The organism is Undibacterium sp. Ji22W (genome assembly GCF_049340305.1).
Classification (GTDB): domain Bacteria; phylum Pseudomonadota; class Gammaproteobacteria; order Burkholderiales; family Burkholderiaceae_D; genus Undibacterium.
Genome location: NZ_JBMPOU010000001.1, coordinates 1,037,948 through 1,095,618, shown reverse-complemented (window position 1 = coordinate 1,095,618; position 57,671 = coordinate 1,037,948). Strand labels below are relative to the sequence as shown.

Below are 57,671 nucleotides of genomic sequence, written 5' to 3'. Positions count from 1 at the left end.
TCGGTAATCTCGGTCAATACCGCTGAAATCTCTTCGGTCTCGCCATCTATCGGAATGACATTTCCGACCATATCTAAAGTTGAAAGCAACTCGCGCAATCCAACACTTCGTTGCACTGTTCTAGAAATTAGCTGGCTGGTTAGATCTTGAAATTGAAGACTGGTCACTGCCAAATTAATATGCGTCGCGATATCCGATTGGATTTTCGCTAATTTCTCAATACTATCTTTGGGAATAAGACCAGTATTAACCAAGTCAAGAATCTGTTCTTCTTGTGACGTTATTGACGTATGCAAGTCCAAAAAATTCTCGCCTAATTTTTCGATAGCCTCTGCCAGCAAAATTGTGGTTTGAACCAAATCAGTTTCAACTTCAAGCAAATGCGCCACGCCATGATCTGAAACACCTGATAAAAGCTGTTTAACCTGTGAGCCCAAGTTTTTTTTCTTCGACATCTTCAGCATCCCATTCTGCAAATTATCTTTTGCAATTGCTAATGCATTTGATAAACCAACTTACTTTTTTGTTTCAACTGGAATGTCAACTGTTTTCCCCAAATCAACCTCACCACCATCCTGCGAGGCCGACAGCTCAGCTTTTTTATTCATCACAATGATGCTAATTCGTCTGTTAATGGGGTTTAACGGGTCTTCCTTATCAAACAATACTGAGGACGACAAACCTACTATTCGCAACACCTTAACTTCCTCCATTCCGCCGTAAATTAATTCACGACGTGAAGCATTAGCGCGATCGGCTGATAACTCCCAATTACTGTAACCCTTTTCACCGCTACCATATGGCGCCGCATCGGTATGCCCTGACAAGCTAATTCGATTCGGAACATCATTGAGAGCTAATCCGATTTCATGCAAAATTTCTTTTGTGTACGGCTGTAATTCGGCTTTGGCAGAAGCAAACATAGGTCGATTTTTTTCATCGACAATTTGGATTCGCAGGCCTTCCGTTGTGATGTCTAACAACAATTGATTCTTAAACTGTTTCAAAGTTGGGCTAGATTCTATCGCGGCTTCAATTTTACTTTTTAGCCCCTTTAAACGCTCGGCATCTGCCCTTGCGAGAGCTGCTTCAGCCGCCTGCAAGTTATAGGTTTTTTTGACGGCTTCTATTTCGCCTTTCTTTGTTTGGCCCTCACGTAGAGACAAATCCTTGCCGCCGCCTTTAATTACACTTGAACTATCACCGCTGCCATCACCACCCGACATCGCAACTTTTAAAGGATTCTGAAAATATTCAGCGATACCTTGCAAATTACCTTTGGCTGTAGACCCCAACAACCACATCAAAAGAAAAAACGCCATCATTGCCGTAACAAAGTCTGCGTAAGCAATTTTCCAGGCGCCGCCGTGATGACCACCAGCGACTTTCTTAATTCGCTTTACGATAATCGGGCGAAGTTCTTCGTTTGCCATATCAACTCGTTAATTATCTATTTAGACTTCGATTGCTTGATGTGGTCTTCCAACTCTGAAAATGTTGGTCGCTCAGTCGAATAAAGTACCTTACGTCCAAATTCGACGGAAAGTGCAGGAGCATATCCATTCAAGCTAGCTAACAACGTCACTTTTACACATTGAAATGTTTTGGAAGACTCATCCAAATTTTGCTCCATAAGACTCGATAACGGCCCAACAAAACCATAGGCCAATAAAATACCCAAAAACGTTCCAACCAAGGCATGTGCAATCAAGATTCCCAATTCCGCTGGAGGGATACCGACCGACTCCATGGTGTGCACCACCCCCATCACAGCCGCAACGATACCAAATGCTGGCAAGCCATCGCCCAGCTTCGCAATAAAATGAGCAGGAATTGCACCCTCATGATGATGGGTTTCTAGCTCGTTATCCATGAGGTTCTCTATCTGAAAAGCGTCCATATTTCCAGATACCATCAACCGCAAATAATCACTTAAAAACTCCATCAGGTGATGGTCCGAAACCACCAAGGAATATTTACTAAAAAGGGGACTCTCCTCAGGCTTCTCAATATCACCTTCGATAGACATCAGGCCCTCTTTGCGGATTTTCGTCAATACGTCAAACAACATGGTCATCAACTCCATGTAGAGCGCTTTACTGTATTTAGAACCCTTAAGAACACTTGGTAATGCTTTTAGCGATGCCTTTAAAGTTTTCGAATTATTTCCGACGAGTGACGCACCGACCGCGGCACCGCCAATCATCAAGAGCTCAAGGGGTTGAAACAAAACGGCTAAATGACCACCGCTCATCACAAATCCGCCGAAGACAGAACCACAGACGACTATATAACCCACAATAACTAACACGAGTTAGACTCCTTAAACAGTTTGACCCCGAATTACGATGGCTTTCGAGCTACAACTTAAGAATACCAGCGATCACGTAACATTAGGCAACATTTTCCTGAATATTGCCCAAAAAATATATTTCTGTTGTTTCATTATATGCGCCAGCCATACAAATACACGCCATCAAAGCCAACTTCCACTGAAATATCCGGCGCTACGAATGGAACAATAAACTCATAACTTAGAAAGAGCGAGCCCGGCACCATTTCGCGCTTCACCTTCTCCCATACTCGCGGCATCGCAGCGGGAGACAAATAGCAAAATACGACATCAAACTCCGAGAAATCTTTGCAATAAAAATCGCCCAGCCTGAATTTGACATTTGACTTCAAAAAAGCGGCTCGAACGATGCTTACAAACCAAGGCAACGGAGCAATTTCTACCCCAGTAAAGTCTCCATCGCTACGCTTTGCTGACAAATTAATCAATAAACCGCCCATTCCGCTACCAATGTCAATCAATTTCAAGTTCTTACGATCAACGACCAGCTCCAATATAGGTGCCAACAACTGAGAATGTGAAGGAAAATATGGAACCTGCGTTCTATAGGTCGACCAAAATAGCGTCGAAAAAATAATTAGTACAATAAAATAGTAATAAGGGGAGATTTCAAATTGCGACAAAAAATACGCCGCTAGAGGGAAACTGAATTGAATTGGCCACCACCACCAATCAAATTCAAATAGGTATGCCGCGAATGCGGCAACACAGGCATGTAAGAAGAGGAGTGAGAAAAGTGAGAATGAAATCTTAAAAGCGGAAGAAACAAAACTCAATAATACAAAAGTTAATAATAGAGAGGTTATTTGCAGAAATAAGGACTTAATGCCGATCGAAAATTTCAAAACCCTCACCTCATATCTACAGTTTTCTCAAAATCATATCACCAGAACACTGTAGTACGAAGACAAAGATCTTAATTTAATACACGTTCAACTTCTGCGGCGCGCGATTTCTTAGTTTTACCAGCACGAGAAGGAACATGACACAAACCGCACGCATAATGATCATGCAAATCCAGAGAATGCCCAACAAATTGTCCGCCGCATTGTTTGCATTTCACGAAGGAGAGCAAATTCCCCTCAAAAAAACGAACCAAGGTCCAAGCTCTGGTCAAGGATAAGACCGGATCATCACCATCAGGAGTTGGCATTTGTTCCTGATACAATTTATAAGCCTTTACAACCGCATGAATACCATCAATGTCGGCATGATCTCGCAAGTATTTAAAGATATTCATGAAGAGCGACGAATGAATATTGGGCTGCCACGTCACGAACCAATCTGTTGAAAAAGGCAACATCCCCTTTGGTGGCGAAACGCCTTTTAACTCTTTATAAATCTTCAATAACCGCTCTCTTGAAAGAGATGTTTCAGATTCGAGCAACTGCAAACGCGCACCTAAATTGACAAGGTCAACAGCCAATTGAATTTCATTAGCTTCATTTACAATACTTTTCGTTGCCATTTCACACCTCGACTATTTTCAGATTCAGATTCACAATTCAACAGTTAAACGATTTCTTCAACTTTTTGACCCGCCATCAAAATGGCCGCATGTGAATGAGCAAGACTACGTTCCTTATTGTAATTGGTCAGCATACAAAGAATTGAGCTGTCCTCAAACCGGAAGCGAGCCAACATCATATTTGAGCCTGCCAATTTTAAAATCTGAGCATTGTTCATTCCCTCGATCAAATCAGCGATTTCTTTGCTAATTCCTAAGCGAAAGATTGCCGTCGCCTTATCCGCACGAATCATTTGCTGCGCGAGCATCAAGTAGCTTAAATTTGCATCGCGGATTTCAGCCATCATGTCATTTGGTGTCATTTTAGAACTCCCACTTATTTGCCCTAGCGAAATGTGTTGCCAGTGAGACAGATTGTGGTGCTTGACGAAAAATGAGTGTATCAGCGAAACAATGGAGTTAAATGCGGAAAAACAAGAAAAATCCAATAGGAATTGATCCTACATTGGATTATTTGAGATAAATCACTATTTATTAAGTAATTTTTATTTGAAGACGAGAACTACTTAAAACAGAATAAAAATTATTGAAATCAACAACTTAAGTCTTTAGGAAAAGAAAAATATGCCCAACTCTCACATCATTAACGGCATCAATTCAGGAAACTTTAGGCCTAACTCAAAATATTTTTGATTTATTTTTAAACTGATCCTACAAACATTAACGGCAAAAAAAAACGCCACTTTAGGGTGGCGAGAAAAATATTTTTACTATTTGTGTTGGATTTCTGTCGAAAAATGTCAAAAAACCATGAGAACTAATTATAGAAGCAAAAGAACTATTTCATCGTTTGAGGAATAGTCCATTGCTAAGTGCTATCAATAAAGGGTTATGAATTAAGTCTTCCAGCATCCGCCTCTAATTGCCAAAGACAGGCGCCCTGAGTTGCTTTATTAATATCTGTCAATAGTCCCTCATGTGCTTGCTTTTCACCATTTTCTGCAAATACAACAATTACGTCGTAATCTTGTTCTGTTAGTTCGATCATCTCAACGGCAGCATGTACCGGCTCGTCTTCAATTTCAATGCTAAAACTATTTTGACCGCGAGACATTGCCAAAAATACGTCTGCTAATAACTCTGCATCAAGCAGGGCTCCGTGCAATTTTCGATGAGCATTTGAAATTTCATATCGATCGCACAAGGCGTCTAAGGAATTTCGTTTGCCCGGATGCAATTCTTTCGCTTGAACCAGCGTATCAACGACGGCAGCCACGTAATCATCGAGCTTCGACAACCCCAAACGATCAAACTCAGCATTTAAGAAGCCCATATCAAAAGGAGCGTTATGAATTACTAATTCAGCATCGCGCACGAATTCTAAAAAATCATCTGCGACTTGTGCAAATATAGGTTTATCACTCAAAAATTCCGTGGTTAGCCCATGCACCGCCAGTGCCCCCTCTTCCGATTCGCGTTCAGGGTTAATATAACGGTGAAAATTATTACCTGTGAGTTTACGATCAACTAATTCGACACAACCAATTTCAATCACACGATTACCTAATCGCGGATTTAACCCTGTCGTTTCAGTATCTAGAACAATTTGTCTTTTCATATTTACCATTCAATTCTTTACTTCAGCCAAATTCATGCGGTTATCGGGAATCCAAGTCAATTCGATTTTAGTGCTAGTCCCGTTGGGTTCAGTCTGTTCATCCACTAAAAAAGCTGCGTCGACGCCTAATAAACCGACGAAAAATAATTGATCATCGATGTAAATAAACGGCAATTTTTCACGCAGCCAAAAGGGTATTTTGGCACTTTGAAAATGACTTTTCATATCCCGAGTAGGTCTATTTTTCGCTAACCGTAGGCGCTCACCTCCCAGACGCCGACGGATAACCATCGTTTTCTCATTGAGAATGTTGACACAAACACCAACTTCACCGCGTTGAAAAATTAATGTTCCCTTTAACTCTGAAAAATATTTTGACGGCTCTCCGCTCCACTGAAACTCAATATCTGCTTGATGGGTACTCACCAGTCGTTGATCAAGCAGGTATATTTTTGAAGCATAACGACAAATTGAATGTTCGCCATGATGAATCGTTACTCGCGCATCTTCACGAGCATTAAACAATTGATCTTGGATTTCGGCGATTTTCGAAGTTGATGGCAGTTGTACGTGATTAATGCTGAGCCAATAGCGAAATACATTTGAAATCCGATCAGCATTCAATGCTAACAATTGCGTCAAGTCCAAGACATTATTTTCACTACAAGCGTTCAAATCAGTCGCAGCAAGCTCGTCAAGCAGGCGTTGCGCAGAGCGGGTATGCACAGAAGTACGAAATAGACGCTGCACAAACTGAGGGAAAACTTCTTCAATTTTTGGCATCAACAAATGGCGAGTTGCATTGCGCGTAAAAACCAAATCCGCGTTCGACTCATCTTCGATATTTCTTAATTGATTGAAATTCGCATAAATCTGTATTGCATTCTTCGACTCAGATAATAAAGGTCGTCCGATGAGAATATGTGGTGAATTGAGTAAAGTTGGAGCGAAATTAAATTCATCCATACCAGCGAGCCCACGTAATCCTGTGCCTCGAAACAATTGCATCAGCATGGTTTCCGCCTGATCATCAAGATGATGGGCTACCAGCAAAAAATTTACTTGATCGATTTTGCATAGCCGTCCAAGTGCCTGATATCTCTCAGTTCTTGCGATAGATTCAATCCCCTTCCCTTGATTTTTAATCACGACCTGATCAGTTCTGAACGGAATCCCCAATTTAGAACAGGTATCTTCGCAATGCTTTTGCCAAACTAGCGCATTAGCACTTATTCCATGATTGATATGGTACGCAAAAACAGGGATTTGCTCTTGTTGAGCGTAGAGGGAAGTTAGTGCTAGGAGTACGGTGGAATCGAGGCCTCCACTGTAAGCAACCGCAATTCCAGTTGTCTGACAGTGAAGATTTTGCGTTTGAATGATGCTAGTGAGTTTAGCAAAAAAACGTTTCTTTAACTCCTCGGCACTTTGCGAGTGCGACTGACTCATTCGGAAACTCGAGTTTCCTTAAATTTGCCATAGCTCATTAATTTTTCATGGCGATTAGCGAGTAATTCTTTTGTCTTCATTCCTTGAAATTGACGTAATGTATCTGCCAACGCTCGTTTCACCAAAGCGCACATTTGTTTAGGATCGCGATGCGCGCCACCAAGAGGTTCATTAATAATCTTATCAATTAACCCCATTGCCTTTAGTCGGTTTGCAGTCAATCCGAGCGCTTCGGCCGCATCGGAAGCGCGTTCAGATGTTTTCCATAAAATAGACGCACAACCTTCGGGAGAAATCACCGAATATGTTGCATATTGCAGCATTAACACAGCATCCCCTACTGCTAACGCCAGCGCTCCACCTGAACCGCCTTCCCCAATGATAGTCGCGATCAAAGGAACTTTCAATTCGGCCATCACGTACAAATTATGCCCGATAGCTTCCGATTGACCGCGCTCCTCGGCGTCAATTCCTGGCCATGCCCCAGTAGTATCAACGAAAGTAAATACAGGAATATCAAATTTCTCAGCCAATTTCATAAGGCGCATCGCTTTGCGGTAACCTTCAGGCTTAGGCATACCGAAGTTACGCATTGCACGTTCTTTGGTGTCTCGCCCTTTTTGATGCCCGATCACCATACATGCTTGACCATTGAAGCGAGCCAAACCACCTACGATGGCAAGATCATCTGCGAAGGCTCGATCACCGTGCAACTCATGAAAATCAGTGAAGATTTGCGAGATATAGTCCAACGTATATGGACGTTGCGGATGGCGTGAAATTTGAGACACCTGCCAAGGCGTCAATTTGGCATAGATATCTTTTGTCAACATTTGACTTTTTTGCGAAAGACGATCAATTTCTTCCGAAATATCTACTGCCGAATCGTCTTGCACAAAGCGCAACTCTTCAATTTTTGTTTCGAGCTCTGCAATTGATTGCTCGAATCCCAGGAATGTCGTTTTAGTCATCGTGCCTCCTTAAAAATTCCACACGAGTTAAAGAAATAAGCTTGATTGTATCAAGTTAAGCTAACTTTTCATCCAAACTACGCCACATATACCATGTAGCAACCGTCCGCCAAGGTTCCCAGTTTGCCGCCACCTCACGAATATCAATACGTGAAACTGGCTCTCCGGAAAAATAATTTTTGCTAATTCCACTGATCAGGCCAGCGTCATCTAAAGGTAAGATATTTGGGCGTAACAAATTAAAAATCAAGAACATTTCAGCGGTCCAGCGACTAATTCCGCGGATTTGAACCAATTCAGCAATCACTGCCTCATCGCTCATATCAACCCAATTGTCGACATGCACGCTGCCGTCTTTGAAGTGCCCTGCTAAATCAAGGATATAGTCTGCTTTACGTTTCGACAAGCCACATGAGAGTAATCGATCTTTGCCAGCACTAAGAACTTCATTCGGCGTTGATTTGGAACAAACGCCTAAATATTTCTCCCAAAGTGCATTTGCAGATGCTCCAGAAATTTGTTGCGCAATAATGGATCTGGTCAAAGTGGTAAATGGATCGTCTCGACCAAGTAAATATAAATCACCAAAATGTGGAATCAATTTTCGTAAGATTCGATCTCGCTTCATCAATTCTAATTTTGCATTTTCCCAATAGTCTGGAACATGCAATGCGGGATTACGGACAATATTATTTTTATTCATTCTATGATCTTCCGTAATACAAAAAACAAATCATGCAAGCATCATGCTAGAACCAACTTACCCATCTTTAACTGTAAAAATGATTAAAGAGAACCGCGAATTTTACATGATAATGGTACAGAAAGAACTAAATTTGAAATAGGAGAAATTGTGCAGCAGCATTTCATTTAATTAAAAAAACTTAAATTAACATAATTTTTTATTACTTTAAATGTACTTTTCTTACATCCGGAAGATATTGAATAAGGCAGCCGCAAACACTAAAACCTAGCAATGCATTTCATTTGCTACGAAACTACGAAAGAATTCGTCTCAATCGCGAACACAATGCCACTTTTTCACAGCAATATGCCAAACTCTATAACGCGGTAGCGAGTTTATTTGTTAAGATTGCGCCTGATTTATTTCGTCATTAAGCACAGCATCAAAATAGATAATTTATTTCAGGCGCATTTTCAGCCCAGAGATACAAATCAAACCATTTGCGCCATTTACTATCCCATTCCTGACCTACCGATATTAGAAAAGACTTCAAATTAAATTATGCGACACTCAATAAAAACCGCATGTGCTGCGATTATATTAAGCATTGGATTCTCGCCACTGGTATGGGCGGATGATGCTAGTGATGCCAGTAAACTTTATAAAGCTGGTCAATTGAATGAAGCGATTAAAAAGATCGATGCGGTGCTTTCGCAACGCCCTAAAGACGCGCAGATGCGCTTTCTGAAAGGCATTATTTTGACTGAACAAAATAAGCCTGCTGAAGCGATAACCATTTTTAGTAAGCTCACCGATGACTATCCGGAACTACCAGAGCCATATAATAATTTGGCGGTACTGTATGCGTCGAACGGACAGTTTCTGAAAGCCAGCGCAGCCTTGGAAATGGCGATACGGACAAATCCCACGTACGGAACAGCCCACGAGAATCTCGGTGATGTCTATGCAAAATTGGCAAGTCAATCCTATGACAAAGCTTTGCAACTTGATTCCGGTAATTCAACTGCGAAGTTGAAACTAAATCTTGTGAAAAATCTGATTGGCAACACAACTGGCGGTACTAATCCAAAAACAACGACGAATAATCCACCACCAATTGCCAGTATTCCGAATACACCAACAGTCACTGCGACACCACCTGCAAAAGTTAGCGAGCCTAAGTCGACGCCTACGCCCCCAACCAAACCTGTGGTTCCAAATAATGACAAAGATAATGTCTTAGATACGGTCGAAGCTTGGGCGAAAGCATGGAGCAGTCAAAATGTCTCGAAGTACTTGAATTATTACGCAAAAGATTTTCAAACACCGAAAGGTGAATCCAGAAGTAACTGGGCTGAAGATAGACGTTCACGGATAGAAGGAAAAGGCAAAATTGGAGTTCGTATTGATGCCCCACACATTAGCATTGACGGCAATGTGGCGACAGTTAAATTCAAACAATTTTACACTTCAGACCGTTTATCTTCCGCCAGTCACAAGACTTTGGTGTTATCCAAACAAGATGGTAAATGGCTAATTAAGCAGGAGCGTTCGGGTAACTGATGTATTTATTATTTCGAAGTAAAGTTCCGGCGCTACGGCATGCTGGAACATTCACATGTTTCGTAGCTGGAGCTATTTCACTTATTGCAGGGTTAATGGACTTCGCATCTGCGAATAACAATCCGCCCTCAAAAATTCAAGCATCGATCGAGAAAACAGGTCCAAACCCTGATTTGCTTTTGATTGAAACTTATAAGTATCTAGCAAATAATGAACTCGGAAAAGCACAAGCAAAGGTCGATGAGCTGTTACTTGCCTACCCTAACTTTCATTTAGCACACTTAATTCGAGGTGATCTGATCGCAATGAGAACGCGACCTGTCAATCGGTTTGGTGCAGCCAGCAGTCCCCCTCAAGACAAATTAAAAGACCTAAATGATGAGGCAGTTGCTCGATTACGCGCAATCACTGAAAGACCAAACAAGGACTTAATACCTAGCGTCTTATTACAGATGAGTGATGAACAGCGTTATTCTCTTGTAATGGATGCGAAGCGGGCTAGGCTGTACTTGTATGAAAACATTGGCGGAATCCCGACCTTATTAAGCGATTACTATGTCAGTCAAGGCAAACTTGGCATGGATAAATTCAAAGAAGGTGACCAACGTACCCCTCTAGGTGTTTATTACATCACTAATCGCCTTCCTGGTGCGAAGTTACCTGACTTTTATGGCCCCGGCGCTCTTCCCTTAAATTATCCAAATGAATGGGATAAATTAAAAGGACGAGGCGGGTCAGGCATTTGGCTACATGGTGTCCCATCAACCAACTACAGTCGCGCACCGCTCGCTTCAGACGGTTGCGTAGTACTCTCAAATCCGGACTTTTTGAAAATTTCTGCTATCGTTGATATTGCTAGGACGCCTGTCATTATTAGTGACCGCATTGAATTCGTTTCACGTGCCAATTGGAATGCCGAAAGACAAAATGCTCGTCGTTTGATTGATAACTGGCAGCAAAGTTTACTATCCAGCAATGCTAATGTAGCGACTTCTCTCTACGCTAAGAATTTCAAAAATGCCGTAAATGATTCGGCTTCAACTTGGGTTTCTAAACAAACTCAGGTGATCAATAAACCAGGGAGCAACGTAAAATTACGTGAACTATCCCAATTCAAATATCCAGGAAGAGAAGAAATTATCGTTAGCAATTTTGTTTTAGATATTCAAACGAATCGTGGGCTCAGCTCTACCAAGCGGCGACAATATTGGGGTAAAGAATCTGGAATTTGGCGTATTTTTTACGAAGACACAAACCAAATTACAGGCCCAAGGTTGGAATCTGATTCTATACAAGAAACTGCCAAAATTACCGCAAGAGAAATTCCAAAAACAGAACTCATTTCAAAGATTGTCGCGAAAGTAGAAACACCAGAAAGCAAATTTGCACTTGCTCCTAAAAAAGTTACTACAAACAAATCTCATGCCGTAGCACAAAATGAAATCGAGCAGACGATCAAACGTTGGATCAATGTCTGGAGCGCAAAAAATACAAAAGCTTATCTAGCTCATTATGCAAAAGATTTTCAAACACCAAACGGCGAATCCCGTAAGTCGTGGATGGAAGAACGCCGCACGAGAATTGAAGGCAAAGGCAAGATTGCAATCAATATTGACTCTCCCAGTATCAATGTCGAAGGCAATACAGCGACTGTCAAATTTAGGCAAAATTATCAATCAGGTGCTTTGATGGCTAGCAGCCGAAAAACCCTCACAATGGTTAAGCAAGATGGTAAATGGCTCATCAGGCAAGAACGTACTGGTAGTTAGTAGACATAGACACAAACTCATACGCAAATTCACATACAAGTTCGCCTAAAAGTTTGCATCAAAATTATCATGAAAAATTGCAATAATTACAAAAGGAGTCAATAATGATCAAGCATTATCGCCGTCATTTTTTACAATTGAGTGCTGTTAGTTTCCTTACTTTCTTCGTGACTTTGGCACAAGCACAAGAGCGACCCAAGGTAAATATCAAAACATCAGTGGGTGATATTGTTCTGGAACTATATCCAGAAAAGGCACCAAAAACAGTCGAAAATTTTCTACGCTACGTAAAAAAAGGCCACTATAACAAAACAATATTTCACCGCGTGATTGATAATTTTATGATTCAAGGTGGTGGCATGGATGCCGCGATGCGAGAAAAACCAACGGACAAACCCGTGGTTTCTGAAGCCAAGACTGCCTTTGAACATGAGTTGAAAAATGATATTGGAACCGTAGCGATGGCGCGGACAAATGATCCTAACTCGGCACGTGCACAATTCTATATCAATGTAAACAACAATGACTTTCTCAATTATCAACCTATCGCTGAAGGTGATCCAGTTCAAGTTATGAAAAATGGCGAACCAATTACTTTGCCTCGCTCACGTGCCTTAATTTTTGCAGCAGGATATACCCCATTCGGTAAAGTCATTGAAGGTTGGGACGTCGTCGAAAAAATCAAATCAACACCAACCTCCGAAGTCAGCATTCATCAAAATGTTCCCGTTAAGATGATTACGATTATCTCGATCAAACAAATTAAATAATCTCGTCACTTTGACATTTAGTGACGCTTTTACACAAATTCCAAATCAGCTTCATTTACAATACGCAAACTATTTTTAAGAAGAGGTCATCATGGCAGTGCTACTTACCACTAATTTAGGCGCAATCAAAATTGAACTCAATGCGGATAAAGCACCAAAGACCGTCGCTAATTTTCTGTCCTACGTCGAGTCTGGACATTATGTCGGCACGATATTTCACCGTGTCATTGCTGGTTTTATGATACAAGGTGGTGGCTTCGAGGCAGGAATGAAGCAAAAACCAACGAATGGCAACGTCGAGAACGAAGCGAACAATGGTCTAAAAAATGTTCGTTATGCGTTAGCCATGGCACGCACTAGCGATCCGCATTCTGCTTCGGCACAATTCTTCATCAATACAACCAAAAACGATTTCTTAGATTTTCCCGGCCAAGATGGTTGGGGTTATTGTGTCTTTGGTGAAGTAATCGAAGGGACAGAAATTGTTGACAAAATTTCCGCTTCAAAGACGACTCGTTCCGGTTTGTTTGCTGACGTGCCCGTTGAAAACATCGTCATCGAAAAAGCAGAAATTATCTAAAACCAGTTCAGACAAAATTATTCAGTGAAATATTGATGCTAGCCACAAAGTCTGATCCGAAATTGTCAAACAAATTGCAGGAGAAAGCTCTTGCGCTGTTTGTTTCTGACGTTCACTTGTCGGATGCGCTACCGCGGACGACCGACTATTTTTTGCGATTCCTGAGCGAACAAGCGCGCAATACTGAACGACTGTATTTATTAGGAGATTTATTTGAATATTGGGCTGGTGACGACGATGGCGAAAATAGTTACAATCAAGAAATCATCGGGGCTTTGCGCGCACTCAATGATTTTGGCGTAAAAATCTTCTGGATCGCTGGCAACCGAGATTTTTTGATAGGTAGCCATTTTGCACAGTCAGCTGGTGTTGAATTATTGAATGACCCGACCGAACTTCGCATAGGAGAATGTCACCTACTCATTTCGCATGGTGACGCACTCTGCACAGACGATACCAGTTACATGACATTCCGTGCAATGGTACGTCAAACAGAATGGCAGACCGCTTTTTTAGCCAAACCGTTAGCAGAGCGTAAAGCGATCATCCTTGGCATGCGCAAAGCTAGTAACACGGAACAACAGAATAAAAGTATGGCGATCATGGACGTCAATCCTGATGCAGTAATGTCGCTCTGCGAACAATATCCGGGCGCAACTTTAATCCATGGTCATACCCACAGAAATGCAATTCATCAAGAAGCACATGGTTTACGCTACGTCTTGCCAGACTGGGATTGCGATCATCACCAAAACAAGCGCGGTGGCTGGCTACGCCTAGACTCGCAAGGCAAACTAGAATTTATCTATATCTGAGCTGCGCCAACGTTTGAACAATGCGCTTCTCAATCCACCAACTGAGAAATCTCAGTAGCATCTAAGCGTCTTTCATTGAGTGACTTTTCACATACAATGCCGGCAACTTTAATCGCTGCGCGCAATTTCTCTATTTGCTCTTGCTGCGAACAAACATGTTCAGTCAATTGGCGAAATGCTTTAGAAATCGGATCATCGCCATTCGTACCCAGACCATAAGCACTAAAGCCGAATGTTTCATGTGCAGCTTCCTTGTTCTGCGCTGATTGAACAATATGAGCTGGATTCCCGACCGCAGTTGCCCCCGCAGGAACAGGTTTAATCACCACTGAATTGGAGCCAATCTTTGCACCGGCACCTACGGTAAAACCGCCCAAGACTTTGGCTCCAGCACCAACGATCACGCCTTGCTCTAGTGTCGGATGACGTTTAGCGCCTTTGGTTAGCGATGTACCACCTAATGTCACACCTTGATAAATGGTGCAATCATCACCGATCACAGCCGTCTCACCAATCACAACGCCGAAACCATGGTCAATAAAAACTCGTTTGCCAATTGTCGCACCTGGATGGATTTCGATGCCAGTAAAGATACGTGCCAAATGCGCGATAAAACGTCCTAACCACTTCATTCCATGGGTCCAGCACCACTGCGCCCACGTATGCATCACAATCGCTTGCAAGCCCGGATAACAGGTAATCACCTCCCAAGTGTTGCGAGCGGCGGGGTCACGTTGAATAATACTAGCGATATCTTCGCGTAATTGCTTAAACATAGTCCGGAAATAAATGAATGAGATTTGTGCAGAGCTGCACATCAGGCGAAAAAACAAAACACTAGTGTAATGTTTTTTGCGAAATGGCGCTGAGCGCGTTTAATTCTCTGAATCTATTACCGTCATTGTTCCACAGCAAAGATGCACAGCGCCAAATCGATGGAATAAATTACTGAGCAGCGATACGTTGACGACGGGCTTCGTACAAACAAACGCCAGAGGCGACCGAGACATTCAAACTTTCGACAGAGCCCAACATAGGAATTTGTACCAGCATATCGCAATTTTCACGGGTTAATCGGCGCATACCTTCGCCTTCATTGCCCATCACAATCGCGATACCACTTTTGAAATCAACGTCGTAAATCGTTTTTTCTACGTCATCAGAAGTCCCGATAATCCAGATGTCACGTTCTTTCAAATCGCGGATAGTGCGAGCCAAATTCGTCACCGTAATGTAAGGAACAGTCTCCGCCGCACCACTTGCAACTTTTTCGGCAGTAGCATTCAATCCGACAGCACGATCTTTAGGTGCAATTACCGCATGCGCGCCAACACCATCGGCTACACGCAAACAAGCGCCGAGATTATGGGGATCAGTAATGCCATCTAAAATCAACAATAGTGGTGGACCTTCAATTGCATCGAGCAACTCATCCAGATTACGCGCGAGTGACAATTCACCAGCCTTTGCAACCACACCTTGATGACGACGGGTACCAACGATATTTGACAAACGTTGATCGTCCGCCTGAATAATGCGGATACCAGCTGATTTGGCCGCATGAATCAACTCTTGCATGCGACGATCAGAACGATCATTGTCGACGTAGATTTCCTCTACTGATGAGGCTTCATGGCGAATACGAGAGGTCACCGCATGGAAACCGAAAATCATTTTACTTTTCATTGCACACTTCTTTATAGGTATTTAAATATTTTATTAATAACTTACTAATCGATCATAAAGTGAACTGATCAAACGTATCGCGCAAAACTAGTTCAACGCTTCTTACGCATAGGCGGCGCAGTTTTAGCTTTACGTTCAGCGCGAGTCGCTGCGACCGATACTTTCTTGCGCTTTACTTTATTTGGTGGCGTCTCGACATAAATCGCGGGCTCTTTTCGCGGTTTCGCTTTTGTACTGAGCGCTGGCTTTTCATTGTCGATTACACGGCCTACTTTCAAATTGGCGCTACGCTTCCCTTGACGTGTTTCAGCGACCTCTTCAAGTTCACGCGTTTTCGGGAATCGATTAGGGACTGCACTGGTGGCCAACGACAAATCAATCTTTCTGGCATCGATATCGACCCTACTTACAACTACTTTAACTTTATCAGTAAGTTGATAACGTTTACCGCTTCTTTCGCCCCGCAATTCATGCCGAGCGTCGTCGAATTGAAAATAATCTGCGCCAAGTTCAGTAATATGTACCAAGCCCTCGACGAACATTTCATCCAATTGTACAAACAGGCCGAATTGTGTCACGCCGGAAATCGTACCGGTAAATTCTTCGCCCAATTTACTCTTCATGTAATAACATTTGAGCCAAGCCTCGACGTCACGTGAAGCTTCGTCAGCACGTCGTTCATTTGCAGAGCAATGCGTTCCGAGCATGTCCCAAATCGTTTGTTCTTTTTGGTGACGCTCTTTGCCAGCTGCCCTGTCTACCGCCATTTGCTTACGCGCGGCATTTGAGATGGTGGTATTGAGAATACTGGTATCAATACCCTTAGGCTCATACTTCTTACCTAACAGGATTGCTTTAATCGCCCGATGTGTGAGTAAATCAGGATAGCGACGGATCGGGCTTGTGAAGTGCGCATAGGCATCGTAAGACAAACCGAAGTGGCCAATATTATCGGGACTGTACACCGCCTGTTGCATAGAACGTAGCAGCATCGTTTGTAATAATTGCGAATCAGGTCGACTCTTAATTTTCTCCATCAATTGCGCATAGTCTGATGCGGATGGGCTGTCGCCCCCCATCAAATTCAATCCCACTTGACGTAAAAAATTACGAACTTGAGTGAGTTTTTCTTTCGTTGGACCAGCATGTATGCGATACACGCCCAAGTGCTCATATTCTTGCAAAAGGCTGGCAGCACAAACGTTAGCAGCCAACATACATTCCTCGATCAAGCGATGCGCATCATTGCGGGTACGAGGCAGTATTTTTTCTATCTTGCCTGCAGCATTCGCGACGATGTACGTTTCAGTCGTTTCAAAATCGATTGCACCGCGACGATGACGGGCTTTCAATAAGACCTGGAAAACCTCATACAGATGTAATAAGTGCGGTACTAGTGGCAATCGTTTATGTGCTTCCGGGCCTTTGGTATTACCTAAAATCGCAGCCACTTCAGTGTACGTAAAACGTGCAGCGGAGTGGATCACTGCAGGATAAAATTGATACGCTGTAACTTCACCATCGAGAGAAATCACCATATCGCATACGAGCGTCAAGCGATCAACATTGGGATTGAGCGAACACAAGCCATTCGATAATTTTTCCGGCAACATAGGAATCACACGGCGCGGAAAATACACAGAAGTACTGCGTAAGAGTGCATCGTCATCAATCGCGTCATTCGGCTTAACATAATGACTAACGTCGGCAATTGCTACCAGCAAACGATATCCTTTCTCGCGCCCTATTTTGCAAGGTTCGCAATACACCGCATCATCAAAATCACGAGCATCTTCGCCATCAATCGTTACCAGAGAGATATCACGTAAATCAACTCGCTCTTCCAAATCTTTTGAGCCAACGTCAAACGGCAATTTACTAGCGGCCTTCTGCGCAGCATCAGAAAATTCATGTGGCACACCAAATTTACGTACCGCAATTTCAATTTCAATGCCTGGATCGTCAATTTCACCCAAGATCTCAACAACCTTACCAATCGCTTGTGAATACTTGGTCGGTTGCTCTACCAATTCAACACTAACGACCTGCCCCGCCTTGGCTTTTCCTGGCGAGCCTGCCAATAAAATATCTTGATTAATCCGGTTATCTTCGGGTGCGATCAACCAAACACCGTTCTCTTGAATCAATCGTCCAATAATGTGCGTATTCGCTCGCTCGAGAATTTCTGATACGCTACCTTCGAGGCGGCCTTTACGGTCTGTACCAACTACTCGTGCAGTAACTCTGTCACCATTAAGAATGCGCGCCATTTCACGCTCAGGGAGAAATAAATCTGGGCTACCATCATCAGGCGTCAAGAAACCATAGCCGTCACGATGGCTACTAACCCTACCGACGATGACATTATCTTGTGCCAAAGCGGAAAAATTACCCAGCTTATCCTGTGCAATTTGGCCTTCGCGCTCCATTGCTTTCAGTCGTTTAGCCATGCCGTCGATCTCCTCAGGTTTCACGCCTAATTTTTTTGCAATCGATGTTGCCTTCAAACTTGTTTTTGAAGTACGCAAGACGCCGAGAATATCTTCGCGGCTGGGGATGGAGTAAAGATGTTTGTTCAAAACGATGGAATCTCTTTTAGATAAAGTAATACAAATTGCTTGTTTTGGGTGGTTCGTAAGATATAAACAGTTTATCGGGTTACCTAGAAAATACCTAGTCTTTGCAAAGGTAGATCGTTGGTACCACTAAAATTTTTCTCGTAATTCAAGCGCAGGCTCATATTTGCGCCGTCGATGCATTGACTTTATGAGGCATTACTTTATAATCTTGTTCTTCGTTGCCCACGTGGCGGAATTGGTAGACGCGCATGGTTCAGGTCCATGTGCCTTCGGGTGTGGGGGTTCGAGTCCCTCCGTGGGCACCAGCAATTTTTAAAAAAGCCGTTGATTCGTCAACGGCTTTTTTATTTTGCGCGGAATTTGATTAAGCACAAATTTGCGATCGCCTCTATTTTAACGCCACGCATCTAAACCTGACCTTAATGGATCTCGGAGATAAAAAGAAGACCTCTTATAAACCACCTGTCGTCTTTTCTTTATTGACCGTCGCCACTCATAGCTCTCACCACAACGACACTTCCTTAACCTTTGCCTTTGATTTCTTCCAAGCTTAAGGTGTCATAAATTTCAAATGGTTGATGGATCCACGGTGTACCTTGCAGATATTCTAGATAAAAATCAGGCACAACTACCGATACTGATTTCACCCAAATCACTGCACTTTTAATCTCATTGATTTCTGGATAGCGATTACGTAACCACGGTTGAACTTCCCGAAACGTAATGCCGGAATCAACCAAATCATCCACCAGTAAAACTCTTCCTCGTAAACTTTTCTCGACACTAGCGACACTTCCACCAATTTGAATTTGTCCTTGATCTTGCCCCGAAGACCCGCGATAAGAACTAACAGAAAGTATGCTCAAGGGTAATTTGAACAAACGCGAGAAGACATCACCTATGCGAAGTCCTCCGCGCGCAAGACACAAAATATGATCGAACTGCAAGCCCGATTCATGGATTTTCAATGCTAAGAGTTCTATCGAGCGATGATACTCATCCCAAGAAACCCACAAATCTTTTTGCTCAGTATTCAAGATCGACAACTTTTCAATATCAATTACAAAATCGACTGGAGTTCAATTACAGAAACGGATGACGCAATACGATGGTTTCTTCACGATCAGGACCGGTGGAAACCATATCGATAGGTACACCAACTAATTCCTCGATGCGTTTGATGTAATTACGCGCATTGACTGGCAAGGCATCCATAGATTGTGCTCCTACGGTAGACTCGGACCAACCAGGCATCTCTTCGTACACAGCAACACAGCGTGCTGCGTCTTCAGCACCAACCGGGAAGATATCAACGGCTTTGCCGTCAATTGTATAGCCAGTGCACAACTTAAGAGACTCCAAACCATCCAATACATCCAATTTGGTCAAACACATGCCAGACACGCCGTTGATTTGCACAGAACGCTTCAACAATGCAGCATCAAACCAACCACAACGACGCGCACGACCTGTTACTGTACCAAACTCATGACCAACACTCGCCAAGTGCTTACCAACACCTTGATCGGTTGGCAGTTCAGATGGGAATGGACCCGAACCCACACGTGTCGTGTAGGCTTTAGTGATGCCGAGGATGTAGTGCAACATACCTGGACCGACACCAGAGCCAGCAGACGCATTCCCAGCAACGCAGTTACTTGAAGTGACGAACGGATAAGTACCATGATCAATATCGAGCAAACTACCTTGCGCGCCTTCAAACAACAAGCTTGCGCCGTTTTTGTAGGCGGCATGTAATGCACTGGAAACATCCGTCACCATAGGTCGTATACGTGCAACATCGCGCATCGCATCGTCATAGGTTTTTTGGAAATCGACAGGTTCGGCTTTTAAATAATTAACCAATACGAAATTGTGATATTCCAAATTCTCTTTGAGCTTCTCAGCAAAGCGCTCAGGATTCAACAAATCTGCAACACGAATCGCACGGCGCGCCACTTTATCCTCGTAAGCTGGACCAATACCCTTACCCGTAGTACCAATTTTTGCAGCGCCACGAGCAGCTTCACGCGCCGCATCAAGAGCCGTGTGATAGGGCAAAATTACTGGACAAGCTTCCGAAATCTTCAAACGTGAGCAAACTTCAACACCGTTCGCTTCTAACTTATCAATTTCACGCAACAAATCTGGCACGGACAAAACCACGCCGTTACCGATATAGCAAGCCGTACCTGCACGCATAATCCCAGAAGGAATCAATTGCAAAGCAGTCTTCTGACCACCGATAACCAAAGTATGGCCGGCGTTATGACCGCCTTGAAAACGCACCACGCCTTGCGCGTGATCCGTCAACCAATCGACGATTTTACCTTTGCCTTCATCACCCCACTGGGTACCAATGACAACTACGTTTTTTGCTGGTTTATTTTGTGACATCGCTCATCAACCTACAGTTTTTAAAATCCATTGACTACCATCGAATTCGACCATGCGCGTGCATTCAAATTCGTCCTGTTCATTCTCGTGGCCGGGCAGATTTTGTATCACTACTTCGCCTGCCTGGCGTAATTCAAATATTTTGTGACGCAATGCTGGATCTGGACTCCACGGTGCCAGAATCGCATTCTTACGTTCTGCGGAAGGCATCAAACGCGCCAATTCGCGCAAGTCCAAAGAGAAACCTGTTGCCGGACGCGCACGTCCGAATGCTTCACCCACGTGATCATAACGACCACCGCGTGCGACCGCATTTGGCAAGCCTGGAACAAAAGCATTAAACATGACCCCACTGTGATAGTGATATCCACGCAGATCCGCTAAATCAACCGTCACTTTGGCACTACCAGCCAAATCAACCAAATAAGCCAATTCGTCCAATGCTATCGCAATCCCATCTAGTTTGGGCAAAATTTCACGGGCTTTTTGAATAATCGCTTTGTCACCATATAAATTTGGCAAATCTAATAAAGCTTGACGTACCTGAGGTTGAAAGTCTTTCGTCAACTCTTTTAATGCCGGCAAATCTTTTGCTTCTAACAGGGCAAACAATTGCGATTCATGTCGTTTAGCGGCTGCGTCGCTATTTAAAAGTGCACGCAGAACACCAACGTGACAGAGATCTAATCGCACCTCAGAAATATTTGCCAATGCTAAGGAGGCCAGCACCAACTCCTGAATCTCAGCGTCTGCCTCAAGACCAGCATGCCCATAAATTTCACCACCAATTTGTAAAGGTTCACGCGTTGCATGCAAACCTGAAGGCCGAGTATGCAAAACACTGCCTGCGTAGCAAAGACGAGTCACTGATTTACGATTGAGCAAATGTGCATCAATCCGTGCCACTTGCGTCGTCATATCTGCACGAACACCCATAGTGCGTCCAGAAATCTGATCGACTAATTTAAAAGTGCGTAAATCCATGTCCTGTCCTGCACCGGTCAACAAAGACTCAATGTACTCAAGCAAGGGCGGCATGACTAATTCATATCCGTAACAACGGAAATTATCTAATAAAACACGACGTAGCTCTTCTATCTTGCGCGCTTCCGACGGCAAGACGTCGGCAATGTTTTCGGGGAGTAGCCAATTTGGCATAAGAAACAATCTTCAGTAGTAACAATACTGCAAACATTAATAGATTGGGCAAAAACTAGAAAGACTGCAGTTCGAAATGAAATGCAGTCTATCTAACGACACCCACTTTTAAATACGAAACATGATTTATTTTTTGGGCGCAGCTCCAACCACTCCGGCACCTGGCGCTTTAAAATACTTAAAGAATTCTGAGTTTTGATCTACCACCATCACATCACTCTTAGTCTTAAAGCTTGCACGATAAGCTTCCAAGCTCCGGTAGAATTTATAAAACTCCGCATTCTGGCTAAAAGCTTGCGAATAGATTTTCGCCGCTTCCGCATCACCCGCACCGCTGACGGTTTGGGCTTCTTTATACGCCTCAGCCAAAATTACTATTCGCTGACGATCTGCATCTGCACGAATTTTTTCAGAATCAGCAAAGCCAGTGGATCGCAACTCATTTGCGACACGACTACGTTCAGCCTTCATTCGTTCATACACCGAATTATTGATCTGCTCGACATAGTCAACACGCTGCAAACGCACGTCGACGATTTCCACACCGATTTGCTTCGCTTCATCTGTCACTTTTTTGCGGATTGCTTGCATTACCTTATCACGCTCACCTGAAATTACATCGCGCACCGAGCGCTTAGTAATTTCTTCGTTCAAAGCAGCTTTCACAATTTGCGATAAACGATCACGGGCACGACTTTCTTCACCGTTGAAGCTAACGAAGTACAATTTTGGTTCTGTGATATGCCATTTGACATAGGTATCCACCAAAATATTTTTCTTTTCTGCAGTAATAAAGCGATCCGCTTCCGGGGACTCTATCGTCAAAATACGCTTATCCAAAAACATCACATTTTGGAATGGCGGTGGCAATTTAAAATGCAATCCAGGCTCGCTAATTACTGCTTTCACTTCACCTAATGCAAACACGATTGCATGCGATCTTTGATCGACAACAAAAATGGTTGAGTAAGCGGCGATTCCTACAATGATTAACGCCAACAAGGAAGAAATAAACTTATTCATTAACGTGACTCCCTATCGCGGGAATCGCGGGCGCGACCATCTTTAACTCCCCGAACTTCCACTGTAGATATAGTCTCAGACGGCAACGTATTCACCGCAGTGGGCACGCTGGATTTCGCCGCGTCACCCTGAGAATTCAACTTATCCAAAGGCAGATAAATCATATTATTTGCACTCTTTGTATCCATCATCAACTTCGTCGTGCTGGAGAAAATTTGTTGCATCGTTTCGAGATACATACGATCACGTGTCACACCTGGCGCCTTTTGATATTCAACCAAAATCTGTTTGAAGCGCGCTACGTTACCTTCCGCATTCGCAATCACTTTAGAGCGATAACCTTCTGCATCTTGCAACAGACGAGATGCTTCACCGCGGGCTTTCGGAATCACGTCGTTCGCATATGCCTGACCTTCATTCTTTTGGCGCTCTTTATCCTGACCAGCTTTCACAGCATCATCAAACGCGGCTTGAACTTGCTCAGGTGGTTGCACAGCTTGCATCGTCACATTAGTAATTTGAGCGCCAGAATCATAACGATCCAGAACTTGCTGCATCAAAACGTTCACATCCAGCGCCACTTTTTCACGACCTTCATACAATACAAAATCCATTTTGCTACGCCCCACGATTTCACGAATCGCGGTCTCAGCAACCTGACGTATCATCTCTTCTTGATCACGATTGCTATACAACCACTTAGCTGCATCTTTCAACTTGTATTGAACCGCGAATTGGATGTCAATGATGTTTTCATCATCTGTCAACATCAATGCTTCTTTTGGCTGCTTATTCTTGACGTTGTTGCGATAACCCACTTCAACTGTACGCACCTGTTGCACATTGACTATTTCATGCGCTTGAATAGGTGAAGGCCAGCGCCAATTAAAACCAGGATTGGCTTGGTAACTATACTTGCCAAAAGTTGTAATCACGCCAGTCTGACCTTCTTGCACAATGAAAAATCCACTGATCATCCAAAAAAATGCGAGCACGGCAACAATGACACCAAGTCCAACTTTCGCGAACATAGAATCGTTGGGGGCACTCCCACCACCATCACCGCTGCCCTTTTTACCAAACACACGGGCAATAGATAAATTAAAATCACGCCACAACTGATCTAAATCAGGAGGGCCATCTTCTGGCTTTTTGCCGCCCGGCTTATCGTCTTTTGAACCACGCCCCCATTGAGGATCATTCAAAGACAACAAGGGTTTGAGGCGATTGAGAAAGGAAATTCGCATGCGTTACTTACCCGATAAATTATTAAATTTACTCAAATAAAACAAAAGAAAAACAATTCGAAAAATCTCACTGTTCAAGCAAAATTTCGGCACTCATTTCAGAATCGACTGGCGTTTTCTGCATTAATTCAACGATGGCATTTCGTAACAAATCAATACCTTGACCATTTTTTGCACTAACGAAAACTCTGTTAATTTTACCATATTCGTCACGCTCTATCGCGGGCAAGAGATCCGCCTGATCAATCTTATTCCAAACCAATAACTGCGGAATATGGTCCGCACCAATTTCCTTTAGCACATGGTTAACTTGATCGATCTGATCATTTCTCACTGCGCTGCCACCGTCAACCACATGCAACAACAAATCAGCATGAATAGTCTCTTCCAATGTTGCACGAAAAGAAGCCACCAATTGATGCGGCAAATCACGGATAAAGCCGACAGTATCTGATACCACAATATTCCCAACACCTTCAAGATAGAGGCGACGCGAAGTTGTGTCTAGCGTAGCAAAAAGCTGGTTTGCGGCATAGGTTCCAGCCTTGGTCAATGTATTAAACAGGGTCGATTTACCTGCATTGGTATAGCCAACTAAAGACACCGTGAAGGTATTACTTCGCCCCCGCGAACGACGCTGAGTCTCACGTTGCTTATGCAACTTCTCCATCTTTGCCTTCAGCATTTTGACACGTTCGCCCAATAAACGACGATCGGTTTCCAGCTGCGTTTCACCCGGCCCACGCAAACCAATACCACCTTTTTGTCTCTCGAGATGCGTCCAACCTCGCACCAAGCGTGTAGCCAAATGCTGCAATTGAGCCAATTCCACCTGCACTTTACCCTCGTGACTTTTGGCACGTTGAGCAAAAATATCTAGGATCAAACTGGTTCTATCAACGACACGAATTTTGAGATGCCGCTCCAAATTTCGCTGTTGAGCTGGGGATAAAGCATGGTTGAATATGACAAGATCTAAACTCAGATCGATGACAGCATGTGCAATCTCGTCTGCCTTGCCAGATCCTATAAATAAGGCTGCATCAGGACTAGATCGCTTGCACGCAATGCTTGTGATGGTCTCAGCTCCCGCAGATAACGCGAACTGAGAAAGTTCGTCTAAACTTGCAGCAAAATCACCTTTGCCAAAGTCAACGCCAACTAGTGCGGCGCGCATAGGAACCTATATAAAAAACAATTACTCAAGAAATTCAACAATAATTACTCTGTTTCCGCATCGGAGTTGATACTTACCGCACGAGCAGGCACTACGGTCGAGATTGCATGCTTATAAACCATTTGTGTCACGGTGTTGCGTAGCAAGACAACATATTGATCAAATGATTCAACATGGCCTTGCAATTTAATTCCATTAACCAAATAAATCGAAACAGGAATGTGTTCTTTTCTTAACGCATTTAAAAATGGGTCTTGTAACAGTTGCCCTTTATTGCTCATAACAGCTCCATTGTGTTGTTGTGATTAGGAGTTGGGGACACCTTTCGAGATTGCAAGTGTCCAAAAGATAATTAAGATACCACGAGAAACAAATTTTTAAAATACTACTAAGCCTTTATGCGAAGCTTAGTTTGCAATATTTAATCTTTTACTTCGATTCTTTGGTAAATGGGTTTTTGCCCGAGCGCATTTCAATGCGCAAAGGTGTCCCCGTTAAATTAAAAGTTTCTCTAAAATGCTTTTCTAAATAACGCTTATAGACATCACCAATTGCATCCAAAGCATTGCCATGAATTACAATAATTGGTGGATTTTGCCCACCTTGATGCGCATAACGCATCTTAGGTCGAATCGAACCTTTGCGTTTCGGTTGCTGATGCTCAACTGCCTCGATCAAAGCACGAGTCAGTTTTGGCGTTGACAAATTAGCCATCGCCGCTTCATATGCCGCATCAATAGATTTCATTAATGGTGCGATCCCAGTTGACTTCAGAGCAGAGATAAAGTGGAATTTAGCAAACGTCAAGAAATTCAATTTGCGCTCGATATCCATCTTGATCTCATCGCGCCTGTCGCTTTGCAAACCGTCCCACTTATTCACGCCAACCACCAGGGCTCGGCCAGATTCCAATATAAAGCCAGCAATATGCGCATCTTGTTCAGAAATGTCCTGTTGCGCATCTAACAGCAACAGCACGACATTAGCTTCGGAGACAGATTGCAGAGTTTTCACAACAGAAAATTTCTCGATCGCCTCAAACACTTTGCCTCGACGACGAATACCCGCAGTGTCGATCAGCGTATATTGTTGCCCATCACGCTCGAAAGGAATTTCAATGGAATCACGGGTGGTTCCTGGCATATCAAACGCAATGACACGCTCCTCACCTAGGAGGGTATTTACCAGTGTTGATTTACCAACATTAGGACGGCCAACAATCGCGATCTTAATACCTTTTGCAGCATCAAGATTTTCTTCTGGCTCATCCGGACGCGAAGCGTAGGCTATATTCAATGCTTCTTCCACCAAATCAGTAACGCCATCACCGTGCGCAGATGAAATCACATAAGGATCACCGAGACCCAATTCATAAAAATCGGCTGCGACACTGGTATAACGCATGCCTTCGGCTTTATTTACCACCAACATTACAGAACGTCCTGATTTTCTCAAGAAGTCCGTAATCGTCTTATCATGTGGCGTTAGACCTTGACGACCATCCACTAAGAAAATAATCACGTCAGCTTCGGCAACGGCTTGTTTGGTTTGCTTCGCCATTTCATGCATGATGCCTTCTTTTGCTACAGGCTCGAAACCACCGGTATCAATCACCAAAAATGGCCGTTCGCCGACACGCCCCTCACCGTAGTGACGATCACGGGTTAATCCTGGCAAATCGGCCACCAAAGCGTCGCGCGTGCGAGTTAAGCGATTGAATAAAGTAGACTTGCCGACGTTTGGTCGACCGATTAAAGCGATAACTGGTTTCATTAATTTATTCCGTCGCAAATGCGACAACAGCACCTGATTTTGTTTGCACTATCAGGTTATTACCGACCAAAGCCGGGGCAGACATAATCTTACTTCCATCCGTTGGCATTCGTGCCAGGAAAGAACCATCTTCTCTAGATAGGAAATGCAAAAAGCCGAAACGATCACCAACCACGACTGAACGACCAAATGAAGTTGGCGTGGATAAACCACGATTCGTCAGTTTATCGTTTTTCCACGCAGTAGCACCGCCGCTAATATCATAAGCAAATACCCCACCTTGATTATCTACGGCGAAAGCAAAGCGCTCATCTGCAGCGACGCCTACTTCACTAGAAATATTTTTTGCCCATTTCAATGTACCGTTATTCACATCAAAACAAGCTACACGCCCTTGATAGCTTGCAGCACAAATAGTACTGCCCACTAAAGCTGGAGCACCAGACATGTCCACAATACGCTCGAGTTCGGTTGCACCCTTTGCTTCAGCCGCAGTTGCCTCCCAACGCAATCCACCATTTTGCAGAGCCAGGTCAATCAATTTTCCACCCGGAGTCGAAATAATTACTTGCTGATCCTTAATTGTAATACCCGTGACCATGCGCAACGTTAGTACTGGCAATGGCCGCTCAACCATCCATTTAAGAGCACCAGTTTCTACGTCAAATGCCGATATCCGATTATCTATACTATGAACGACCACAACGCTTTCAGAGACCGCAGGTGCCGACAAAATTTCACTACTTGCTTGCGCCTTCCAGCGAAATTTTCCTTGATCATCAAAGACAAATAAAACGCCTTTTTCACCAGCGACTGCAACTGCTTTTGCATTTGCACCCACACCGGCGGTCAAGCGCAATTCGGCTTTGGATTTCCACGCAACTTGTCCAGTCAGGCTATTAATTTTCACGACAGTACCATCGGCACTCGCCACATAAACATCAGTACCTACAACCGCAGGGCTAAAAAAATAATCTCCAGCAGCACCCACATTTATCGTCCAGGCATTCTTAACTGACATGCTGGTAGTAAAATTTTGCAGCACAGCCGGGGCATTCTTAGTATCTTCCTTGGCAAAAGGATTTAACCAAGACAAACTAGAACAGGCGCTCAACAAACCTACACTTACAATCGACACCAGAAGTCCACGTGAAAACATAGATAATCTCATATTATTTTTTTTCAGAAGTAACGGCAACTTTTGCGTCAATTGCGCCGCCCAGTGCATCCAGCTTAATTTGCACTAACTGTCTTCCAGCATGTTTCTCACCCATTTTATCGAGTGCAGCTTTATACGTTTCGCGCGCTTCTTTGATCTTGTTCTGAGCAACGAATACATCAGCTTTACGATCTAAAACGTCCGCCTCAAATTCAGTCGAAAAGTCACCACTGAGCACTTTTAATGCATCATCATAATTTTTCTCATCCAACAAAATCGACGTCAAACGTAATTTCGCTAACGCTTGAAATTCCTTGGTTTGTCCATGCTCAGCAACCCAAGTCAACTGCGTTTTTGCAGATTTCATATCATTCGCATCAAACGCGCTTCTTGCTGCCGTCAATGCAGCCATGGTCGCGTAAGACGTACGTGCATATTTTTCGACTAAATTAGTAGCCGCACCCTGCACTTTTGCATTGTCCTTCACACCAGCGGCACGCTGCAACTCCTCATAAATTGTGGATGCCTGCGCAGCTTGCCCGTGTTGATAATTTGTCCATGCTGTCCAACCAGCAAAAGCGGATAAGCCTGCGATCAACAACCAAGTTGCCAAATTGCCGTATTGTTTCCACCAAGCTTTGAGGGTGTCTATCTGTTCTTGCTCTTCGAGATCGTATGCCATATTTAATTAATTTTAATGATGAATGTGAATATGATTAGGATTATCGCACTGGGATTCGTCGTGATCTGATCCAACGATTTGATCGACCAAATAATCAACCGCGGTATCGAATGGAACACTGACTTGATTATTCTCAAAATCGTCTGATCGCATTGACTTCACCGCAACTGTATTAGCGGCGGCTTCATCTTCACCAATGATGACTGCAAATGCAGCACCACTTGCATCTGCCTTTTTCATTTGAGATTTAAAACTTCCGACTCCCGCAGCAGATGCGCAATGTAACACAACATCCAAGCCGGCATCACGCAAACGTTCGCCTAAAACAAAAGATTGCACCTGTGCTTGCTCACCTTGATGTACAAGATAAACATCACAACTACTACTCAAATCAGCGTCACCATTGGCCTTCATTAACTCCAACAAGCGCTCAACACCCATCGCAAATCCGCAAGCTGGCGTTGGCTTGCCACCAAACAAGGTAAATAAAGTATCGTACCGACCACCACCGCACACTGTACCTTGCGAACCGAGTTCATCGGTAACCCACTCAAAAACCGTGCGATTGTAATAATCCATCCCACGCACCAAACGTGGATTAATGGTGAACGGAATACTATTGTGCCGCAAAATTTTCTGCAATCCTTCAAAGTGCGTTAAGGACTCCTCACCCAAATAATCCAATAGCTTAGGCGCATTATTGACGATTTCTTGCAGAGCTGGATTCTTCGTATCAAGAATTCGTAAAGGATTGGAATACAAACGACGCTGCGCTTCTGCGTCCAATAAGTCTTTATGCTGTTCTAAATAGGCAATCAAATCAGCACGATGACGGTTGCGCTCTTCTGCGTCACCAATAGAATTGAGCTCCAGACGAATATTCTGCAAACCGAGATCATCCCAAAGGCGCTGGCACATTACGATCAATTCCGCATCGATATCAGGGCCAGCGAACCCAAGCGCCTCGGCACCAACTTGATGAAACTGACGATAACGACCGCGTTGTGGCTTTTCATGACGAAACATTGGGCCGTTGTACCAGACCCGTTTTGGACCATCATAAGTCAAGTTATGCTCAAGCACGGCACGCACAATACCTGCTGTGTTTTCTGGTCGCAGGGTCAGTTTATCGCCATTCATAGAATCTTCAAAAGAATACATTTCTTTCTCGACGATATCGGTAACTGCACCTAGACCACGCGCAAACAGGGGCGTAGCCTCAACAATCGGCGTGCGCATTTGTTGAAATCCATAGCTTTTCAATACCGACTGCACAGTATTTTCAAACAATTCCCAGAGCGCAGCCTGTTCGGGGAGGATGTCATTCATCCCCTTAATGCCACTGATCTTCTCTACTTTTTTATTTTCGGACATTCCTGCAATTCCAATTCATTTTCAATTCTTGTTTGATTCAATTACTTATTCCAAACTTGCACCATCTAAATCTAAGACAAATTAAGGTGTTTGCGCGTAATGACTTTTTACGTAATTCAGAACAATTTCCTGAAAGTCTTGCGCGATACTATCACCGCGTAAAGTCATCGCTTTGACCCCATCAATGAATACCGGTGCTGCAGGCGATTCGCCCGTGCCCGGCAAACTGATGCCTATGTGAGCATGTTTAGATTCACCAGGTCCATTTACGATACATCCCATGACAGCAACATTCATTCCCTCCACACCAGGATATTGCTCTTTCCAAGCAGGCATCTGCTCTCGCAAAAAAGATTGAATATCGTCGGCCAACTCCTGAAAAACTGTCGAAGTGGTACGTCCACATCCTGGGCAAGCTATCACCATAGGCATAAACTTACGCAAGCCCATCGTTTGCAGAATTTCTTGTGCGACAAACACTTCCTTACAACGATCCCCGCCCGGTTCCGGCGTCAATGAGATACGAATCGTATCCCCAATTCCTTCTTGCAACAACACGGACAGCGCAGCAGTAGAAGCGACGATCCCTTTACTTCCCATTCCTGCCTCGGTCAAACCCAAATGCAAAGGATAATCACAATGCTGTGCAATTTCACGATAAACCGCGATCAAATCCTGCACACCAGAAACTTTGCAAGACAGGATAATTTGATCGCCAGCAAGACCCAACTCTTCAGCTCTTTGCGCACTCTCGATGGCCGAAGTAATCAAGGCTTGATACATTACTGTTTGCGCACTGAAAGGCAGGGCACGTTGAGAATTTTCATCCATGATACGTGCTAACAACGCTTGATCAAGACTACCCCAATTCACTCCAATACGCACTGGCTTATTATACAGGCAAGCCATTTCTATCATTTGTGCAAATTGGGTATCACGCTTAGCACCCTGCCCCACATTACCAGGGTTAATTCTGTACTTTGACAAGGCTTGGGCGCAAGCAGGAAAATCTTTTAGGAGCGTATGACCGTTGTAATGGAAGTCTCCCACTAAGGGTACATCCACACCCATACGATCTAGCTGCTCGCGAATCACTGGAACTGCTTGTGCAGCCTCCGGATTATTTACAGTAATACGAACCAATTCCGAGCCGGCGCGAGCCAACTCTTTAATCTGAATTGCTGTCCCAATCGCGTCCGCCGTATCTGTATTAGTCATTGACTGTATTACAACAGGGGCACTTCCCCCAATGACGACAACGCGGTCTTTATAGCAAATTTTGACTGCACGCGAATCGCGACGCGCTTTCGAACCACATGCAATTTCTTTAAGATCAACCAACATATTTATTTCACTACAAGATTGGCAACATTATTACCACGATCAGACAAAATTGATAAAGGCTCACCACGCAAAATCGCATCTACTCCAGCAGCATTTCCAATTTTCACATTGAGCGCTTGCTTCACACTAAATGATTCCTCCGTACCCGCTTTTGCCAAATGCGAACTTAATATCGTTCCACTTTCGGTTTTTACTTGAATCCAAGAATCTTGACGAAATTTCAGCACAAACAACTCAGCCACTGGCGGCAAGCTTATTGGCGTGGCATTGGTTGCCGCTTTCTCGTCTAAAACCAGAGCAGAAGCTGACTTATTTCTTTCTGAAGCGACCGGCACAGCCTCAATTGTCGGCACACTCTTTTCGCTCGCCACATCTGAAACCGAGGTGGTCGTCTCACCACCTTGCACTTTTGATGATTGAGCGGCAGTCTGCGTGACAGGCAACTCAGTGGCTGCAGTCGATTCCATTAAGCCAGGCGTCGCTGTCGATAAAACTGCAACTGGCACGTCTTTTTTTTCAAAGACCACCCCAAAATTCTTACCAAATTCAGTTGCCTGCAAAAGCAAAAACAGGCCAACAATAATCAAGAGAGTAATAGCACCGATTATGTAGCGTCGATTATTGTCATGCTGACCTTGCAAAGACAATCTCGAGTCGATAAATGGGGTCGACAATGCAGGGCGCAACGACGCTTCGAGCTGTACTGGCTCAGTATCCCTTGGCAAAGAAGCAACCAACCCATCGCCGTTAATCTTTAGCAATTTCGCATATGCACGAACGAATCCTCGCACAATCACCATTTTAGGCAATACATCAAAATTATCCGACTCTAAAGCCACAATCTGCACTTGAGACAATTTCAACTGTTCCGCCACAAACTGAACCGTCCAATTCCTAGCTTGACGACTGGCGGCAAGTTGACCACCGGTTGTTGTCGGGAAACTTGCGTTTTCAGGCACCATTTTTTCTTCTTGTAAAACAGGCGTAGCCGTTTGCATCACATCATTCATTAAAAGCACCCTTTTGAAACAAAGCAAATTCCCTAGAATTTGGATGGCGACGTCGCAATTGCGTACCCAGACCATTTACTGACGCTTGATCGCCTAACTTATAATCGATTTTTATAGCAATCCATAGCACGTCCGCTGCGAAAATCTCTTCTTTCAACACACGTTGAATATAGGGTCTTGCCTTTTCATACTGGCCTTTATCGTAATAGACCTTAGCCAGATTCGCATTCACCGAAGGATTATTTGAATCCTCTTGAAACGCCATTAAAAAATATTTTTCAGCACTGGCAATATCCTTCATACGCAAACTACAAACACCTGCACTCATCATCGCCTTCAAAGGCGTTGGGTAACTACGATCAGTCAATATCTTGTCATACAGAGGCAATGCTTGTTTTTCGCGCGCATTTTGGCACAAAAACCACGCATAGTTATTCCGGATTTCAGCATTTGCCGGATCTAGCTTTAAGGCAAAAAGAAAATTTTCCTCGGCGCGCTGCGGATCACTCATTTCCATTTGTATCAATGCGCGAAGACTATACGCATTCGCCATTTTGGGAGAAAGTGTAATTACATTTCGAATCTCTTCCAAGGCCAATTTGTACTGCCCCTCCTTGAAATAATCGACCGCTAACTGCATGCGAATCGATACTCGACGTTGAATCTCTGGGCTTTCTGAAACCGTTTTTTCATCGTCAAGCGAATCAGAAAATTTTGAGCTTGAACAAGCCGACAACAATATCGCACAAAAAGAAATTATCAGTACAAAAGTCGACTTGTGAAATCGCATTATTTTATCTCCGTAATTTTGCCAAAACTGGGACCAAATTTCTTCTGATACTCAGACATTTGCTGCATACGTTCTTGCACACGGGTTCTATCCTGAACTTCGCCTGCCAATTGACCACAGGCCGCATCGATATCATCACCACGTGTTTTACGCACGGTCGTGACAATACCAGCGTCCATCAAAATTTGTGCAAACAATTTAATGCGTACATTCGGCGAACGTTTTAAGCCTGACTCTGGAAATGGATTAAACGGAATTAAGTTAAATTTGCACGGAACCGTTTTCACCAAAGCGACTAGTTCATGCGCATGCTGATCGGTGTCGTTCACACCATCCAACATACAATATTCAAAAGTAATAAAGTCGCGTGGCGCAAATTCTAAATAGCGACGACAAGCGCCCATCAATTCATGCAAGGGATATTTCTTATTTAATGGCACCAAGCCATCGCGCAATTGATCGTTCGATGCATGCAAGGAAACGGCCATCGCGACTGGACATTCTTTCGACAACTTATCAATCATTGGCACTACACCACTCGTCGATAGAGTGACACGACGACGTGACAAGCCATAGGCATTATCATCCAGCATCAACTTCAACGCGGTGACCGTTGGCTCAAAATTTAGCAGCGGCTCACCCATACCCATCATCACCACATTCGTGATCTGGCGCTCGCCTTTTGGACCGGGCTCTACACCCTTTGTTCTACGCAGCTCAAATTCAGCCATCCACAACTGACCGATAATTTCACCAACGCTTAAATTACGATTAAATCCTTGTTTGCCAGTGGAACAAAAACGGCAATTAACTGCACAGCCCGCTTGCGTAGAAATACACAAGGTGCCACGATTTTCTTCCGGAATAAATACGGTCTCTACCGCATTTCCGTTACCGACATCAACGAGCCACTTACGGGTTCCGTCGGTCGATGTATGATCACTGATTACCGCTGGCGCGGAAATATGCGCACGTCCAGCTAACTTTTCCCGCAAAGATTTTGCCAGATCGGTCATTTCATCAAAATTGCTAGCGCCGAATTGGTGTATCCAGCGCTGCAATTGTTTTGCGCGAAACGGCTTCTCACCCAGCTCGCTGCAATAAGCCACGAGTTGTGCAGGATCAAAATCCAATAAGTTGGTGAGTGCCGTCATTTAAATCTTCTTTCGCGCCTGAAGCAGACGCTCCAGTCAAAACCAATAAAACCAATAAAACTAATAAAACCACTAATTACACTTGCAAATGCTTCCGCACAGATTAACGTGAATATACGTTCAATGCTGGGAAGAAGTAAGCGATTTCATTTGCTGCGGTTTCAGCAGCATCAGAGCCGTGAACTGCATTTGCATCGATAGATTCAGCGAAATCAGCGCGGATTGTGCCTTTTTCTGCCTTCTTAGGATCTGTTGCGCCCATCAAATCACGATTTGTCAAAATCGCGTTTTCGCCTTCTAACACTTGTACGAAAACTGGACCAGAGATCATGAAATCGACCAAATCTTTGAAAAATGGACGTGCTGCGTGCACAGCGTAGAAACCTTCTGCTTCAGCGCGGGACAATTGTGTCAAGCGAGCTGCAACAACTTTCAAGCCAGCACCTTCAAAGCGGCTGACGATTTGACCGATTACGTTTTTTGCAACTGCGTCAGGTTTGATGATTGATAATGTACGTTCGATAGCCATCTAAAAACTCCAATAAAAAGAAAGGGTTAAGACAAAATTTCAAGAATTCATCTAACCTTAGATTTTAGCATGAAACCCATTACTCTAGGTAACATGTCCAATAACACAATTTAAAAACAATGATTAATTTACATCAGCTAATTTGAAGACCGAAAATTCATCTAGGAATGAAGGCAAAAGTAGAAACAGAGCATGACTTCTATCTTCGGGCACATTATCCGCTCAACGATGGTACTTCCTAGCTGCAACTGTTAGACTTCGGCCTTCGTTGAGTACAAAGTCAACACAAAAACATGAGCACTAACACCATGCCAAATTCAAAACGTTTTTCCAGTCTTCCATTAAACACCGCTTTGATAAGCAATTTAGAGGGTCTTGGTTACCTGGAAATGACAGAAATTCAAGCCGCCAGCATTCCTATCATGCTAGAACAGCGAGATTTGATCGCACAAGCCAAAACCGGTAGCGGCAAAACGGCAGCGTTTGGCATTGGCATTTTAAGTAAACTTAACCCTAGTTACTTCGCGGTTCAAGGACTTGTCGTTTGCCCCACTCGAGAGTTGGCAGATCAGGTTTCAAATGAACTACGTCGCCTCGCGCGTGCTACCCCGAACGTCAAAATCTTGACACTCTGCGGCGGAGCCCCCATGCGACCACAGATCGCCTCACTAGAGCACGGCGCGCATATCGTGGTAGGTACGCCAGGACGTCTACTCGACCATATTGGACGCAATAGTATTAACTTAGCGACGGTACAGACATTAGTTTTAGATGAAGCTGATCGCATGGTTGATATGGGTTTTTTTGATGACATCGTTGGCATCGTTGCCGCCTGCTCACCGCGCCGTCAAACTTTACTATTTTCGGCGACCTACCCCTCTGACATGCGTAATGCGACTGCGAGTTTCCTACGGGACCCAGTCGAAGTAAAAGTAGAAAGTCAGCACGCCAGCCAGCAAATTGAGCAATTTTTCTTTGAAGTTACCGTAGAAAACAGAAACGCTGCCGTTAGCCAATTGCTTTTTCACTACCAACCAGTGTCGAGCATCGCGTTTTGCAATACAAAAATCCATTGCGACGAATTGGCGCACGAGTTACAGCAACAAGGAATCACAGCACTAGCCTTACATGGCGACATGGAACAACGCGATCGTGACGAGATTCTCGTTTTGTTTGCAAATCAGAGTTGCTCAGTTCTAGTTGCGACAGATGTCGCAGCACGCGGAATTGATATTCAGTCTTTAGGTGCAGTGATAAATGTTGATGTCTCCAAAGACACCGAGGTGCACATCCACAGGGTCGGTAGAACCGGGCGCGCTGGTGAACGCGGGCTCGCGTTGACACTTGCCGCACCAAATGAAAAAAAATGGGTACGATTGATCGAAGAGTATCAAAATCAAAGTGCCACGTGGAAGTCCTTAAGCCAGCTGAGCGAGGCGACCCAGCACCATGGAGAACAAACCGGGCTGATTGCCCCCAAAATCAGTATTTGCATCGCTGGAGGCAAGAAAGATAAATTGCGCCCAGGCGATATTCTAGGCGCATTGACTGGCGACGTCGGTCTCACAAAAGATCAAGTTGGTAAAATCAATGTGTTCGAATTTATGTCCTATGTTGCCGTCAATCGCGATGTCGCTGATCTGGTGATGCGAAAACTTGCAAGCTGCAACATCAAAGGCAGACAATTTAAGATTCGCGAAATTACTTGAGCGTTTCAACTAATAACGTGCAAAAACCAAAATACTGCGTAATTAGGTATTGTTTCACAAGAAAAGATAAAATTTTATGATACGAATTTTAATTGCCGACGACCACACCATCATGCGCGAAGGTCTAAAACGCATCCTTGATGGCATCGATGACATTCAAGTCATCGGTGAAGCGATTGATGGACATGACACGATCACCAAAGTACGCTCAGAGAATTTTGATGTGTTATTACTCGACCTTTCGATGCCTGGTCGCAGTGGAGTAGATCTTATCCATCAGATCAAAGAAGAATTCCCAAAATTGCCGATTTTGATTCTGACTATGCACGAGGAAGAGCAATATGCCGTTCGCGCCATTCGTGCTGGTGCAAATGGTTACTTAACAAAAGAAAGCGCTGGAACACAGTTGGTTACTGCACTGAGAAAAGTCGCTTCGGGACGTCCATATATCAGCATGGAAGTAGCCGAACAATTAGCAATGTCGGCTATGCCATCGGCAAATAACAACCAAACTCATAGCGCTTTATCTGATAGAGAATTTGAAGTATTTTGCCATCTAGCAAAAGGCAAATCGATTACCGAAATTGGTGACATGCTGCATTTGAGCGTCAAGACAGTCAGCACTCATAAAACACGCATCATGCAAAAAATGGCACTTCAATCGATTTCGGAGTTAGTGCAATATGCAATCACACATCACTTGTTGAATTAGTCATCATCATTAGCCTCCCAAAATAGCGGAAGGATTCCATCCTTCCCTTGGCTAATCGACTTCCCCCTCTCCCCGCCCGCCTTTCAATCTACTAACGCACCAGTACTACAGCATCCAAAACGACGCCTTTAGGAATATTCCTACAAAGCAAGAGCAAACTCCCACACTCCAAATCAGCAAACACTGATTTAAATCAAACGCGCAGCTCTGCATAATGAACACATGCAAACAAAGCTTGTCCTTAAAGTTAAACGCGCCATGAATTTGTTTATCGTAGAAGATTCCCTCTTAATTCAAAACCGCTTGGTGCGGTTTATTGAAGAGTTACCCGACATTAGCATTGTTGGCATGAGTCCCGACATCGGAAGCGCCTATGACAAAATAGTTGCGGCCCATGCCGATGCGATGATTCTCGATATTCAGCTGAGCGATGGAAACGGTTTAGTTCTACTCAAAAAAATCAAAAATACCCACCCGGAAATTCGGGTAGTCGTTCTGACCAATCATTCTAGCGAAGCGAATCGCATGCAAGCACTGAGGGCAGGTGCAGATAGTTTTCTAGATAAATCCACAGATTTTGAACAGATACCAAGCATTCTGCACCGCTGGCAAGGTTCTGACCATCTTCATTAGGTTACCTCAATCTTCATCGACGCACATCGCATATTAAACAATTTCGAAATTTCAATTAAAGAGAGTACATCATGTCGAACTTATCTACACTTTCTCAATCAACTCGTTTTACCGATATTGCTAACATTTCTGATAGTGCATGGCGTCAGCAGGGAAGTCTCTGGTCGAATTTGCGCCAAGTTTGTGATTTACTTAGTATTGCAGCACCCGCAACGGCGGATGATGAAGACACCGTGTTTCAACATGTACGTTTTAAGGCAGGACAACGCATCCACCGTATCGGTCAGGCTTTTGACACACTTTACATTGTGAACTCTGGCTTCTTAAAAACCGTCCATATTGACGAATACGGTAATGAGCAAGTGTTAAGCTTTCCTATGAAAGGTGATTTGCTCGGTATTGATGGAATACACAAACTACATTACGCGTCTGAGGCTATTGCGCTTAGCGATTGCGATATGATTTTAGTTCCCTATAAAACATTTACCTCACTTGGTCGCGTACATGTTGAACTCGAGCAAGCTATGTTTAGCGTCATGAGTCGCGAAATAGTTCGTGAACAGATGATGATCAGTATGCTCAGTGCCCTCAGTGCAGAGGCAAAAGTGGCACGTTTTCTGACCAATCTGGGTGAACGCTTCAATCAAATGGGTTACTCTGGTCGCAGCTTCAATTTACGTATGACACGCCAGGAAATCGGCAGTTATCTCGGACTGACACTTGAAACAGTCAGTCGTACATTGTCCGCCTTAAATGAACTTGGTATGATTTCTGTTGAACAACGTGAAATTAATTTGATAGACCCCGTTGCACTAAAAACTCTGCGCCGCTTGCCACCAGCGAAAGCACGGATTAAAGTGAGCGAAAAAGTGACAGCCCTCGTCAATAAGAACTTACTTCCACAATGGAATGGAGAATTGGCTGCTGCGCTCAATTGACCTGTCTACATAACTAACGTGAGGTAACGTATGACTTATAAAACCATACTGGTGCATGTCGATGAATCTAAAAGCTCGCTAACACGCACCCAATTCGCCCATCAAATTGCCAGCAAATTTGATGCGCACCTTACTGGCATCGCTCTCACTGGGATCTCACGTTACATTTTCGAAAGCACCGATCTTGGTGTTGGCGATCCGAATATCATGTTGCATTTATCAGCTCTGCGTGAGCGTGCAGAAAAAGCGATCTCGCAATTTCAAAAAAGTAGCGCCGGCCTCGGTATCGCCACGACAGAATGTCTTATCGCAAATGATGAGGCAAACGGTGGATTAGGATTACGCGCTCGTTACTCAGACTTAATCATTATCGGCCAAACTAATCGAGAGGAGCCCTCACCTTCAGTGATGTCGGATTTCCCCGAATTCATGGTGGTGAATTCTGGGCGTCCAGTAATAATCGTTCCCTATGCCAGTGATTTAGATAGTATTGCGGAAAACTGTGTGATTGCATGGGATGGCAGTCGGGAAGCAGCGCGGGCTATTACCGATGCGATCCCCTTACTGAAATCAAGCAAACTGGTACACATATTAATTATCAACCCTGAGCAACAAGCTGACGTGCATGGAGAAGAACCCGGCGCCGATATTGCACTTTATCTCGCACGGCATGGAATCAAAGTGGAAATCACCACGCGTTTTGGTACACACAGCACCGGAAACACCATTCTCACTGCGTGCAAAGAACTCAACGCAGACTTATTGGTGATGGGAGGCTATGGACATTCGCGCTTCCGCGAAATGATTATGGGCGGAACAACACGAACTATTTTGGAAAAAATGACACTTCCAGTATTGATGTCGCATTAATTTTTCTTGAGCTCAAGGATTCAATGTACTTCTTGAACCGAGTACAATAAATAAATGTACACTCGCATACACTCATACAAAGCCCGATTCACTCGGGCTTTTTTATCAGCAATTCCTTCGATTGATTGAACACTTATTGTTCTTCCTTTTTACAGTGACAATGAGAATTTAACGGCATTCGCTGGCGTACAAGCATACAAAACTCTTCAATCTCCACTGAATTTAACGACATCTAGACTATGAAAAATGCCAATCCCAATGAAATGCAGCACATTACTTGGCTTAGTCTGGCCCTGCTAGTCCTCTCTTGCTATCTTTGGTCACAACAGGCCTTGTTCGCTGCAGTAAAAATTCCTAATGCACTAACCATCCATACGGGGTTAGAAACCGCAACCATCATCATTTTTGTTTCAGTATTTATTGTCTGCTGGAATGCCTTTGGCGACTTGCGCAAACTGAGCAGCCTAATTCTGGCGGTTGCCTTTCTCAGCGCTGCGATATTCGGATTTTTCCACGCGATATCATTTCAAGGAATGCCTGGATTTCCCGGCGCGATTGACATGCATAAATCGCTGAGCTTTTGGCTATTATCTCGTTACCTGATTAGTTTTACTTTACTCGGTTTGGTTCTGCAGAAAAAAGATACCGACGTTTCAGACACGCGCTCGCAAATCAGTATTTCTCTAGGTCTACTAGCCACTATCTTCTTTACCTACCTGGTATTTACATTTCCCGAAATTCTCCCGACGACTTACCTCAAGGATTTTGGACAAACGGCTTTCAAAATCCATTGTGAAATGGTGTTAGTCGCTACCAACTTCCTGACTGCGGCATTGTTTTACCGGCGCATCAGATTGTCCGACAATATCAATTCGGAAGGCCATCTTACGATTAAACGCAGTCTCTTATTTTTTGCGGCAGCAATGATGGCTATTTCTGAGACTTACTTTTCTCTCTACCGATTTCCTGATGAAATTTTTGTCGTAATTGGACATGTTTTCCAAGTTATCGCGGCGTTTGCAATCTATCGTGGAATGGTGGGAATTAATATTCATGCTCCTTATTCCAGCCTAATCCAGAACACATACGATTTACAACAGGCAGCCGATCAACTTCTCATTCATAAGCAACGTCTCACAGGTGTAATCGAGACCGCGATGGACGGCATTATCACGATTGACGCCCAACATACAATCATTTTGGTGAATCCGGCCGCTGCCAATATTTTCGGCTATGCCGTGAATGAGTTACTTGGCGCATCTATCGATATCGTTATTCCTATGCGACATCGCGAAACACACAGTACACATGTGAATCGTTTTGGAGATCGCGGAACGACTCGCCGTAAAATGGGTACTAGTTTCGATGACTACTATGTTACCGGCTTACATGCAAATGGTGCAGAGTTCCCCATAGAGGCGTCAATTTCTAGCTTAATCGAAAATGACAAACGCTTTTATACCGTAATTTTCCGCGACATTAGCGAGCGCAAAATTGCGAAAGAAAAGATGGCGCAATATCATTCTGAACTCAGCCAACTATCTTCCGCTTTGCAAAGCATACGAGAAGAGGAACGCAAACATATCGCGCGCGAATTGCATGATGACCTGGGACAGTTATTGGCAGCTTTACGAATGGATTTATCGCTACTACAGCGAGATCAAACGATGACCGAGAAATCACGATTGACCGTCATTAGTATGGATCAGCTTCTACTCACCTCGATTACAACTTTACGCCGGATTGCAACCGATTTGCGACCGCGTGCACTTGACGAAGGTGGCTTATTTTTTGCTCTACAATCACTACAAAAAGAATTCTCCCAAAGACATGGCGTCCATTGTGATTTGATCGCAGATGAAGAACAATTAATTCTCGACGATGATCGCAGCACGGCGATCTTTCGCATAATCCAAGAGTCTCTCACCAACGTTGCGCGCCATGCAAAAGCCAGTCATGTGGATATTCATTTTGAACGTACCCCGACGACATTATCATTAACCATCCGTGATGATGGTCGTGGCATTGAGGAAGGCGCCATGAATAAAACACGCTCTTTCGGCTTAGTTGGTATGCGTGAACGAATCAAGGCTTTACACGGAGACTTCCGAGTGCAAAGCGAGGTCGGAAAAGGGACATTGATTCAAATACAGATACCACTAGACATATCAATCACAAATCCTGCCAATTGATCACTTCTCTTTGCAGTTCAGACAACTTACTGACAATCTATGCTAGGAAAACCCGATAAAACGAAAAATAACTCAACAATTTTGTAGAAATCCAGCTATGCTTAAAAAATAAGCAGCAGCATTGAATTACATATACATGCAGGGGTTAAGATCATGGCAATTTCCAGTCTCAATATCGGTATTTCAGGGATGAAGGCATATCAAGGCGCCTTGGACAGCAGTGCTAACAATATCGCCAACGCACAAACCAAAGGCTATCAACCTCAAGTTGCCAGTTTTCAAGAAAATTCGAACGGCGGCGTTCGCGTCAACATTAGCAAAGTTGGGCAAGAATTAGCGACTCAAGGCAATAATGGCACTGAAGGCAGCGGAACAGACCTGACCACAGAATTAACCAATAATATTCAATATAAAGCTGGATTTGAATTGTCGGCGAAACTGGTCAAAACAGCAGATGAAATTTTTGCCAGTTTGCTCGATCTGAAAAAATAGGCAGCCAATTATTAACAATTGGCATACCGACATTTAATACTTTGGTGTGACGCACAAAAAATCAGGCATATTTTTCATATCAAAATAAAACAAGCCCATCAATCCCATTGTTAGCAAAATAAAGGCAAATAGCACCCGAATAATTTGCATCCATCCCCGTTGTCTTAAGCGTTGAGAAATCGTCTGCACAATCAATAAGTGCGGCAGTGCAGCCAATCCAAACAATAACATCAATATCGCCCCCGACCAGACAGCGCCTGACAAGAGCGCAAAAGGTGCAATCGCATACGACAAGCCACAAGGTAGTGCTCCCCATGCGATTCCCATCAAATAGGGGTAAGAACTGCCTTTCTGGATCGTCGGCATCAGTTTGCTATACGCAGCATGGAATCTACTACTCAAAAAAACGGGCACAAATGATTTGATACGCACGCCCAACAATCGTAATCCAAGAAAAATCAAGGCTAGATTACCCACCACAAATAAGCCCAAGCTAATCGGAAAATCCGTTTTCCATTGTAAACTGGCTGCTCCTAAACCACCAAAGATCGCACCAATCATCGTGTAGGTGCTGAGACGCCCGCCATGCAATTTACATTGATAGACCCAATTCGATTGCGGTTGCGTTGGAGACAATGCTAATCGTTGATCTATGCTGGACGAATGGTCTATTGAGAAATGACTGTCACCAGTATTAAGTGACTTTAGAGAAGTCGCTGGCACAATCGCAATCACTTTTTGAGAGGCGTGGCGTGTTTGAGACTTGCTTGGCGGTAAGCGACTTAAAATAGTCGCAATCCCACCACACATACCTACGCAATGAAATCCGCCGATCAAGCCTGCCGACACTGCAGCTAAAATCAGCGGTAAGGTCAGCATACTTAAATCAATTTCGAATATTTTGCGCTACTTTGACGCGACAGATACTGGTCAAATAACATGCTAAAAGCGCGAACGAACATACGTCCCTTTGAAGTAACACTCACGGCGGAATCATTAATTTTCATCAAGCCTTCGTCCGCGTATGCCTGTGCCTTTATAAGTTCGTTCTGGAAGTATTCTGCAAAACGAATGCTGTACTTTTTCTCAATCGACGGAATATCGAGCGTTGCGCTACACATTAAGTCCATAATAATTTCACGACGCAATAAATCGTCATTGCTTAAATCAAAGCCTTTCTCTACGGGCAATTTATTTTGATCAAGTGCCGCATAGTATTCATCTAAAGTACGCAAATTTTGTACGTACGATGCTCCGATCTTGCCGATTGAGGACAAGCCCAAAGCTACCAAGTCACAATCGGCACGCGTGGTATAACCTTGGAAATTGCGATGTAAAGATTTATCTTTGACTGCCAGCGCCAAACTATCATCAGGCTTCGCAAAATGATCTAAACCAATGTACACATAGCCCTCTGCCAATAATCGGCGCAAAGACATCAAAAAAATTTGTAACCGTTGTTCAGCCGACGGTAAATCCGCTTCATTAATACGTCGTTGCGGTTTAAAACGCGTTGGCAAATGGGCATAGTTGTACAGAGCAATTCGTGCAGGTGAAAGCGCAATAACTTGATCTAATGTCCGCGAAAAACTTTCTAAATTTTGTTTCGGCAAGCCATAAATCAAATCAAAATTGATCGACTGGAATCCAACTGCACGACTTTGCGCAATACATTTCTCTACCATGTCGTAAGGCTGAATTCTATGCACGGCTATTTGTACTTGTTCATCAAAATCTTGCACGCCCAAGCTTGTGCGATTAAACCCTACGTCAGCCAACAATTGCAAAGTTTCAGCGGTAACCGTACGAGGATCAATTTCGATTGATATTTCGGCATCCTCCGCAAAATCAAAATTATCTCGCAGCATCGCCATCAGGCCACGCATTTCATCTTCACTCAAAAACGTTGGCGTTCCGCCCCCCAAATGTAACTGAGATATCGTTTCTCGGGCAGTTAAGTGGCACTTTACAAGTTGCAATTCTTTCGCGAGGTAATTCAAATAAATCGCCGATTTACTACGATCTTTTGTAATCACTTTATTGCAAGCACAGTAGTAACAAAGCGAAGCACAAAACGGGATATGAATATACAAAGACAAAGGCGGTTTACTCACTGCCTGATTACGTTGTTGCAAATACTGAATGTAGGAAGATTCCGTGAATTCGGTATGAAAACGATCGGCCGTTGGATAAGACGTATAGCGAGGTCCTAATGAGTCGAAACGACGTATTAGCTCTTCAGAAATTTCCAAATTGTCTTTTGCGGTTTGTTCTAGAATCGCCATTTTTTATTTAAGATATTTTTTGTAAGAGTAGAGCTGTTAACCAACTCGAGAAAGCGCCCAGTGCCCAGAAAATCAAAAAGCCTATCGTATAAGCACCTAACATGTGTACATGGACACGCTCATCAAGTACGATCAACTCCATAGGGTCTACTAAGCTGAAGAAAACACCCGTCGCGACACAAGCCATCAAAAAGGCTGGCCACAATACAACCATTAACATGGAACGTACCGACATTTTTTCTTGTTGCAGATTGCTAGGTTCCAAACCTCACTCCTTCATCATTGACTCACTCTTTACCACTTACCACTCTATTCTAAAGCGCATTCGAGAAACGACTAACGACGGGCAGCAGGCATTCTATAGAATCACCGCACGTATATATTAATGCGATGGTGAAAGGTCTAAATTTCTCTGCATCGGATCAAGCCAATCACCGGTCAATCGCCACTCATTAGTCTCCAATTTCACATGCAGTATATGGAGCTCACCAGAGCTGATCGCACTTTCAAATTTTTTATCTTGAGATAAATCTGCCGTATATTTACCATCACCAACCAATTTTAGTGGCAATCGACGAACCACTTCTTCAACCGACCCAGTAGCAGCGCCTGAGCTCGCAAGACTCAACTGAACCAGCTCAGGTAAAGACTGCTTCGAACGTAGTTGCATCACGATTTTCTTGCTTGCCATATCCAGTTGCAAACCAGCATGCAGGGATAATTCCAACGCTTTAGCATCACGCTGCAAATTGGTGTTAATCATCAGTCCTTGGCGATAATAATCCTTAGCCACCACTTGATCAGCGCCGCGAAATGCAATAAATCCAGTAAACAGGCTCGCGCACACGACAATTAATGGCCCACCAACTACCAACAACAGCCATGGCTCTTTATACCAAAGATCCTTTTTCACTGGTTGCGTCAAAATTCCTGTATTCATTAAATTTCCTTCTTCCGCTTTCATTCTTCTACTTACTTAGGAACCAAGAAAACAGCTTTCTCGGTCACTGAGACATCCGCATTTTCACTATCAGAAATTACAAAACGAATCCGACTAGACCCAACCGGCGCGGCTCCAGCCGGGATTCTGACACGTACAGGAAATGCCATGCTTGTCGCTGCTTTGATTGATACTTGCGCCTCGTTTACAATGATCGCGCCTGGTACGCCTTTGACGCTAATGTGGAAATTTCGTGCGACTTCCTGCGTATTCATAATCTGTAACCGATAGACGTTTTCAGTGGCACCGACTTCTGTAATTTTCGGCATTGCTCGGTCCCGTATAACGTCGACTTTCAACGGTACGCGATACGCCAATGAGACTGCCGCTACTAAAATAATCAAACCCAAGATCGCGCCATATATCAAAGTGCGCAAACGAAACACCCGTTTCCACATCGCTTCTTTGGTCATTTTTTCTGCCAAAGCATGCTCAGTGGTATAACGAATTAAGCCTCGTTCATATCCCATCTTATCCATAACCTGATCGCAACCATCAATACAAGCGCCGCAGGCAATACATTCATACTGCAAACCTTGACGTATATCAATTCCGGTCGGGCAGACCTGAACACAGATGCCACAATCAACGCAGGAACCTAGACCTTCAGCTTTGAAATCAATCTTCTTATTCCGTGCTCCACGTGGCTCACCACGTTCAGTATCATAGGTAACGATTAATGTATCTTTGTCAAACATCGCACTCTGAAAGCGTGCGTATGGACACATATACTTGCAGACCTGTTCGCGCATAAAGCCAGCGTTACCATAGGTCGCAAAAGCATAAAACAAGAACCAGAATGTTTCCCAAGGTCCCAAACTAAAAGAAAATACTTCACTGGCTAAAGTCTGAATGGGAGAAAAATAGCCAACAAAAGTAAATCCAGTCCACAAGGCAATAGCTAGCCAAGCTAGATGTTTGGTGAATTTACGTCGAAATTTATGCGCAGACATCGGCGCCTGATCCAACTTCATGCGCGCATTTCTGTCGCCTTCAATCTTGGCCTCTACCCACATAAAAATTTCGGTATAAACCGTCTGTGGACAAGCGTAACCGCAGAATAAGCGCCCTGCAATAGCCGTAAATAGAAACAGCGATAAGGCAGAAATCACTAAGAGCACCGCAAGATAAATAAAATCTTGCGGCCACAAAACTAAACCAAAAATATAAAATTTACGGTTGACCAGATCAAATAAAACTGCTTGGCGGTCATTCCAACTCAACCAGGCAGAACCATAAAATAGGATCTGCGTAAAAAATACCAACACCCAACGCCAAGATTGAAACCAACCTTTTTGAGAACGCATATAAATCTTTTTTCGTTCTTCAAATAAAGCTAACTCAGCTTCATCAACAGGCACTGGGATAATAGGTATTTTTTTCATATCGTACTACTTTGCCTTCTTTTTTACCTGCGATACCTTGCAGGCATTCTTACTCTTATAAACAAACACACTCGCATAAATATATGCGTATGACGAGCTTACGCGCATTTTTATTTGCTGTCTGCCGTCACTTCCGGACCAGTCGCAGCAGAAGCACTGGCGATTTGTTTTAAGGCGTTGGCCTCAGCTGGAGAAACCGCGGATCCAGAATTTGACAATCCCCAAACATACGCCGTCAACAGATGAATCTTCGCATCGGTCAAGATCGTTTTGTGTGCAGGCATTTGATTGCCGCGACCTTTGTTGATCGTTTCCATGATGTTGTCGATACCACCGCCATATAACCAAACTTTGTCCGTCAGATTTGGCGCGCCAATCGCTTGATTGCCCTTACCATCTGCGCCATGACAGGCTGCACACACGCCAAATTTGCCTTTTCCAATTGCTGCTTTAATTGGATCATGTGCAGCACCTGACAAACTCATGACATAGTTGGCGACATTTTTCACGTCATCTTCACCACCCAGTGCGGCTCCCATCGGGGGCATTTGACCTTGACGGCCTTCTTGTAAAGTTGTCTTAATAATTTCGGGCGTGCCACCATACAACCAATCACTGTCTGTCAAATTCGGATAACCTTTGCCGCCTTGCGCATCTGAACCATGACATTGAGCGCAGCTATTCAAGAACAAGCGTTGACCGATTTCACGCGCCTGTGGATCCATCGCAACTTGTTTAATGTCCGTATTCAAAAACTTATTAAACAAAGGGCCATACTGAGCTTCCCCATCCTTCATTTCTTTTTGATAGGCTCCCTCCTGCGTCCAGCCAAATGTCCCCTTGTAAGAGCCCATGCCTGGATAAACAATCAGATAACCAATACTGTAAACAATCGTCAGATAAAACAACCACATCCACCATTTTGGCAATGGATTATTTTGTTCCATTAAAGACTCATCCCAAACGTGTCCAGTGGTCTCAGCCGGCAATGGCTTACCATCCGCACCGATTTTCACTTTAACTTTAGATTGAGACCACAATAAGAGTCCACACGCAAGGATACTAATGCCCGTTAACACGGCGATTGCGGTGCTCCACCATTCGCTAAAAAAATCTGCCATGGCTATTTTCCATTCTCATTATCTTGTGGCAACTGTGCCAATTCTTCAAAACGGGCTTTGTTTTTTGAACTGAAAGCCCAGTACAGGATGCCTATGAAGGCGATCATACTGATCACGGTCATCACACTGCTTAAGATCGTAAAATTCATCGTCAACTCTCCTAAAAAGTTCTATTCATCCTAGTTCTTGTTCTTGATTGCAGTACCCAACACCTGCAAATACGCGATCAAAGCTTCCATCTCTGTTTTACCATTGACGTCATCAGAAGCTTTTGCAATTTCTTCGGCGCTATAAGGTACACCTAATATTTGCATCGCACGCATTCTTGGCGCCATCCCTGCACCATCCACAGTCGCTTTCAGTAACCACGAATAGGATGGCATATTTGACTCAGGCACCACGGATCGTGGATCAGTCAAATGATCTTTATGCCAGGTATCACTGTAACGACCACCAACGCGTGCCAAGTCTGGGCCAGTTCGCTTACTACCCCATTGAAACGGATGGTCATAAACAGATTCACCCGCCACAGAATAGTGGCCATAACGCTCCGTCTCTGCACGGAATGGACGGATCATTTGTGAATGGCAACCGTAGCAGCCTTCGCGCAGATAAATGTCCCGTCCGGCCAACTGTAAAGCGGTGTACGGCTTCATGCCTTGCACTGCTGAAGTCGTCGACTTTTGAAAAAACAAAGGTACGATTTCAACCAGGCCACCAACACTGATCGTCAAAATGACCAGCACCAACATAAGACCGATATTGCGCTCGATCAAATCATGAGTAAATTTACGCATAGTTATTCTCCTGATGATGTCGAGGTTAAGCGTGAGCAGTATGAGCTGGCAATGCAGGAATCGCATTGTTGACAGGTTTTGCCAGCATCATTGTTTTCGCGACGTTATAGACCATCAACAACATGCCACTCAAGTACAAAACACCACCAGCCAAACGGATTACATAGTAGGGATACGTTGCCTTAACTGATTCAACGAAGGTATATGTCAAAGTGCCGTCTTCGTTGACTGCACGCCACATCAAACCTTGCATCACACCAGCAATCCACATCGCTGCGATATAGAGAACAATACCAATCGTCGCAATCCAGAAATGCATTTCAATCAGGCGTTTGCTATACATTTCTGTTTGGCCAAACAAACGTGGCACCAGATAGTACAAGCTACCGATTGAGATAAAACCCACCCAACCCAAAGCACCAGAATGAACGTGTCCCACTGTCCAATCTGTGTAATGTGACAAAGCGTTCACCGTTTTAATCGCCATCATCGGTCCTTCGAAAGTCGACATACCGTAGAACGATAAAGAAACGATCAAGAAACGTAAGATAGGGTCAGAACGCAGCTTGCTCCATGCACCAGACAAAGTCATTACACCGTTAACCATACCGCCCCAAGATGGTGCCAGCAAAATCAAAGAGAACAACATACCGATCGACTGTGCCCAATCAGGCAAAGCGGTGTAATGCAAATGATGCGGACCCGCCCACATGTAAGTGAAGATCAATGCCCAGAAGTGGACGATTGATAAACGATAGGAATAAACAGGACGACCAATCTGTTTCGGCACAAAGTAGTACATCATGCCAAGGAAACCTGCCGTCAAAAAGAAGCCAACCGCATTATGACCATACCACCACTGCACCATCGCATCTTGCACACCTGAATAGGCAGAATAGGATTTCATAAACGACACTGGCATTGCCGCGCTATTCACAATATGCAGCACTGCGACAGCAACGATGAACGCACCGTAGAACCAGTTCGCAACATAGATATGCTCTACCTTACGTTTGACGATCGTGCCAAAAAATACCACCGCGTAGGATACCCAGACCAATGCGATCAGAATATCAATAGGCCATTCTAATTCGGCATATTCTTTACCCTGCGTAAAGCCCAAGGGCAAACTAACTGCAGCGGCAACAATGACCAATTGCCAACCCCAAAACACGAATTCAATCAACGGACCGCCAAATAAGCGCACATTACATGTGCGCTGCACTACATAGAACGAAGTAGCAAATAAAGCACAACCACCAAAAGCAAAAATCACTGCATTGGTATGCAAGGGACGCAATCGCCCATAGCTCAGCCAGGAAATCCCGGATAAAAATTCTGGCCAGGCAAGTTGAGTTGCAATCAGCACGCCTACCAGCATGCCGACGACACCCCAAACTACTGCCATGACAGAAAATTGGCGAACAACTCGATAGTTGTAGGTGTTTTCATTGTTTATAGTCATGATCTCACTCGGTTAAAAAATACAGATGCAGGATAACAATCGTTCCATAGAGCTACATTGATACAAATCAAATATAACCTGTATTGCAAAGCAACTTTTCAATGTTTGGCAATTCTTCTGTAGATTCCCCACTAATATCGATAAAAACACCACAAATTACGATCTAATTCCCCCTTGAGGAGACCAACCAATAAAAAAAAAGACAGCCCGCAGGCTGCCTTTTTCAAACTAAAATCATTTTCAAAACATCGCTATTTCAAACAACTTATGGCGCACTATTTGTGGCTTTACTATTGAGCGCAGCCTTATTGATCTCTACTTTCGCCTTCTTTTTCAAAGCTTCGATATAACTGTACACATCTTGTTGAGCTGCAGAATTATCTAATTGCTGAGATTCGCTAGCACGACGTACTGGATCTGGCGTTCCTGCAGCTATTTTCGAAATACGATAAATATCATAACCAACACCAGGTGTTTCGATACCGACATATGCTGGCAGCTTTTGCACATCAGCTTTCAAGACCGCCAAAAATGCTTCGTTCGCAATTTCAGGCTTCTTTAAGCGGGACATTGTTTTCACATCTGAGAAGCCATTTACATCATCACTAGCCTTCAGTGCCTGCAATTTTGTTTCACCAGCTTTCTTAGCAAGGCTCAACGCCTCAGTTTCCAAAACTCGCGCTTGGATAACAGCCTTAACTTCATCAAATGGGCGCTTAGAAGCAGGTTTGTATTCAACAACACGCCCAGAAAGCAAGGTATTCGGCGCAATTTCAATTGCCTCAATATTGTGCTTCTTCTTCAAAGCATCTTCAGAAAATATAGCGCTCAGAAACTTAGGGTTATTTGCAATCATCGTAGCAGGCATGCCTGGGACCGACTGACGATTTAAGTTCGATACTTTCTCGATTTTCAATTTCAGTTTATCCGCCACCGCCTGCAAGCTATCTGCTTGTTCATAAACAGTATTAGTAAAAGTTTCAGCCGCTTCAGCATACGCTTTAGTCGCTTTTTGCTTTTTGATGTCACTAACTAGTTGTTCTTTTACTTGATCCAAAGGTTTGATCGCAACTGGTTTGATGGCAGTTAATTGAATGATGTGAATGCCGTAATCAGTTTGCACCAAACCACTGATTTCGCCTTCTTTCATTTTAAATGCAGCGTCATCAAATGCCTTCACCATTGCACCGCGTGGGAAGAAATCCAAATCACCACCGCGCTCCGCAGAGCCAGTATCTTGCGAATTATCTTTCGCCAGCTTGGCAAATTGTGAAGGATCTTTACGAACTTGTGCAAGTAAGGCTTCCGCTTTTGCTTTAACACTTTTCACTTCGGCTTCAGCCGCATCTTTTTTCAAATTCAACAAAATGTGACTAGCACGACGCTGCTCATTAGTTGTGTAATTTGTTTTATTCTGCTCGTAATGCGCTAACACTTCTGCATCAGAAACCACGACTTGACTAGCGAGGATGTCATTACTTAAAACGACATATTCAGCATTTACCAATTCCGGAATTTCGAATTGTTTCGCATTTTTGTCGTAATACGCGCGCAGCATTTCATCGGTCACTTTGACTTGCGCAACAAAATCTTTTGATTTGAAATTGAGTACTTGCACGTCACGTTCTTGTTCTGAGATCAAGGCTATGCGGTTGGCAACTGATTTGGAACTGATCGCGGTATTTTGAACAGCGTTCACCAACTGTTGTATGGTCAAATCTTGACGCATGATGGCATCGTATTGCTGCCCAGTCATACCTTGCATAGCCAACAAACTCTTATAACGTTCCTTATCGAAACTGTCACCGTCTTTCAAACCCATCGCTTCAAGAATTGCTTTTTGCAAAACTGGTTCAGTCACTGTCAACTGACTCTTCAATGCCTCTGCAGTAACGGCTTTGCGGGCGATTAAGTCATCTAAGACACCTTGACGCGCTTCCGGCGTATTGAGCATCTGTGCGTCAAAACTTGGTCCGTACGCTTGTTTCATACGATCTAATTGGGTCCGCATCGCCTGATCAAACTCTTGCTGGCTGATAGCTTGCCCGGCCACTTTTGCGACCGAGGTATTCGCATCACGCGAACGCATAAAACTATCAACGCCAAATAATGCAAAAGATGGGAAAATAATCACCAGCAGCACGCCTTGCATGATGCGTTTATGTGTACGGATATACTCAAACATGATTGACCAATCAATTCGAAAAATTTGCTACAAAATAAATATAAAAAAAGGCGAACATATGTTCGCCTTTTAGATGTTGGCGGAGCGGACGGGGCTCGAACCCGCGACCCCCGGCGTGACAGGCCGGTATTCTAACCAACTGAACTACCACTCCAATTTCCTGCTACTATTGATGTCTGGTGGGCGCTGAGAGGCTCGAACTCCCGACCTAAGCCTTGTAAGGGCTCCGCTCTACCAACTGAGCTAAGCGCCCGACACAATCAACAACATAGTGATTCGATCTCTCAAATCACGAAGAGCATTAGTTTACCGCATCTTTCAAAGCTTTGCCAGGCTTAAATTTAGGCACTTTGGCGGATTTAATCTTGATTGCTTCACCAGTACGTGGATTACGGCCAGTGCGCGCTGCACGTTTACCAACAGAGAAAGTACCGAAACCAACAAGCGTTACTGTACCGTTCTTTTTCAATGTTGTTTTTACCGCAGCAATCATTGCATCCAATGCACGAGCTGAAGCAGCTTTAGATAAATCGGCAGATTTAGCGATGTGGTCGATTAATTCAGTTTTATTCACTTACGGTCCCCTCACAATAAATTAAGACTACGATGATATTTTCGACTTTGTAATTCAACCCGCAAATACTTGGCGGGCTAGCGGAAATTTTGCATCCGGTATTAGATCAATTCGGTCAACACTATGTCAAGCAGTTTGCATGCTTTTTTAAATTCCTTGAAAAAAAACCCCTTATTCCGCCGCGAATCAGACAATAAACGAATCCAATCGATCTCAAATATCCGGTGTGACGACTTTCAAAAAATCGAAACACATTGCAGCTTTTTGAATAGGATACAGCCAAACAATAAGAAATTCTGATCATTCTCAAGATATTCAAGCTTCACGCTCAGGCAGCGCTATCACATGAGTTGAAAAAAATCGCATATAGTTGAGCCCTTTCAAGCTTTAATTTTTACGGTTTATTCTCATGATGAAATTCGATGTCGCGATTGTAGGAAGCGGATTAGCAGGATTATCGGTTGCGTTACACCTCGCAAAAACCCACAAAGTAGCAGTGATTTCAAAACGCACATTACTCGATGGTGCCAGCAACTGGGCACAAGGCGGCATCGCGGCTGTACTTGACTCACACGATAGCCATGAGCAACACATAGAAGACACAATTATTGCTGGCGGCGGATTGTGCGACGAGGTTGCCACACGCACTATCATCGAGCAAGGCCGTGCAGCGATTGACTGGCTAATCGAACAAGGCGTACCGTTCACAAAAGACCAGCACGCCGAGCTAGGCTTCCACCTCACACGCGAAGGCGGCCACAGTCAACGACGTATTATCCACGCCGCAGATGCAACCGGCCATGCGGTCCAAGTCACCTTAGAGCAACTGGTCAGGAGCCATCCGAATATTAGTTTATTCGAACATCATTACGCGATTGACGTGATTACTTCGAGCAAAATCGGCGACAGCTCTGCGACGCCGCGCTGTCTCGGCTTATACGTTCAAGATGTGAAAACCGGTGTCGTACACACTGTCGGCGCTCAGCATACGGTAATGGCTACTGGCGGCGCGGGGAAAGTCTATCTCTATACAACCAATCCAGACACTGCTACAGGTGATGGCATCGCAATGGCATGGCGTGCAGGTTGCCGTGTCGCCAATATGGAGTTTATGCAATTTCATCCAACCTGCCTGTACCACCCATATGCAAAGTCTTTTTTAGTGACTGAAGCCGTACGTGGGGAAGGTGGAATTTTGAAACTACCACCTGAAGCCGGTGCGGCTGCTGGCACCCGATTTATGTTGGCGCACGATGAGCGCGCCGAACTTGCCCCACGCGATGTTGTCGCTCGAGCGATCGATTTTGAAATGAAAAAACGTGGACTAGATTATGTTGAGCTGGACATCAGTCATCAGTCGCCAGAATTCTTAAAAGAACATTTCCCGACGATTTACGCGCGTTGCTTGGAATTGGGAATAGACATCACAAAACAGGCGATTCCTGTTGTGCCCGCAGTGCATTTTACCTGCGGGGGCGTAGTCACTGATACTTTAGGACGTACAGACATTCCGGCGCTGTATGCGGTGGGTGAAACTGCTTACACGGGGCTACACGGCGCCAATCGTCTCGCCAGCAATTCTTTACTTGAGTGTCTGGTCATTGGAAAAGCAGCAGCGCAGCATATTACTGAGCAAGAGCGATTCGAGATTCCTGATTTGCCAGCATGGGATGAAAGCCGCGTATCAGATGCAGATGAAGAAGTCGTGATTGCCAACAACTGGGATGAGTTACGACGCTTCATGTGGAATTATGTTGGCATCGTCAGAACCACCAAGCGACTCGAACGCGCAAAACACAGAATTCGACTATTGAAAGAAGAAATTGACGAGTATTATGCCAATTTCAGAATTTCAAATAATTTACTGGAATTACGCAACCTCGTTGAGGTGGCATCGCTAATTGTGAACAGTGCCTTATCACGGCGTGAAAGTCGCGGTTTGCACTTTAGTCGCGATTATCCTAACACGCTACCAAAAGCCTTGCCTACAGTTTTATCACCTAAGCAAAAGCTCAAAACTCCCAAAAAATAATCCGAGAAAAGCCCATTAGATAATTACTTTGTTTACTTGTTCACTACAAGAAAACAATCGCTTTCCACTTGCTCCAGTTTATTATCATATCGGCTCGTAGCGTATATACTCCACGAGCCGTGTTGACTGTGATCAATCCAATACTTAGCGCATTATTCAATCCGTCAGATCATCTACGTCGCGAATTTTATTTAGCGCCTCATCTATGCGATCGACAGCAACAATTTTCAGACCTTCAATTTTCTGCTTTGGCGCATTAGATTTAGGAATCATTGCAATCGAAAAACCAAGCTTTGCAGCTTCTCTCAGACGTTCTTGGCCACGCGGCGCTGGCCGTATTTCACCTGCCAAACCGACTTCACCAAATACCACTAAGCCACGCGGTAAGGGCTTATTCCGCATGGAAGAATTAATCGCCAACAGCACCGCTAAATCTGCAGCAGGTTCTGTAATTTTTACACCTCCCACTGCATTGATAAACACATCCTGATCAAACGCTGCCACACCTGCATGGCGATGTAGCACAGCCAATAACATTGCCAATCGATTTTGTTCCAAACCGACTGAAAGTCGCTTTGCATTTGGCGCATGCGAAGTGTCCACTAAGGCTTGAATTTCAACCAAAAGTGGACGCGTCCCCTCCTGCGTAACCATGACACAAGATCCAGCTACTTGGGTATCGTGCTGCGACAAAAACAAGGCAGAAGGGTTGGAAACACCTTTCAAACCGCGCTCTGTCATCGCAAATACACCAAGCTCATTAACAGCCCCAAAGCGGTTCTTAATAGCGCGAACCAATCTAAAACTCGAATGCGTATCACCCTCAAAATACAACACAGTATCGACGATATGTTCCAATACGCGCGGACCGGCCAAAGCTCCCTCCTTAGTCACATGCCCGACCAAAATCATGGTGATATTCATGGTCTTGGCAACACGCGTTAACTGCGCAGCGCATTCACGCACTTGAGCCACTGACCCGGGTGCTGAACTCAAAGCATCGGAATACATCGTTTGAATAGAATCGATCACAACTACTTGTGGTTTATGTTCCGCCAGTGTGTTGAGAATTTTTTCCAATTGAATCTCGGCCTGCAATGAGACACCTTTTGCATCGACTGCTAAACGTTTGGCACGTAAAGCAATTTGTGCACCAGATTCTTCGCCACTCACGTACAGTACTTTTTTAATCTTGGTAAGATTAGACAAAGCTTGTAACAGTAGTGTCGATTTACCTATTCCAGGATCACCACCGATTAAGACCACACCACCAGGCACCAGACCTCCGCCCAAAACGCGATCAAATTCTTCTATTTCGGTTCCAAAGCGAGGAATATCCTCAGCATCGATCTCCGCTAAATTCAAAACTGGTGCGCTCTGCGCTAATCCCTGATACTTATTCGAAAAACGATTTCCAGCCTCCTCTATCAGAGTTTCAACCAAAGTATTCCATTGCTGACAGGATGGACATTGTCCAGCCCACTTACTTTGTACACCACCACATTCCGTGCAGGTATAGTTTGTTTTTTGTTTAGCCATATTGAATCTAAGTAGGTCATTGCAATTTCTTCGCGCCAAAGTTAAAGGAAGAAGAAATTCAGAAAATACTGATATTTTACACAGTATTATAAACTCACCAGGAGTTCAGCATTTATTTACCACCGTCTTAATACTGACCTACTACACACACATCACGTCATTTGCTTGTTGTATTTCAAGGATATCAGAGGTATTTCATGGTATAAAGCAAGCCTGCCAGACAAAGCATATGAAAAGCAAAGGTCAACAGAACGAATGAAACGCGGTTTTTACACAATTATGGCAGCCCAGTTTTTCTCATCACTGGCTGACAATGCACTCCTGATTGCAGCAATTGCACTATTAGCGACGATGGAATCTCCAGCATGGATGACGCCGCTACTCAAATGGAGTTTTGCTCTGTCATATGTCTTACTCGCCGCCTTCGTCGGTGCATTTGCTGATTCCCGCCCCAAAGGCAAGGTGATGTTTTTCACCAACCTAATCAAAATTGGCGGTTGTGCCCTGATGTTTTTAGATGTACATCCTGTCATTGCCTACGGCGTCGTTGGATTTGGTGCAGCTGCATACTCTCCAGCTAAGTATGGCATCCTGACCGAATTATTACCTGCGGAAAAAT

The 57,671-nt window shown here is 44.0% G+C and carries 55 protein-coding genes and 3 tRNA genes (2 of these 58 running past the window's edge); 15 read left to right on the top strand and 43 right to left on the bottom strand.

What is annotated here, in order from left to right:
- From ACO0KW_RS04635 to ACO0KW_RS04590, 10 genes are all read right to left on the bottom strand, one after another.
- Positions 1–455, bottom strand: the 5' portion of a protein-coding gene (locus ACO0KW_RS04635) for a chemotaxis protein (RefSeq protein WP_423051090.1). It extends 94 nt beyond the left edge of the window; 455 of the gene's 549 nt are visible here — the first part of the coding sequence; its start codon is at positions 453–455; its stop codon lies beyond the left edge, outside the window.
- A 60-nt stretch (positions 456–515) separates the two neighbouring features.
- Positions 516–1,433, bottom strand: a complete 918-nt coding sequence (gene motB, locus ACO0KW_RS04630) for a flagellar motor protein MotB (RefSeq protein ID WP_423051088.1) — start codon at positions 1,431–1,433, stop codon at positions 516–518.
- A 17-nt stretch (positions 1,434–1,450) separates the two neighbouring features.
- A complete protein-coding gene (gene motA, locus ACO0KW_RS04625; protein ID WP_423051086.1) occupies positions 1,451–2,311 on the bottom strand; it encodes a flagellar motor stator protein MotA in 861 nt (286 codons plus the stop codon).
- 134 nt (positions 2,312–2,445) lie between these two features.
- Complete coding sequence (locus tag ACO0KW_RS04620) at positions 2,446–3,198, bottom strand: SAM-dependent methyltransferase (protein WP_423051084.1); 753 nt, start codon at positions 3,196–3,198, stop codon at positions 2,446–2,448.
- A 71-nt stretch (positions 3,199–3,269) separates the two neighbouring features.
- Positions 3,270–3,821 (bottom strand): flagellar transcriptional regulator FlhC, encoded by a 552-nt coding sequence (gene flhC, locus ACO0KW_RS04615; RefSeq protein WP_423051081.1) that lies wholly within the window; start codon positions 3,819–3,821, stop codon positions 3,270–3,272.
- A 44-nt stretch (positions 3,822–3,865) separates the two neighbouring features.
- The gene (gene flhD / locus ACO0KW_RS04610) at positions 3,866–4,183 is read right to left on the bottom strand and encodes a flagellar transcriptional regulator FlhD (protein ID WP_423051079.1); all 318 of its coding nucleotides are present in this window, start codon (positions 4,181–4,183) and stop codon (positions 3,866–3,868) included.
- A gap of 527 nt (positions 4,184–4,710) precedes the next feature.
- Positions 4,711–5,439 carry a DNA polymerase III subunit epsilon gene (dnaQ, locus tag ACO0KW_RS04605; RefSeq protein ID WP_423051077.1) on the bottom strand — a complete coding sequence of 243 codons (729 nt, stop codon included), beginning with the start codon at positions 5,437–5,439 and terminating at the stop codon, positions 4,711–4,713.
- A 9-nt stretch (positions 5,440–5,448) separates the two neighbouring features.
- Positions 5,449–6,888: a tRNA lysidine(34) synthetase TilS gene (tilS, locus tag ACO0KW_RS04600; RefSeq protein ID WP_423051075.1), complete on the bottom strand. Its 1,440-nt coding sequence runs from the start codon at positions 6,886–6,888 to the stop codon at positions 5,449–5,451.
- A complete protein-coding gene (locus ACO0KW_RS04595) occupies positions 6,885–7,859 on the bottom strand; it encodes an acetyl-CoA carboxylase carboxyltransferase subunit alpha (protein ID WP_186889361.1) in 975 nt (324 codons plus the stop codon). The genes tilS and ACO0KW_RS04595 overlap by 4 nt, the downstream gene beginning before the upstream one ends.
- A gap of 55 nt (positions 7,860–7,914) precedes the next feature.
- Positions 7,915–8,562, bottom strand: coding sequence for a DNA-3-methyladenine glycosylase family protein (locus ACO0KW_RS04590; RefSeq protein ID WP_423051073.1), 648 nt, complete (start codon positions 8,560–8,562; stop codon positions 7,915–7,917).
- Positions 8,563–9,105: 543 nt separating this feature from the next.
- Between ACO0KW_RS04590 and ACO0KW_RS04585 the strand changes: the two genes are divergently transcribed.
- The 5 genes from ACO0KW_RS04585 (at position 9,106) to ACO0KW_RS04565 (ending at position 14,041) form a co-directional block, all read left to right on the top strand.
- Positions 9,106–10,107, top strand: a complete 1,002-nt coding sequence (locus ACO0KW_RS04585) for a L,D-transpeptidase Cds6 family protein (RefSeq protein ID WP_423051071.1) — start codon at positions 9,106–9,108, stop codon at positions 10,105–10,107.
- The gene (locus tag ACO0KW_RS04580; protein WP_423051069.1) at positions 10,107–11,876 is read left to right on the top strand and encodes a L,D-transpeptidase family protein; all 1,770 of its coding nucleotides are present in this window, start codon (positions 10,107–10,109) and stop codon (positions 11,874–11,876) included. The genes ACO0KW_RS04585 and ACO0KW_RS04580 overlap by 1 nt, the downstream gene beginning before the upstream one ends.
- A gap of 104 nt (positions 11,877–11,980) precedes the next feature.
- Positions 11,981–12,646, top strand: a complete 666-nt coding sequence (locus tag ACO0KW_RS04575) for a peptidylprolyl isomerase (protein ID WP_423051067.1) — start codon at positions 11,981–11,983, stop codon at positions 12,644–12,646.
- 91 nt (positions 12,647–12,737) lie between these two features.
- Positions 12,738–13,226: a peptidylprolyl isomerase gene (locus ACO0KW_RS04570; RefSeq protein WP_423051065.1), complete on the top strand. Its 489-nt coding sequence runs from the start codon at positions 12,738–12,740 to the stop codon at positions 13,224–13,226.
- A 35-nt stretch (positions 13,227–13,261) separates the two neighbouring features.
- Complete coding sequence (locus ACO0KW_RS04565; protein WP_423051063.1) at positions 13,262–14,041, top strand: UDP-2,3-diacylglucosamine diphosphatase; 780 nt, start codon at positions 13,262–13,264, stop codon at positions 14,039–14,041.
- A 29-nt stretch (positions 14,042–14,070) separates the two neighbouring features.
- On the opposite strand, the gene cysE is transcribed toward ACO0KW_RS04565, so the two are convergent.
- The 3 genes from cysE to rnr form a co-directional block, all read right to left on the bottom strand.
- Positions 14,071–14,817, bottom strand: coding sequence for a serine O-acetyltransferase (gene cysE / locus ACO0KW_RS04560; protein ID WP_423051061.1), 747 nt, complete (start codon positions 14,815–14,817; stop codon positions 14,071–14,073).
- A gap of 169 nt (positions 14,818–14,986) precedes the next feature.
- On the bottom strand, positions 14,987–15,727 hold the full coding sequence (gene rlmB / locus ACO0KW_RS04555) for a 23S rRNA (guanosine(2251)-2'-O)-methyltransferase RlmB (RefSeq protein ID WP_423051059.1): 741 nt from the start codon (positions 15,725–15,727) through the stop codon (positions 14,987–14,989).
- A 92-nt stretch (positions 15,728–15,819) separates the two neighbouring features.
- Positions 15,820–18,306 (bottom strand): ribonuclease R, encoded by a 2,487-nt coding sequence (gene rnr, locus ACO0KW_RS04550; RefSeq protein WP_423051057.1) that lies wholly within the window; start codon positions 18,304–18,306, stop codon positions 15,820–15,822.
- Positions 18,307–18,526: 220 nt separating this feature from the next.
- Between rnr and ACO0KW_RS04545 the strand changes: the two genes are divergently transcribed.
- A tRNA-Leu gene (locus ACO0KW_RS04545) sits at positions 18,527–18,611 on the top strand.
- Positions 18,612–18,827: 216 nt separating this feature from the next.
- Here ACO0KW_RS04545 and ACO0KW_RS04540 read toward each other — a convergent pair.
- The 16 genes from ACO0KW_RS04540 to ndk form a co-directional block, all read right to left on the bottom strand.
- The gene (locus ACO0KW_RS04540) at positions 18,828–19,346 is read right to left on the bottom strand and encodes a phosphoribosyltransferase (protein WP_423051968.1); all 519 of its coding nucleotides are present in this window, start codon (positions 19,344–19,346) and stop codon (positions 18,828–18,830) included.
- 43 nt (positions 19,347–19,389) lie between these two features.
- Positions 19,390–20,703, bottom strand: a complete 1,314-nt coding sequence (locus tag ACO0KW_RS04535) for an adenylosuccinate synthase (RefSeq protein WP_423051055.1) — start codon at positions 20,701–20,703, stop codon at positions 19,390–19,392.
- 6 nt (positions 20,704–20,709) lie between these two features.
- On the bottom strand, positions 20,710–21,861 hold the full coding sequence (locus ACO0KW_RS04530; RefSeq protein WP_423051053.1) for an ATP phosphoribosyltransferase regulatory subunit: 1,152 nt from the start codon (positions 21,859–21,861) through the stop codon (positions 20,710–20,712).
- A 126-nt stretch (positions 21,862–21,987) separates the two neighbouring features.
- Entirely contained in the window at positions 21,988–22,884 is an 897-nt protein-coding gene (hflC, locus tag ACO0KW_RS04525) for a protease modulator HflC (protein ID WP_423051051.1), read from the bottom strand.
- Complete coding sequence (hflK, locus tag ACO0KW_RS04520; RefSeq protein WP_423051049.1) at positions 22,884–24,131, bottom strand: FtsH protease activity modulator HflK; 1,248 nt, start codon at positions 24,129–24,131, stop codon at positions 22,884–22,886. The genes hflC and hflK overlap by 1 nt, the downstream gene beginning before the upstream one ends.
- Positions 24,132–24,198: 67 nt before the next feature.
- A complete protein-coding gene (hflX, locus tag ACO0KW_RS04515; RefSeq protein ID WP_423051047.1) occupies positions 24,199–25,308 on the bottom strand; it encodes a GTPase HflX in 1,110 nt (369 codons plus the stop codon).
- A gap of 44 nt (positions 25,309–25,352) precedes the next feature.
- Positions 25,353–25,589, bottom strand: a complete 237-nt coding sequence (gene hfq / locus ACO0KW_RS04510) for an RNA chaperone Hfq (RefSeq protein ID WP_423051045.1) — start codon at positions 25,587–25,589, stop codon at positions 25,353–25,355.
- Positions 25,590–25,737: 148 nt separating this feature from the next.
- Positions 25,738–27,081 (bottom strand): ribosome biogenesis GTPase Der, encoded by a 1,344-nt coding sequence (der, locus tag ACO0KW_RS04505; protein ID WP_423051043.1) that lies wholly within the window; start codon positions 27,079–27,081, stop codon positions 25,738–25,740.
- 4 nt (positions 27,082–27,085) lie between these two features.
- Positions 27,086–28,240 (bottom strand): outer membrane protein assembly factor BamB, encoded by a 1,155-nt coding sequence (gene bamB / locus ACO0KW_RS04500; protein ID WP_423051041.1) that lies wholly within the window; start codon positions 28,238–28,240, stop codon positions 27,086–27,088.
- Between the two features lie 13 nt (positions 28,241–28,253).
- Positions 28,254–28,922: a YfgM family protein gene (locus ACO0KW_RS04495; RefSeq protein WP_423051039.1), complete on the bottom strand. Its 669-nt coding sequence runs from the start codon at positions 28,920–28,922 to the stop codon at positions 28,254–28,256.
- A gap of 12 nt (positions 28,923–28,934) precedes the next feature.
- Positions 28,935–30,296 carry a histidine--tRNA ligase gene (gene hisS / locus ACO0KW_RS04490; protein ID WP_423051037.1) on the bottom strand — a complete coding sequence of 454 codons (1,362 nt, stop codon included), beginning with the start codon at positions 30,294–30,296 and terminating at the stop codon, positions 28,935–28,937.
- 81 nt (positions 30,297–30,377) lie between these two features.
- Positions 30,378–31,640, bottom strand: coding sequence for a flavodoxin-dependent (E)-4-hydroxy-3-methylbut-2-enyl-diphosphate synthase (gene ispG / locus ACO0KW_RS04485; RefSeq protein WP_423051035.1), 1,263 nt, complete (start codon positions 31,638–31,640; stop codon positions 30,378–30,380).
- 2 nt (positions 31,641–31,642) lie between these two features.
- On the bottom strand, positions 31,643–32,650 hold the full coding sequence (locus tag ACO0KW_RS04480) for a helix-turn-helix domain-containing protein (protein WP_423051033.1): 1,008 nt from the start codon (positions 32,648–32,650) through the stop codon (positions 31,643–31,645).
- Positions 32,643–33,440: a type IV pilus biogenesis/stability protein PilW gene (gene pilW / locus ACO0KW_RS04475; RefSeq protein ID WP_423051031.1), complete on the bottom strand. Its 798-nt coding sequence runs from the start codon at positions 33,438–33,440 to the stop codon at positions 32,643–32,645. The genes ACO0KW_RS04480 and pilW overlap by 8 nt, the downstream gene beginning before the upstream one ends.
- The gene (rlmN, locus tag ACO0KW_RS04470; protein WP_423051029.1) at positions 33,440–34,594 is read right to left on the bottom strand and encodes a 23S rRNA (adenine(2503)-C(2))-methyltransferase RlmN; all 1,155 of its coding nucleotides are present in this window, start codon (positions 34,592–34,594) and stop codon (positions 33,440–33,442) included. The genes pilW and rlmN overlap by 1 nt, the downstream gene beginning before the upstream one ends.
- A 103-nt stretch (positions 34,595–34,697) precedes the next feature.
- Positions 34,698–35,123: a nucleoside-diphosphate kinase gene (ndk, locus tag ACO0KW_RS04465; RefSeq protein ID WP_186889323.1), complete on the bottom strand. Its 426-nt coding sequence runs from the start codon at positions 35,121–35,123 to the stop codon at positions 34,698–34,700.
- A gap of 308 nt (positions 35,124–35,431) precedes the next feature.
- Here ndk and dbpA point away from each other — a divergent pair, with 308 nt between their 5' ends.
- The 7 genes from dbpA (at position 35,432) to ACO0KW_RS04430 (ending at position 42,669) form a co-directional block, all read left to right on the top strand.
- The gene (gene dbpA / locus ACO0KW_RS04460) at positions 35,432–36,832 is read left to right on the top strand and encodes an ATP-dependent RNA helicase DbpA (RefSeq protein ID WP_423051027.1); all 1,401 of its coding nucleotides are present in this window, start codon (positions 35,432–35,434) and stop codon (positions 36,830–36,832) included.
- A 76-nt stretch (positions 36,833–36,908) separates the two neighbouring features.
- On the top strand, positions 36,909–37,544 hold the full coding sequence (locus ACO0KW_RS04455) for a response regulator (RefSeq protein WP_423051025.1): 636 nt from the start codon (positions 36,909–36,911) through the stop codon (positions 37,542–37,544).
- 222 nt (positions 37,545–37,766) lie between these two features.
- Complete coding sequence (locus ACO0KW_RS04450; protein WP_423051023.1) at positions 37,767–38,177, top strand: response regulator; 411 nt, start codon at positions 37,767–37,769, stop codon at positions 38,175–38,177.
- Between the two features lie 71 nt (positions 38,178–38,248).
- A complete protein-coding gene (locus ACO0KW_RS04445) occupies positions 38,249–39,115 on the top strand; it encodes a Crp/Fnr family transcriptional regulator (RefSeq protein ID WP_423051021.1) in 867 nt (288 codons plus the stop codon).
- Positions 39,116–39,145: 30 nt separating this feature from the next.
- The gene (locus ACO0KW_RS04440; protein ID WP_423051019.1) at positions 39,146–39,985 is read left to right on the top strand and encodes a universal stress protein; all 840 of its coding nucleotides are present in this window, start codon (positions 39,146–39,148) and stop codon (positions 39,983–39,985) included.
- 239 nt (positions 39,986–40,224) lie between these two features.
- A complete protein-coding gene (locus tag ACO0KW_RS04435) occupies positions 40,225–42,177 on the top strand; it encodes an MASE3 domain-containing protein (RefSeq protein WP_423051017.1) in 1,953 nt (650 codons plus the stop codon).
- Between the two features lie 153 nt (positions 42,178–42,330).
- Positions 42,331–42,669: a flagellar basal body rod C-terminal domain-containing protein gene (locus ACO0KW_RS04430; protein ID WP_423051015.1), complete on the top strand. Its 339-nt coding sequence runs from the start codon at positions 42,331–42,333 to the stop codon at positions 42,667–42,669.
- Between the two features lie 33 nt (positions 42,670–42,702).
- Here ACO0KW_RS04430 and ACO0KW_RS04425 read toward each other — a convergent pair whose 3' ends face one another.
- From ACO0KW_RS04425 to ACO0KW_RS04365, 13 genes are all read right to left on the bottom strand, one after another.
- Complete coding sequence (locus ACO0KW_RS04425) at positions 42,703–43,548, bottom strand: sulfite exporter TauE/SafE family protein (RefSeq protein WP_423051013.1); 846 nt, start codon at positions 43,546–43,548, stop codon at positions 42,703–42,705.
- A gap of 2 nt (positions 43,549–43,550) precedes the next feature.
- Entirely contained in the window at positions 43,551–44,954 is a 1,404-nt protein-coding gene (gene hemN, locus ACO0KW_RS04420; RefSeq protein ID WP_423051011.1) for an oxygen-independent coproporphyrinogen III oxidase, read from the bottom strand.
- Between the two features lie 7 nt (positions 44,955–44,961).
- Positions 44,962–45,219: a hypothetical protein gene (locus ACO0KW_RS04415; RefSeq protein ID WP_423051009.1), complete on the bottom strand. Its 258-nt coding sequence runs from the start codon at positions 45,217–45,219 to the stop codon at positions 44,962–44,964.
- 117 nt (positions 45,220–45,336) lie between these two features.
- Positions 45,337–45,894 carry a FixH family protein gene (locus ACO0KW_RS04410; RefSeq protein WP_423051007.1) on the bottom strand — a complete coding sequence of 186 codons (558 nt, stop codon included), beginning with the start codon at positions 45,892–45,894 and terminating at the stop codon, positions 45,337–45,339.
- 32 nt (positions 45,895–45,926) lie between these two features.
- Positions 45,927–47,339: a cytochrome c oxidase accessory protein CcoG gene (ccoG, locus tag ACO0KW_RS04405; protein WP_423051005.1), complete on the bottom strand. Its 1,413-nt coding sequence runs from the start codon at positions 47,337–47,339 to the stop codon at positions 45,927–45,929.
- Between the two features lie 110 nt (positions 47,340–47,449).
- Positions 47,450–48,460, bottom strand: coding sequence for a cytochrome-c oxidase, cbb3-type subunit III (gene ccoP / locus ACO0KW_RS04400; protein WP_423051003.1), 1,011 nt, complete (start codon positions 48,458–48,460; stop codon positions 47,450–47,452).
- A 2-nt stretch (positions 48,461–48,462) separates the two neighbouring features.
- The gene (locus tag ACO0KW_RS04395; RefSeq protein ID WP_186942912.1) at positions 48,463–48,609 is read right to left on the bottom strand and encodes a cbb3-type cytochrome oxidase subunit 3; all 147 of its coding nucleotides are present in this window, start codon (positions 48,607–48,609) and stop codon (positions 48,463–48,465) included.
- Positions 48,610–48,639: 30 nt separating this feature from the next.
- The gene (gene ccoO, locus ACO0KW_RS04390) at positions 48,640–49,257 is read right to left on the bottom strand and encodes a cytochrome-c oxidase, cbb3-type subunit II (RefSeq protein ID WP_423051000.1); all 618 of its coding nucleotides are present in this window, start codon (positions 49,255–49,257) and stop codon (positions 48,640–48,642) included.
- A gap of 25 nt (positions 49,258–49,282) precedes the next feature.
- Complete coding sequence (ccoN, locus tag ACO0KW_RS04385) at positions 49,283–50,722, bottom strand: cytochrome-c oxidase, cbb3-type subunit I (RefSeq protein WP_423050998.1); 1,440 nt, start codon at positions 50,720–50,722, stop codon at positions 49,283–49,285.
- A gap of 265 nt (positions 50,723–50,987) precedes the next feature.
- Positions 50,988–52,907 carry a SurA N-terminal domain-containing protein gene (locus tag ACO0KW_RS04380; RefSeq protein WP_423050996.1) on the bottom strand — a complete coding sequence of 640 codons (1,920 nt, stop codon included), beginning with the start codon at positions 52,905–52,907 and terminating at the stop codon, positions 50,988–50,990.
- Between the two features lie 77 nt (positions 52,908–52,984).
- Positions 52,985–53,061: transfer RNA gene (locus tag ACO0KW_RS04375), tRNA-Asp, on the bottom strand.
- Between the two features lie 23 nt (positions 53,062–53,084).
- Positions 53,085–53,160 (bottom strand) — tRNA-Val (locus ACO0KW_RS04370).
- Positions 53,161–53,208: 48 nt separating this feature from the next.
- Complete coding sequence (locus tag ACO0KW_RS04365) at positions 53,209–53,481, bottom strand: HU family DNA-binding protein (RefSeq protein ID WP_186889306.1); 273 nt, start codon at positions 53,479–53,481, stop codon at positions 53,209–53,211.
- 412 nt (positions 53,482–53,893) lie between these two features.
- Here ACO0KW_RS04365 and nadB point away from each other — a divergent pair, with 412 nt between their 5' ends.
- Positions 53,894–55,513, top strand: a complete 1,620-nt coding sequence (gene nadB, locus ACO0KW_RS04360; protein ID WP_423051966.1) for an L-aspartate oxidase — start codon at positions 53,894–53,896, stop codon at positions 55,511–55,513.
- 156 nt (positions 55,514–55,669) lie between these two features.
- On the opposite strand, the gene radA is transcribed toward nadB, so the two are convergent.
- Positions 55,670–57,052, bottom strand: a complete 1,383-nt coding sequence (radA, locus tag ACO0KW_RS04355; RefSeq protein WP_423050994.1) for a DNA repair protein RadA — start codon at positions 57,050–57,052, stop codon at positions 55,670–55,672.
- A gap of 255 nt (positions 57,053–57,307) precedes the next feature.
- Here radA and lplT point away from each other — a divergent pair, with 255 nt between their 5' ends.
- Positions 57,308–57,671, top strand: partial view of a lysophospholipid transporter LplT gene (gene lplT, locus ACO0KW_RS04350; RefSeq protein ID WP_423050992.1) — the 5' end (the start) only. Its footprint extends 899 nt past the window's final position; the window shows 364 of its 1,263 coding nt (coding positions 1–364); its start codon is at positions 57,308–57,310; the stop codon falls past the right edge of the window.

Bases quoted from the DNA above. Each gene is read 5' to 3' on its own strand.
- motB (WP_423051088.1), bottom strand. From the start codon at position 1,433: ATGGCAAACGAAGAACTTCGCCCGATTATCGTAAAGCGAATTAAGAAA.
- flhC (WP_423051081.1), bottom strand. From the start codon at position 3,821: ATGGCAACGAAAAGTATTGTAAATGAAGCTAATGAAATTCAATTGGCT.
- flhD (WP_423051079.1), bottom strand. From the start codon at position 4,183: ATGACACCAAATGACATGATGGCTGAAATCCGCGATGCAAATTTAAGC.
- dnaQ (WP_423051077.1), bottom strand. From the start codon at position 5,439: ATGAAAAGACAAATTGTTCTAGATACTGAAACGACAGGGTTAAATCCG.
- tilS (WP_423051075.1), bottom strand. From the start codon at position 6,888: ATGAGTCAGTCGCACTCGCAAAGTGCCGAGGAGTTAAAGAAACGTTTT.
- ACO0KW_RS04595 (WP_186889361.1), bottom strand. From the start codon at position 7,859: ATGACTAAAACGACATTCCTGGGATTCGAGCAATCAATTGCAGAGCTC.
- ACO0KW_RS04590 (WP_423051073.1), bottom strand. From the start codon at position 8,562: ATGAATAAAAATAATATTGTCCGTAATCCCGCATTGCATGTTCCAGAC.
- ACO0KW_RS04585 (WP_423051071.1), top strand. From the start codon at position 9,106: ATGCGACACTCAATAAAAACCGCATGTGCTGCGATTATATTAAGCATT.
- ACO0KW_RS04580 (WP_423051069.1), top strand. From the start codon at position 10,107: ATGTATTTATTATTTCGAAGTAAAGTTCCGGCGCTACGGCATGCTGGA.
- ACO0KW_RS04575 (WP_423051067.1), top strand. From the start codon at position 11,981: ATGATCAAGCATTATCGCCGTCATTTTTTACAATTGAGTGCTGTTAGT.
- ACO0KW_RS04570 (WP_423051065.1), top strand. From the start codon at position 12,738: ATGGCAGTGCTACTTACCACTAATTTAGGCGCAATCAAAATTGAACTC.
- ACO0KW_RS04565 (WP_423051063.1), top strand. From the start codon at position 13,262: ATGCTAGCCACAAAGTCTGATCCGAAATTGTCAAACAAATTGCAGGAG.
- cysE (WP_423051061.1), bottom strand. From the start codon at position 14,817: ATGTTTAAGCAATTACGCGAAGATATCGCTAGTATTATTCAACGTGAC.
- rlmB (WP_423051059.1), bottom strand. From the start codon at position 15,727: ATGAAAAGTAAAATGATTTTCGGTTTCCATGCGGTGACCTCTCGTATT.
- ACO0KW_RS04535 (WP_423051055.1), bottom strand. From the start codon at position 20,703: ATGTCACAAAATAAACCAGCAAAAAACGTAGTTGTCATTGGTACCCAG.
- ACO0KW_RS04530 (WP_423051053.1), bottom strand. From the start codon at position 21,861: ATGCCAAATTGGCTACTCCCCGAAAACATTGCCGACGTCTTGCCGTCG.
- hflC (WP_423051051.1), bottom strand. From the start codon at position 22,884: ATGAATAAGTTTATTTCTTCCTTGTTGGCGTTAATCATTGTAGGAATC.
- hflK (WP_423051049.1), bottom strand. From the start codon at position 24,131: ATGCGAATTTCCTTTCTCAATCGCCTCAAACCCTTGTTGTCTTTGAAT.
- hflX (WP_423051047.1), bottom strand. From the start codon at position 25,308: ATGCGCGCCGCACTAGTTGGCGTTGACTTTGGCAAAGGTGATTTTGCT.
- hfq (WP_423051045.1), bottom strand. From the start codon at position 25,589: ATGAGCAATAAAGGGCAACTGTTACAAGACCCATTTTTAAATGCGTTA.
- der (WP_423051043.1), bottom strand. From the start codon at position 27,081: ATGAAACCAGTTATCGCTTTAATCGGTCGACCAAACGTCGGCAAGTCT.
- bamB (WP_423051041.1), bottom strand. From the start codon at position 28,240: ATGTTTTCACGTGGACTTCTGGTGTCGATTGTAAGTGTAGGTTTGTTG.
- ACO0KW_RS04495 (WP_423051039.1), bottom strand. From the start codon at position 28,922: ATGGCATACGATCTCGAAGAGCAAGAACAGATAGACACCCTCAAAGCT.
- hisS (WP_423051037.1), bottom strand. From the start codon at position 30,296: ATGTCCGAAAATAAAAAAGTAGAGAAGATCAGTGGCATTAAGGGGATG.
- ispG (WP_423051035.1), bottom strand. From the start codon at position 31,640: ATGTTGGTTGATCTTAAAGAAATTGCATGTGGTTCGAAAGCGCGTCGC.
- ACO0KW_RS04480 (WP_423051033.1), bottom strand. From the start codon at position 32,650: ATGAATGATGTGATGCAAACGGCTACGCCTGTTTTACAAGAAGAAAAA.
- pilW (WP_423051031.1), bottom strand. From the start codon at position 33,440: ATGCGATTTCACAAGTCGACTTTTGTACTGATAATTTCTTTTTGTGCG.
- rlmN (WP_423051029.1), bottom strand. From the start codon at position 34,594: ATGACGGCACTCACCAACTTATTGGATTTTGATCCTGCACAACTCGTG.
- ndk (WP_186889323.1), bottom strand. From the start codon at position 35,123: ATGGCTATCGAACGTACATTATCAATCATCAAACCTGACGCAGTTGCA.
- dbpA (WP_423051027.1), top strand. From the start codon at position 35,432: ATGCCAAATTCAAAACGTTTTTCCAGTCTTCCATTAAACACCGCTTTG.
- ACO0KW_RS04455 (WP_423051025.1), top strand. From the start codon at position 36,909: ATGATACGAATTTTAATTGCCGACGACCACACCATCATGCGCGAAGGT.
- ACO0KW_RS04450 (WP_423051023.1), top strand. From the start codon at position 37,767: ATGCAAACAAAGCTTGTCCTTAAAGTTAAACGCGCCATGAATTTGTTT.
- ACO0KW_RS04445 (WP_423051021.1), top strand. From the start codon at position 38,249: ATGTCGAACTTATCTACACTTTCTCAATCAACTCGTTTTACCGATATT.
- ACO0KW_RS04440 (WP_423051019.1), top strand. From the start codon at position 39,146: ATGACTTATAAAACCATACTGGTGCATGTCGATGAATCTAAAAGCTCG.
- ACO0KW_RS04435 (WP_423051017.1), top strand. From the start codon at position 40,225: ATGAAAAATGCCAATCCCAATGAAATGCAGCACATTACTTGGCTTAGT.
- ACO0KW_RS04430 (WP_423051015.1), top strand. From the start codon at position 42,331: ATGGCAATTTCCAGTCTCAATATCGGTATTTCAGGGATGAAGGCATAT.
- ACO0KW_RS04425 (WP_423051013.1), bottom strand. From the start codon at position 43,548: ATGCTGACCTTACCGCTGATTTTAGCTGCAGTGTCGGCAGGCTTGATC.
- hemN (WP_423051011.1), bottom strand. From the start codon at position 44,954: ATGGCGATTCTAGAACAAACCGCAAAAGACAATTTGGAAATTTCTGAA.
- ACO0KW_RS04410 (WP_423051007.1), bottom strand. From the start codon at position 45,894: ATGAATACAGGAATTTTGACGCAACCAGTGAAAAAGGATCTTTGGTAT.
- ccoG (WP_423051005.1), bottom strand. From the start codon at position 47,339: ATGAAAAAAATACCTATTATCCCAGTGCCTGTTGATGAAGCTGAGTTA.
- ccoP (WP_423051003.1), bottom strand. From the start codon at position 48,460: ATGGCAGATTTTTTTAGCGAATGGTGGAGCACCGCAATCGCCGTGTTA.
- ACO0KW_RS04395 (WP_186942912.1), bottom strand. From the start codon at position 48,609: ATGAATTTTACGATCTTAAGCAGTGTGATGACCGTGATCAGTATGATC.
- ccoO (WP_423051000.1), bottom strand. From the start codon at position 49,257: ATGCGTAAATTTACTCATGATTTGATCGAGCGCAATATCGGTCTTATG.
- ccoN (WP_423050998.1), bottom strand. From the start codon at position 50,722: ATGACTATAAACAATGAAAACACCTACAACTATCGAGTTGTTCGCCAA.
- ACO0KW_RS04380 (WP_423050996.1), bottom strand. From the start codon at position 52,907: ATGTTTGAGTATATCCGTACACATAAACGCATCATGCAAGGCGTGCTG.
- nadB (WP_423051966.1), top strand. From the start codon at position 53,894: ATGAAATTCGATGTCGCGATTGTAGGAAGCGGATTAGCAGGATTATCG.
- radA (WP_423050994.1), bottom strand. From the start codon at position 57,052: ATGGCTAAACAAAAAACAAACTATACCTGCACGGAATGTGGTGGTGTA.